Annotated in this window: 52 protein-coding genes and 3 pseudogenes (2 of these 55 cut by a window edge); 23 read left to right on the top strand and 32 right to left on the bottom strand. The window is 65.3% G+C overall.

Annotation, left to right across the window (positions count from 1 at the left end; translation table 11 throughout):
• Positions 1 to 782 carry the 3' portion of a succinylglutamate desuccinylase/aspartoacylase family protein gene (locus M3I56_RS09945; protein WP_254353649.1) on the top strand. The gene continues 334 nt to the left of window position 1, outside the view, so the window shows 782 of its 1,116 coding nt (coding positions 335-1,116); its start codon lies off the left edge, out of view; it ends in the stop codon at positions 780 to 782.
• Positions 783 to 1,283: 501 nt separating this feature from the next.
• Positions 1,284 to 2,447, top strand: a complete 1,164-nt coding sequence (locus tag M3I56_RS09940) for a porin (protein ID WP_254337117.1) — start codon at positions 1,284 to 1,286, stop codon at positions 2,445 to 2,447.
• Between the two features lie 159 nt (positions 2,448 to 2,606).
• On the opposite strand, the gene M3I56_RS09935 is transcribed toward M3I56_RS09940, so the two are convergent.
• A complete protein-coding gene (locus tag M3I56_RS09935) occupies positions 2,607 to 2,948 on the bottom strand; it encodes a zinc ribbon domain-containing protein YjdM (RefSeq protein ID WP_254353648.1) in 342 nt (113 codons plus the stop codon).
• A gap of 167 nt (positions 2,949 to 3,115) precedes the next feature.
• Here M3I56_RS09935 and M3I56_RS09930 point away from each other — a divergent pair, with 167 nt between their 5' ends.
• Positions 3,116 to 3,532, top strand: coding sequence for a DUF6232 family protein (locus tag M3I56_RS09930; RefSeq protein WP_254353647.1), 417 nt, complete (start codon positions 3,116 to 3,118; stop codon positions 3,530 to 3,532).
• A gap of 43 nt (positions 3,533 to 3,575) precedes the next feature.
• Here the strand turns inward: M3I56_RS09930 and M3I56_RS09925 are convergent, their stop codons facing one another.
• Positions 3,576 to 6,029, bottom strand: a complete 2,454-nt coding sequence (locus M3I56_RS09925) for a glycogen/starch/alpha-glucan phosphorylase (RefSeq protein ID WP_254353646.1) — start codon at positions 6,027 to 6,029, stop codon at positions 3,576 to 3,578.
• 602 nt (positions 6,030 to 6,631) lie between these two features.
• On the opposite strand from M3I56_RS09925, the gene M3I56_RS09920 reads away from it, so the two are divergent.
• Complete coding sequence (locus M3I56_RS09920) at positions 6,632 to 7,984, top strand: MFS transporter (RefSeq protein ID WP_254353704.1); 1,353 nt, start codon at positions 6,632 to 6,634, stop codon at positions 7,982 to 7,984.
• 77 nt (positions 7,985 to 8,061) lie between these two features.
• Here M3I56_RS09920 and ltaE read toward each other — a convergent pair whose 3' ends face one another.
• Together ltaE and M3I56_RS09910 are read right to left on the bottom strand one after the other, a co-directional pair.
• Positions 8,062 to 9,066, bottom strand: coding sequence for a low-specificity L-threonine aldolase (ltaE, locus tag M3I56_RS09915; RefSeq protein ID WP_254353645.1), 1,005 nt, complete (start codon positions 9,064 to 9,066; stop codon positions 8,062 to 8,064).
• A gap of 153 nt (positions 9,067 to 9,219) precedes the next feature.
• Positions 9,220 to 9,942: a peptidoglycan DD-metalloendopeptidase family protein gene (locus tag M3I56_RS09910; RefSeq protein WP_254353644.1), complete on the bottom strand. Its 723-nt coding sequence runs from the start codon at positions 9,940 to 9,942 to the stop codon at positions 9,220 to 9,222.
• Between the two features lie 278 nt (positions 9,943 to 10,220).
• On the opposite strand from M3I56_RS09910, the gene M3I56_RS09905 reads away from it, so the two are divergent.
• Together M3I56_RS09905 and M3I56_RS09900 are read left to right on the top strand one after the other, a co-directional pair.
• On the top strand, positions 10,221 to 10,541 hold the full coding sequence (locus M3I56_RS09905) for a hypothetical protein (RefSeq protein WP_254353643.1): 321 nt from the start codon (positions 10,221 to 10,223) through the stop codon (positions 10,539 to 10,541).
• 130 nt (positions 10,542 to 10,671) lie between these two features.
• A complete protein-coding gene (locus tag M3I56_RS09900; protein WP_254353642.1) occupies positions 10,672 to 11,484 on the top strand; it encodes a DUF2968 domain-containing protein in 813 nt (270 codons plus the stop codon).
• Here M3I56_RS09900 and M3I56_RS09895 read toward each other — a convergent pair whose 3' ends face one another.
• The 13 genes and pseudogenes from M3I56_RS09895 to M3I56_RS09835 all read right to left on the bottom strand — a co-directional run bounded on the left by M3I56_RS09895 (position 11,485) and on the right by M3I56_RS09835 (position 22,516).
• Positions 11,485 to 11,643, bottom strand: a complete 159-nt coding sequence (locus M3I56_RS09895; RefSeq protein WP_254353641.1) for a hypothetical protein — start codon at positions 11,641 to 11,643, stop codon at positions 11,485 to 11,487.
• Complete coding sequence (locus M3I56_RS09890; protein WP_254353640.1) at positions 11,622 to 12,002, bottom strand: hypothetical protein; 381 nt, start codon at positions 12,000 to 12,002, stop codon at positions 11,622 to 11,624. Before M3I56_RS09890 ends, M3I56_RS09895 begins: the two co-directional genes overlap by 22 nt.
• A 7-nt stretch (positions 12,003 to 12,009) precedes the next feature.
• On the bottom strand, positions 12,010 to 13,737 hold the full coding sequence (locus M3I56_RS09885; protein ID WP_254353639.1) for an IlvD/Edd family dehydratase: 1,728 nt from the start codon (positions 13,735 to 13,737) through the stop codon (positions 12,010 to 12,012).
• Positions 13,738 to 14,166: 429 nt separating this feature from the next.
• Entirely contained in the window at positions 14,167 to 14,493 is a 327-nt protein-coding gene (locus M3I56_RS09880) for a DUF4148 domain-containing protein (RefSeq protein ID WP_254353638.1), read from the bottom strand.
• Positions 14,494 to 14,700: 207 nt separating this feature from the next.
• The gene (gene gndA, locus M3I56_RS09875; protein WP_254353637.1) at positions 14,701 to 16,110 is read right to left on the bottom strand and encodes an NADP-dependent phosphogluconate dehydrogenase; all 1,410 of its coding nucleotides are present in this window, start codon (positions 16,108 to 16,110) and stop codon (positions 14,701 to 14,703) included.
• Positions 16,111 to 16,229: 119 nt separating this feature from the next.
• Positions 16,230 to 16,844, bottom strand: a complete 615-nt coding sequence (locus tag M3I56_RS09870; protein ID WP_254353636.1) for a DUF938 domain-containing protein — start codon at positions 16,842 to 16,844, stop codon at positions 16,230 to 16,232.
• Between the two features lie 36 nt (positions 16,845 to 16,880).
• The gene (locus M3I56_RS09865) at positions 16,881 to 17,498 is read right to left on the bottom strand and encodes a pyridoxamine 5'-phosphate oxidase family protein (protein ID WP_254353635.1); all 618 of its coding nucleotides are present in this window, start codon (positions 17,496 to 17,498) and stop codon (positions 16,881 to 16,883) included.
• Between the two features lie 28 nt (positions 17,499 to 17,526).
• Complete coding sequence (locus tag M3I56_RS09860; protein WP_254353634.1) at positions 17,527 to 18,393, bottom strand: NAD-dependent protein deacetylase; 867 nt, start codon at positions 18,391 to 18,393, stop codon at positions 17,527 to 17,529.
• A gap of 21 nt (positions 18,394 to 18,414) precedes the next feature.
• Positions 18,415 to 18,681: an oxidoreductase-like domain-containing protein gene (locus tag M3I56_RS09855; protein WP_254353633.1), complete on the bottom strand. Its 267-nt coding sequence runs from the start codon at positions 18,679 to 18,681 to the stop codon at positions 18,415 to 18,417.
• Between the two features lie 86 nt (positions 18,682 to 18,767).
• Positions 18,768 to 19,532 (bottom strand): SDR family oxidoreductase, encoded by a 765-nt coding sequence (locus M3I56_RS09850; protein ID WP_254353632.1) that lies wholly within the window; start codon positions 19,530 to 19,532, stop codon positions 18,768 to 18,770.
• 27 nt (positions 19,533 to 19,559) lie between these two features.
• Positions 19,560 to 20,552 (bottom strand): transporter substrate-binding domain-containing protein, encoded by a 993-nt coding sequence (locus M3I56_RS09845; RefSeq protein WP_254353631.1) that lies wholly within the window; start codon positions 20,550 to 20,552, stop codon positions 19,560 to 19,562.
• Positions 20,553 to 20,716: 164 nt separating this feature from the next.
• Positions 20,717 to 20,995 (bottom strand): annotated as a pseudogene (locus M3I56_RS09840) (LysR family transcriptional regulator); the annotation flags it as partial.
• 111 nt (positions 20,996 to 21,106) lie between these two features.
• Complete coding sequence (locus M3I56_RS09835; RefSeq protein WP_254353630.1) at positions 21,107 to 22,516, bottom strand: DUF2252 domain-containing protein; 1,410 nt, start codon at positions 22,514 to 22,516, stop codon at positions 21,107 to 21,109.
• 260 nt (positions 22,517 to 22,776) lie between these two features.
• Between M3I56_RS09835 and gltS the strand changes: the two genes are divergently transcribed.
• The 3 genes from gltS (at position 22,777) to M3I56_RS09820 (ending at position 25,860) form a co-directional block, all read left to right on the top strand.
• Entirely contained in the window at positions 22,777 to 23,982 is a 1,206-nt protein-coding gene (gene gltS / locus M3I56_RS09830; RefSeq protein WP_254353629.1) for a sodium/glutamate symporter, read from the top strand.
• An 86-nt stretch (positions 23,983 to 24,068) separates the two neighbouring features.
• On the top strand, positions 24,069 to 24,689 hold the full coding sequence (locus tag M3I56_RS09825) for a LysE family translocator (protein ID WP_254353628.1): 621 nt from the start codon (positions 24,069 to 24,071) through the stop codon (positions 24,687 to 24,689).
• A gap of 193 nt (positions 24,690 to 24,882) precedes the next feature.
• Positions 24,883 to 25,860, top strand: a complete 978-nt coding sequence (locus M3I56_RS09820) for a 2-dehydropantoate 2-reductase (RefSeq protein ID WP_254353627.1) — start codon at positions 24,883 to 24,885, stop codon at positions 25,858 to 25,860.
• A 119-nt stretch (positions 25,861 to 25,979) separates the two neighbouring features.
• Here the strand turns inward: M3I56_RS09820 and M3I56_RS09815 are convergent, their stop codons facing one another.
• Positions 25,980 to 27,116, bottom strand: coding sequence for a LysR family transcriptional regulator (locus tag M3I56_RS09815; protein ID WP_254353703.1), 1,137 nt, complete (start codon positions 27,114 to 27,116; stop codon positions 25,980 to 25,982).
• Positions 27,117 to 27,138: 22 nt separating this feature from the next.
• Entirely contained in the window at positions 27,139 to 28,494 is a 1,356-nt protein-coding gene (oxlT, locus tag M3I56_RS09810) for an oxalate/formate MFS antiporter (protein ID WP_254353626.1), read from the bottom strand.
• A 371-nt stretch (positions 28,495 to 28,865) separates the two neighbouring features.
• Between oxlT (M3I56_RS09810) and M3I56_RS09805 the strand changes: the two genes are divergently transcribed.
• On the top strand, positions 28,866 to 29,810 hold the full coding sequence (locus tag M3I56_RS09805; RefSeq protein WP_028202712.1) for a LysR family transcriptional regulator: 945 nt from the start codon (positions 28,866 to 28,868) through the stop codon (positions 29,808 to 29,810).
• A 101-nt stretch (positions 29,811 to 29,911) separates the two neighbouring features.
• On the opposite strand, the gene M3I56_RS09800 is transcribed toward M3I56_RS09805, so the two are convergent.
• The 5 genes from M3I56_RS09800 to M3I56_RS09780 form a co-directional block, all read right to left on the bottom strand.
• Positions 29,912 to 30,886, bottom strand: a complete 975-nt coding sequence (locus M3I56_RS09800; protein WP_254353625.1) for a hypothetical protein — start codon at positions 30,884 to 30,886, stop codon at positions 29,912 to 29,914.
• A gap of 51 nt (positions 30,887 to 30,937) precedes the next feature.
• Entirely contained in the window at positions 30,938 to 31,750 is an 813-nt protein-coding gene (locus M3I56_RS09795; RefSeq protein WP_254353624.1) for a fumarylacetoacetate hydrolase family protein, read from the bottom strand.
• A 16-nt stretch (positions 31,751 to 31,766) separates the two neighbouring features.
• Positions 31,767 to 33,014, bottom strand: a complete 1,248-nt coding sequence (frc, locus tag M3I56_RS09790) for a formyl-CoA transferase (protein WP_028202715.1) — start codon at positions 33,012 to 33,014, stop codon at positions 31,767 to 31,769.
• A 462-nt stretch (positions 33,015 to 33,476) separates the two neighbouring features.
• Complete coding sequence (locus M3I56_RS09785; RefSeq protein ID WP_133185668.1) at positions 33,477 to 34,205, bottom strand: GntR family transcriptional regulator; 729 nt, start codon at positions 34,203 to 34,205, stop codon at positions 33,477 to 33,479.
• Positions 34,186 to 34,422 carry a hypothetical protein gene (locus M3I56_RS09780; RefSeq protein ID WP_081771534.1) on the bottom strand — a complete coding sequence of 79 codons (237 nt, stop codon included), beginning with the start codon at positions 34,420 to 34,422 and terminating at the stop codon, positions 34,186 to 34,188. Before M3I56_RS09780 ends, M3I56_RS09785 begins: the two co-directional genes overlap by 20 nt.
• A 558-nt stretch (positions 34,423 to 34,980) precedes the next feature.
• Between M3I56_RS09780 and M3I56_RS09775 the strand changes: the two genes are divergently transcribed.
• On the top strand, positions 34,981 to 35,406 hold the full coding sequence (locus M3I56_RS09775; protein WP_254353623.1) for a DUF2917 domain-containing protein: 426 nt from the start codon (positions 34,981 to 34,983) through the stop codon (positions 35,404 to 35,406).
• Between the two features lie 115 nt (positions 35,407 to 35,521).
• Here the strand turns inward: M3I56_RS09775 and M3I56_RS09770 are convergent, their stop codons facing one another.
• A complete protein-coding gene (locus tag M3I56_RS09770; RefSeq protein WP_254353622.1) occupies positions 35,522 to 36,685 on the bottom strand; it encodes a porin in 1,164 nt (387 codons plus the stop codon).
• A gap of 628 nt (positions 36,686 to 37,313) precedes the next feature.
• On the opposite strand from M3I56_RS09770, the gene mprF reads away from it, so the two are divergent.
• Positions 37,314 to 39,923 (top strand): bifunctional lysylphosphatidylglycerol flippase/synthetase MprF, encoded by a 2,610-nt coding sequence (gene mprF / locus M3I56_RS09765; protein WP_254353621.1) that lies wholly within the window; start codon positions 37,314 to 37,316, stop codon positions 39,921 to 39,923.
• 92 nt (positions 39,924 to 40,015) lie between these two features.
• Entirely contained in the window at positions 40,016 to 41,293 is a 1,278-nt protein-coding gene (locus tag M3I56_RS09760) for a virulence factor family protein (protein WP_254353702.1), read from the top strand.
• Positions 41,294 to 41,309: 16 nt separating this feature from the next.
• On the opposite strand, the gene M3I56_RS09755 is transcribed toward M3I56_RS09760, so the two are convergent.
• Positions 41,310 to 41,573 carry a cupin domain-containing protein gene (locus tag M3I56_RS09755; protein WP_254353620.1) on the bottom strand — a complete coding sequence of 88 codons (264 nt, stop codon included), beginning with the start codon at positions 41,571 to 41,573 and terminating at the stop codon, positions 41,310 to 41,312.
• A gap of 479 nt (positions 41,574 to 42,052) precedes the next feature.
• Between M3I56_RS09755 and oxlT (M3I56_RS09750) the strand changes: the two are divergent.
• A pseudogene (oxlT, locus tag M3I56_RS09750) lies at positions 42,053 to 42,857 on the top strand (oxalate/formate MFS antiporter); the annotation flags it as partial.
• Between the two features lie 132 nt (positions 42,858 to 42,989).
• Here oxlT (M3I56_RS09750) and ahpF read toward each other — a convergent pair.
• From ahpF to M3I56_RS09735, 3 genes are all read right to left on the bottom strand, one after another.
• Entirely contained in the window at positions 42,990 to 44,591 is a 1,602-nt protein-coding gene (gene ahpF / locus M3I56_RS09745) for an alkyl hydroperoxide reductase subunit F (protein WP_254353619.1), read from the bottom strand.
• A gap of 183 nt (positions 44,592 to 44,774) precedes the next feature.
• Complete coding sequence (ahpC, locus tag M3I56_RS09740; protein ID WP_028202722.1) at positions 44,775 to 45,338, bottom strand: alkyl hydroperoxide reductase subunit C; 564 nt, start codon at positions 45,336 to 45,338, stop codon at positions 44,775 to 44,777.
• Positions 45,339 to 45,650: 312 nt separating this feature from the next.
• Entirely contained in the window at positions 45,651 to 46,559 is a 909-nt protein-coding gene (locus tag M3I56_RS09735) for a LysR family transcriptional regulator (RefSeq protein WP_028202723.1), read from the bottom strand.
• A gap of 132 nt (positions 46,560 to 46,691) precedes the next feature.
• Between M3I56_RS09735 and M3I56_RS09730 the strand changes: the two genes are divergently transcribed.
• The 5 genes from M3I56_RS09730 to M3I56_RS41030 all read left to right on the top strand — a co-directional run bounded on the left by M3I56_RS09730 (position 46,692) and on the right by M3I56_RS41030 (position 49,575).
• Positions 46,692 to 47,417 carry a pirin family protein gene (locus M3I56_RS09730; RefSeq protein WP_254353618.1) on the top strand — a complete coding sequence of 242 codons (726 nt, stop codon included), beginning with the start codon at positions 46,692 to 46,694 and terminating at the stop codon, positions 47,415 to 47,417.
• Between the two features lie 132 nt (positions 47,418 to 47,549).
• Positions 47,550 to 47,963, top strand: coding sequence for a DoxX family protein (locus M3I56_RS09725; protein ID WP_028202725.1), 414 nt, complete (start codon positions 47,550 to 47,552; stop codon positions 47,961 to 47,963).
• 202 nt (positions 47,964 to 48,165) lie between these two features.
• Positions 48,166 to 48,723, top strand: coding sequence for an aromatic acid exporter family protein (locus M3I56_RS09720; RefSeq protein ID WP_254353617.1), 558 nt, complete (start codon positions 48,166 to 48,168; stop codon positions 48,721 to 48,723).
• 266 nt (positions 48,724 to 48,989) lie between these two features.
• Positions 48,990 to 49,118: a hypothetical protein gene (locus M3I56_RS41035; RefSeq protein ID WP_266227690.1), complete on the top strand. Its 129-nt coding sequence runs from the start codon at positions 48,990 to 48,992 to the stop codon at positions 49,116 to 49,118.
• A 40-nt stretch (positions 49,119 to 49,158) separates the two neighbouring features.
• Positions 49,159 to 49,575, top strand: a complete 417-nt coding sequence (locus M3I56_RS41030; protein ID WP_302056746.1) for a rubredoxin — start codon at positions 49,159 to 49,161, stop codon at positions 49,573 to 49,575.
• Between the two features lie 26 nt (positions 49,576 to 49,601).
• Here the strand turns inward: M3I56_RS41030 and M3I56_RS09710 are convergent, their stop codons facing one another.
• Positions 49,602 to 50,468, bottom strand: a complete 867-nt coding sequence (locus tag M3I56_RS09710) for a response regulator transcription factor (RefSeq protein WP_254353616.1) — start codon at positions 50,466 to 50,468, stop codon at positions 49,602 to 49,604.
• A gap of 118 nt (positions 50,469 to 50,586) precedes the next feature.
• Here M3I56_RS09710 and M3I56_RS09705 point away from each other — a divergent pair, with 118 nt between their 5' ends.
• Both M3I56_RS09705 and M3I56_RS09700 read left to right on the top strand, forming a co-directional pair.
• On the top strand, positions 50,587 to 51,417 hold the full coding sequence (locus M3I56_RS09705) for a carbon-nitrogen hydrolase family protein (protein ID WP_254353615.1): 831 nt from the start codon (positions 50,587 to 50,589) through the stop codon (positions 51,415 to 51,417).
• Between the two features lie 132 nt (positions 51,418 to 51,549).
• Complete coding sequence (locus M3I56_RS09700) at positions 51,550 to 52,905, top strand: APC family permease (protein ID WP_254353614.1); 1,356 nt, start codon at positions 51,550 to 51,552, stop codon at positions 52,903 to 52,905.
• A 97-nt stretch (positions 52,906 to 53,002) separates the two neighbouring features.
• On the opposite strand, the gene M3I56_RS41025 is transcribed toward M3I56_RS09700, so the two are convergent.
• Positions 53,003 to 53,170: an FCD domain-containing protein gene (locus tag M3I56_RS41025; protein ID WP_254353613.1), complete on the bottom strand. Its 168-nt coding sequence runs from the start codon at positions 53,168 to 53,170 to the stop codon at positions 53,003 to 53,005.
• Between the two features lie 227 nt (positions 53,171 to 53,397).
• On the opposite strand from M3I56_RS41025, the pseudogene M3I56_RS09690 reads away from it, so the two are divergent.
• Positions 53,398 to 54,093, top strand: a pseudogene (locus M3I56_RS09690) (branched-chain amino acid ABC transporter substrate-binding protein); the annotation flags it as partial.
• A gap of 344 nt (positions 54,094 to 54,437) precedes the next feature.
• On the top strand, positions 54,438 to 55,532 hold the full coding sequence (locus M3I56_RS09685; protein ID WP_254353612.1) for a DUF2242 domain-containing protein: 1,095 nt from the start codon (positions 54,438 to 54,440) through the stop codon (positions 55,530 to 55,532).
• A gap of 15 nt (positions 55,533 to 55,547) precedes the next feature.
• On the opposite strand, the gene M3I56_RS09680 is transcribed toward M3I56_RS09685, so the two are convergent.
• Positions 55,548 to 55,845: the end of a LysE family translocator gene (locus M3I56_RS09680; RefSeq protein ID WP_254353611.1), read on the bottom strand. Its footprint extends 329 nt past the window's final position; the window shows 298 of its 627 coding nt (coding positions 330-627); the start codon falls outside the window, past its right edge; its stop codon occupies positions 55,548 to 55,550.

Raw genomic sequence — 55,845 nt, 5'->3', positions numbered from 1 at the left:
TGCCCAACATCGAGGCGAGTCTCGGGCTCGACGAAGCCGCGAACCGCACCGCGATCCGCGCCGCCATGGGCGAAGCACTGACCGCGCAGAAGCCGAAAACCGAACTCGATTCGATGCGGCTCGCGCTCCAGCGCCTTTCGTATGACGCCGACATCGTGCTGGACCTGCATTGCGACTGGGAAGCCGCCATGCACATCTACACGAACCCCGAACTGTGGCCCGAAGTCGAGCCGCTCGCGCGCTATCTCGACGCCAAGGCGTCGCTCCTCGCGCTCAACTCGATCGGCAATCCGTTCGACGAGATTCACAGCTTCTGCTGGTCGGAGCTGCGCGAGCACTTCGGCACGCGCTTCCCCATTCCGTACGGCTCGATTTCGGTAACGGTCGAACTGCGCGGCCAGCGCGACGTCTCGCACGAACTCGCCGAGCACGACGCCCAGGCCATCGTCGACTATCTGATCGGGCGCGGCGTCATCGAAGGCACGGCCGCGCCGCTGCCGCCACTCGCCCATGCGGCCACGCCGCTCGCGGGCACGGAGCCGATCGTGGCCCCTGCCAGCGGCGTGCTCGTGTTTCGCGTGGATTGCGGCACGTGGGTGGAACGCGGCGCGGCAATTGCCGATGTCATCGACCCGCTCGCCGACACCGTGACCACGCTGCACGCGGGCGTGAGCGGTGTGATGTACGCACGCCATAGCGCGCGCTTCGCCACGGCCGGCATGGAAGTCGCACGCATTGCCGGCGAAAAGCCCATTCGCAGCGGCTCGCTTCTCTCGCTGTAACGGCAACGCCTTACCGTCAAAGGGCTCGCCTCCTGGGTGCGAGCCCTTTTTTCATGGGCGTTTCCCGCCATTTCGATTATTTCGGGTAACTAATTTTCCACTTTCATGAATCGGTGGCAATCAACCATGTAAAGCGCGCATTGATCGGCCGTTAATGCGTTCTTGGGATTAATCACACTCAGCTTGAAGCCAGATTCAAAAGATCGATTAACCCGGCAAATAGAAGAAAGCTTAGAAAAAAATCTTATATGGCCGATTGTCGCAGTCCGGCCTTTCAAATTGACAGGAAAATCGCCCGCAAATCCAATAACGGCGGGCTTCAGGCGCCGTTCTCCCGGCCTGCAACCCGTATGTCGCATCCACACAACAGAATGGCGACATTTACCCTACAAAACCTTACTGTCACATTCTTTTCGTGATCGACCCTTAAATTGCAGCCCGTCACATTGACCGGCCCATAAGAGGCCGGAGTCGTCATCTTTCCTTTACCCGGAGCAACAGTTGAAAAAGAAAATTCTGACCACCGCTATTCTTGCCTCGATCGCAGGCGTTGCCCACGCACAAAGCAGCGTGACGCTGTACGGCATCATCGACGCGGGTGTGAACTACATCAGCAACGTGAAGAACGCGACGGGCGGCAGCTCGCACCAATATTCGTACGGTGACGGCGTAGCTCAAGGCAGCCGTTGGGGCCTGCGCGGCACGGAAGACCTGGGCGGCGGCCTGAAGGCGATCTTCGTGCTCGAAAACGGCTTCAACAGCGGTAACGGCACGGCAGGCCAGGGCGGCGCGATGTTCGGCCGTCAAGCATTCGTCGGTCTGACGCAGTCGAACATCGGTTCGCTGACGTTCGGCCGTCAATACTCGTTCAGCACGGACATTCTCGGCTCGCAGTACTCGACCGGTGGCAACACGGTTTCGGGTAACTGGGCATACCACTTCAATGACGTCGACCAGCTTACGTCGAGCCGCATCAACAACGCGGTCAAGTTCCAGAGCGTGAACTTCTCGGGCTTCACGTTCGGCGGTCTGTATGGCTTCTCGAACTCGACGTCGTTCGCCGGCGCACCGACAACGGCTTCGACGGCTTCGTCGCGTGCCTACAGCTTCGGCGCGAACTACGGCTACGGCCCGTTCAGCCTCGGCGCCGCGTACACGAACATCACGTACCCGGCCAACACCACGCAGTCGACGACCTCGATCGCCAACCTGCCGGCGACCCAGACCAGCGTCGCGCTGCACGGCCTGCGCTCGTTTGGCGTTGGTGGCCGTTACATCGTCGGCCCGGCAACGCTGTGGGCCCTGTGGACCAACACGCTGCTCTCGCCGATCGCCGGTTCGTCGACGCTCTACAACGCGTACGAAGCAGGCGGCAAGTACGCCTTCACGCCGGCTCTCACGGCTGGCCTCGGCTACACGTACTCGCGCACCTCGGGCAGCCAGACGGCTCACTGGAACCAGGTCAACGCATCGGTTGACTACGCGCTGAGCAAGCGCACCGACGTCTACGGTCTCGTGTCGTACCAGGACGCATCGGGCACGCTCCCGAACGGCCAGAAGGTTCAGGCGCAGATCGGCGACTCGAACTCGAGCATCTACCAGCCGTCGGGCACGGGTTCGCAGGATCAAGTCGCGGTTCGCGTCGGTATCCGCCACAAGTTCTAAGCAGCGTAACTTGCGCAACAGCGGCAGCCGGCGACTCATAGCGCCGGCTCTGCTCGGCGCGCCGCAGCCCAGGCTGCACGCCGCGCCTTACCGGACGGGGCATCCCTTGGGATGCCCCGCTTTTTTTGGTTCATCCCAGTTGATGCACGACGCCCTTCGTCACGCCTTCTTGACGAATTCCGATTTGAGACTCATCGCGCCAAAGCCATCTATCTTGCAATCGATATCGTGGTCGCTGTCCACCAGCCGGATATTTTTCACTTTGGTGCCCATCTTGATCACGCCACCCGAACCCTTGAGTTTCAAGTCCTTGATGACCGTGACGGCATCCCCGTCCTGAAGGACATTGCCGGCCGAATCGCGATACACCTTGCCCGCTGTTTCGGCCGGCGCGGTGGCTTGCCCCGACCATTCATGCGCACACTCCGGGCAGATGTAGACGCCCCCGTCTTCGTAGGTGAACCCGGAATTGCATTTCGGACAGCGTGGCAGTGCGCTCATGGGGAATCCTTGGTGCTGACGGGGGCAATAAGAGCGCGCAAGTATAGCGGCATCGGCACGTTGCCCAACCTGCGATGCGTCCGGCCTGCGGCGTTATGTCCGCCGCGGCCCCGCCCTGGCCCCGCTTCTGGTACGCTGCGCTCTCTTACCCCGCCGCTATCGAACCGATGGAACTCCCTTTCAACGAAGCCGCCGTCTCGGTCACGCGCAACGCGCTCTCCGCAGCCGGCCAGGTGTTCCCCATGCGCGACATCGAGGACGTGCGCATCGTCATCGGGCGGCGCAGCCGCGTCGTGCCGATCGCGATTAGCCTGCTCGGCGCCGCCGGCGCTGTCGTGGGCGGCGTGCTCGGCTCGGCGGCCGGTCTCGCGTGCGGCGTGATGGTGATCGTGGTTGGCTGGCTCGCGTGGCTCTGGCAGGAAGCCCTGCACCGGCTCTATGTCGTGACGGGCGGCGAATCGCGCGAGGCGGTCACGAGCCTCGACCCGGCATTCCTCGAACGCGTGCAAGAAGCGGTGCGCACCGCCAAGGCCGCGCAAGCGGCGCAGGCCGAGGGTGGCACGACGCGGCCCGCAGCGCCCTGATACCGCGCGAAGCACTGCCGGCAGCACTGCGGACGCTCGCCCCTCACTCCATCTCGATCGACTTCACGTGCCAGATATCGCGGGCGTATTCCGCGATCGCACGGTCCGAAGAGAATTTCCCCATCCCCGCCACGTTTTCAATCGCGCTCGCGGTCCATGCCGGCACGTCCATGAAGCGCTGGTCGGCGGCGTCCTGGGCCTCGATGAAGGCCGAGTAGTCGGCCAGCACGAGGTAGTGGTCGCCCCAGTCCACGAGCGTGTGGAAGATGTCCGTGTAGCGTGCCGAATCGTGCGGTGAGAAGAAGCCCGTGCGGATCTGGTCGAGCGCGCGGCGCAACTCGGCGTTTTCCTCGTAGACCTGGCGCGGCCGGTAGCCCGCGCAACGCAGCTGGTCGACCTGGTCGGACGTGTGCCCGAAGATGAAGATGTTGTCCTGCCCCACGGCCTCGCCGATCTCGATGTTCGCGCCGTCGAGCGTGCCGATGGTGAGCGCGCCGTTGAGCGCGAGCTTCATGTTGCCGGTGCCCGACGCTTCGGTGCCCGCTGTCGAGATCTGCTCGGAAAGGTCCGCCGCGGGAATCAGCACCTCGGCCACGCTCACGCCGTAGTTCGGCACGAACACCACCTTGAGCCGATCCCCCACCACGGGATCGTTGTTGATCTTCGCGGCCACGTCGTTGATGAGGTGGATGATCATCTTCGCCATGCGGTACGCCGACGCGGCCTTGCCCGCGAACAGCACGACGCGCGGCGCCCAGTCGCGCTCCGGCGCTTCGACAATGCGGTTGTAGCGCGTGATCACGTGCAGCACGTTGAGCAACTGGCGCTTGTACTCGTGAATACGCTTGACCTGCATGTCGAACAGCGCATCGGGATTGAAGACGATGCCCGTGCGCTCCAGGGCGCGATGTGCGAGGCGCACCTTGTTGCTGCGCTTGGCCGCGCGGAACGCGGCTTCGAACGAAGCGTCGCCGCGCAGCTTGCTCAGCGCGCCCAGCTCGAAGAGATCGCTGCGCCAGCGCGGCCCGATCGCTTCGTCCACGAGGCGCGCGAGCGGCGGGCTCGCCTGCGCGAGCCAGCGGCGTGGCGTAATGCCGTTGGTCACGTTCGTGAAGCGGTCGGGAAAGAGGCGAGCAAAGTCGGCGAAGATATCGCGCGTCATCAGTTGCGAATGCAACTTCGAGACGCCGTTCACCTTGTGGCTCGCCACGATCGCAAGATAGGCCATGCGCACGCGGCGCTGGCCGTATTCGTCCACGAGCGAGATGCGGCGGATCAGGTCGAGGTCGTGCGCGCCGCGGTCGCTCGCTTCGCGCAGGAACGCCGCGTTGATGTCGAAGATGATTTCGAGGTGGCGCGGCAAGAGGCGTGCCAATAGTTCGATGTCCCAGGTTTCTAGCGCTTCGGGCATCAGCGTGTGGTTGGTGTACGAGAACACGCGGCGCACGTGGCCCATCGCCTCGTCCCATGGCAGATGATGCACGTCCACGAGCAGGCGAATCAGCTCGGGAATGGCCAGCACCGGGTGCGTGTCGTTCAGGTGCACCGCGACCTTTTCGGAGAAGCGCCCAAACGTGCTGTGCGTGCGCAGATAGCGGCGAATCAGGTCCTGCATCGTCGCGGAGACGAAAAAGTATTCCTGGCGCAGACGCAACTCGCGCCCGGCCATCGTCGAGTCGTCGGGATAGAGCAGCCGCGAGACGTTCTCGGAGATGTTGCGCGCTTCCACCGCACGCTGATAGTCGCCCTGGTTGAACGCCGAGAGGTCGAGTTCCTCATCCGCGCGCGCGGACCACAGCCGCAGCGTGTTGGTCGCGCTGGTGTCGTAGCCGGGAATGACCGTGTCGTAGGCCATGGCGTTGACATGCTGCGTGTCGACCCATTCGACATGGCCGTTGCTCTGCATGGTGCGCCCGCCAAAGCGCACCGGATACTGGACCTCGGGCCGCGGGAATTCCCAGGGATTGCCGTAGCGCAGCCAGTAGTCGGGCGCCTCGACCTGCTCGCCGTTCACGATCTGCTGGCGGAACATGCCGTAGTCGTAGCGAATGCCATAGCCGAAGCCCGGAATGCCGAGCGTCGCCATCGAATCGAGGAAGCACGCCGCGAGCCGGCCGAGACCGCCGTTGCCGAGCGCGGCGTCGGGCTCGTAGTCGAGCACCGTGTCCATGTCGACGCCCACGCTCGCCAACGCCTCTTTCATCTGGTCGCGTATGCCGAGCGCGATCAGCGCGTTCGAGAACGTGCGGCCGATGAGAAATTCCATCGACAGGTAATAGACGCGTTTGACGTCCTGGTCGTACTGGCGGCGGGTGGTGATCATCCAGCGCTCGACGAGCCGGTCGCGCACGGCAAGCACCGCGGCGTGCAGCCAGTCTTGCGGACGGGCCGTCACGGCGTCCTTGCCGACACCGTACATCAGGCGATTGGAGAGGGAACGGCGCAGCGCTTCGACGCTGCTTTGCAACTGATCGAACTCGAGACCGATGGCTGTCATCGACGACTCCTGTCGAGTGCACTTGGTGCAGAGCGCTTGGTGCAGTCCCACGCAAAGCGCTGGAAATGGCGGCGCGCCCATAAAAGGTGCAGGGCGCGCGGTTGTTCTGGGCCTGCGCGCGCGGCGGAACGAGACGATGACGCATCGGCGCAGCGGCGCAAAAGGCCGGCACCGCTCGCCAGCGAGCGCAGATCAATTTGCAGAGTAGTGCATTTTCAAATGGCGTGCGGCGGCGCGCCAACCGGGCGCGGAGCGCGGCCGCCAGCCGCGCGGAACCCGCCGGCCGCCTCGATCCCTTGCCATGCGGACGGTTGCGCGCGCGCAGCGCGACGCCATGCCTTCGCATGACGGGCGTGGCGGTTAGTTGCGATATGCCGGCGCATGATGCGCGATCGAGTGCGTCACCCAAACCCTTACAGTCACCCCACGCCCTGGAGTGTCTCCTGCAGAACCGGGCGGGCTCTGTAACAATCGCAAAATTCGTCCGCTCGGCCCGCGCCGCAGCCTTCATCGTCCATCCGCCCGAGACTGTCTTGTCCGAAACCTTTTCCGCGGCGCGCGAAACCCGCAACACGCTCAATACCGAGCCGCCCGACGCGCCCATGTCCGCGAAGAACCGCCGCGCCATGGGCGCGGTGATGCTCGCCGTCGCGCTCGCGACGCTCGACACCGCCATCGCCAACACCGCGCTGCCCGCCATCGCCACCGACCTGCACGCGGCCCCCGCCGCCTCGGTGTGGATCATCAACGCGTACCAGCTCGCAATGGTCGCCACCTTGCTGCCGCTCGCCGCGCTCGGCGACATCATCGGCCACCGGCGCATCTATATCAGCGGCCTCGCGATCTTCACGGTCGCTTCGCTCGCCTGCGCGCTCGCGCCCACGCTCACCGCGCTCGCCGGAGCACGCGTGCTGCAGGGGCTCGGCGCGAGCGCCATCATGAGCGTGAACACGGCGCTGATCCGCTTTCTTTACCCGCCGCACCGGCTCGGACGCGGGCTCGGCACGAACGCGCTGATCGTGGGCGTTTCGTTCGCCGTGGGTCCGACCATGGCCTCGCTGATCCTCTCCGCGGGCACCTGGCCGTGGCTCTTCGCGATCAACGTGCCGCTCGGCGTGCTCGCGCTCGTGTTCGCGCTGCCCGCGCTGCCGCAGACGGCGCGCGGCAAGCACGCCTTCGACCCCGTCGCGGCGGTGCTCAATGTCATCACGTTCGCGGCGCTGATCTTCGCGCTCGGCGAGGCCGCGCAGCGCGCGCCAGGCATGGAAGTGGGCATTGCGGCTGTCGTGGCGCTGGTGTTCGGCGCGCTGCTGATCCGCCGCGAGGCCGGGCATCCCGCACCCATGCTGCCCGTGGATCTGTTCCGCCGGCCGGTTTTCGCGCTTTCGTCGGTCACAGCGATCTGCTCATTCGCGGCGCAGGGCCTCGCGTTTGTCTCACTGCCGTTCTATTTCGAAACCGTGCTGATGCGCAGCCAGGTGGAGACCGGCTTCCTGATGACGCCCTGGCCCGTGGTCGTGGCCGCCGCGGCGCCCATTGCGGGGCGCCTCTCCGACCGCTATCCGCCGGGCCTGCTCGGTGTGATCGGGCTCGCCATTCTCTCGGCGGGCATGGCGTCGCTGGCGCTGCTGCCCGCGCACCCCACGGTGACGGACATCGTCGTGCGCATGGCGATCTGCGGCGCGGGCTTCGGCTTTTTCCAGTCGCCCAACCTGCGGGCGATCATGGCGAGCGCGCCGCCCGAGCGCAGCGGCGGCGCGAGTGGCACCATCGCGGTCTCGCGTCTGCTCGGGCAGACCACGGGCGCGGCGCTGGTGGCGCTGTGCTTCGGGATCGTGGGCCGGCACGGCCCGACGCTCGCCCTGGGCCTCGGCTGCGCCTTTGCCGGCGCGGCGGCCATTGCAAGCGGGCTGCGGCTGTTCGCGCCGTCGCACCGGGCGGTGCAGCGCGGCTGATGCCGGCAGTGCGAGTGGATGAGGTCTGAGGCCAAGGCGCGCGGGAAAAGCGCGCCTTGGCCAGCCCGGCTACCGGCTTATCGCGCGAAGTAGCCCTTCACCGCCGCCACGAACGTGTCGATGTCGGCGGCCGTCACGTCGAGGTGCGTGACGAAGCGCGACGCGTACAGCATCTGCGTGAGGATGCCGCGCTCCTTGAGATACGCCTCCAGCGGCGCGCAGTGTTCCTGCGGGAACTGCACGAACACCATGTTCGTGGCCTGCGACATCACCTTCACCTGATCGATCTGCGCAAGACCGGCGGCGAGACGCGCGGCGTTCGCATGGTCGTCGGCGAGACGCGCGACGTTGTGATCGAGCGCGTAAAGGCACGCGGCCGCGAGCACGCCCGACTGGCGCATGCCGCCGCCCAGCACCTTGCGCCAGCGATGCGCAGCGTCGATGAGCGCGCGGCTGCCCACCAGGACCGACCCCACCGGCGTGCCCAATCCTTTCGAAAAGCAGATCGACACCGAGTCGAAGCCCGCCGTGAGCGCCTCGAGCGGCTGGCCCGAGGCGACCGCCGCGTTGTACACGCGTGCACCGTCGAGGTGCGTGGCGAGCCCGCGCTCATGCGCGAGCTGCGTGGCCTTCGCGACGTAATCCGCCGGCAGCACCTTGCCGCCAATGGTATTTTCGAGCGCGAGCAGGCGCGTGCGTGCGAAGTGGTCGTCGAGCGGCTTGATCGCCGCGGCGATACGCTCGAGCGGGATCGAGCCGTCTTCGGCGTTGTCGAGCGGCTGCGGCTGAATGCTGCCCAGCACGGCCGCACCGCCGCCCTCGTACTTATACGTGTGGGCCGCCTGGCCGACAATGTACTCGTCGCCGCGCGCGCAATGCGCCATCAGCGCGGCGAGGTTGCTCTGCGTGCCGCTCGGGAAGAAGAGTCCCGCCTCCTTGCCCGCCTCCTGTGCCACGCGCGCCTGCAGGCGCAGCACGGTCGGGTCGTCGCCCCATACGTCGTCGCCGGTTTCGGCGCGCGTCATGGCGGCGAGCATGGCTTCGCTCGGTCGGGTGACGGTGTCGCTGCGCAGGTCGATCATTGCGATGAAATCCTCGTGGTTGAAGCACGCGCGGGACGCACTGGCGCGCGCCTTGTCGGGCGCGCGCCGCACGGCGTGAGAACCATCGAGTGTATTTTCAAACCGCGGCCCAGCGCAATGCCGGTCCGGGCGCAAGGCGCGCTTTCGCCCCGGCTAGTGCGCGAGCAGCGGCAGCGGATCGACGGGCTTGCCGTCGCTACGGACTTCGAACTGAACACCGCCGCTGCCCATTTCCGCGATCGGCTGGCCTTGCGAGACGGCGTCGTCTTCCTTCACGAGCAGCTTGCCGTTGCGGCCATAAGCTGTCACGACCTGGTCGTTGTGCTTGATGATCACGAGCGGCCCGTAGGCCTCGATACCCGTGCCCGCATAGACCACACGGCCAGCGGCGGCGGCCTTGACCTCCTCGCCGGGCGTGCCGCCGATCACGATGCCGGTGGACTTGCCCGGCACGAAGCGCTGCAGGATCGGCCCGCGCGCCGGCCACGCGAGCGCGATGCTGGGCGCCACGGGCGCGGGCATGGCTACGCCGGCGGCAGCGGGTGCACCGCCAGGCATCTGCGCCTGCGGCGCAGCTGTTGCGTAGTTGGGCGGCGGAGCGACGCGCAGCACCTGGCCTGGCAGGAGCTGCGCGTTGGCGGAAGGCAGCTGGTTCCAGCTCGCGATGTCCTGGGGACGCTGGCCGAAGGCCCCGGCGACGCGCGAGAGCGTGTCGCCCGGATTGACGCGGTAGTAGCCCGCGGGAACGCCGCTCGTGGACATGGGGGGCGGGCTTGGGGACTCCCAGGGCGCGAAGGTGCTGCTACAGGCGCTGCAGACGAGCGTGAGGGCGGCCAGCGCCGCATACGCGCCCGGGTTTCGCCGTTGTCGATTCATCTTGCTGTTCCTCGCTTGGTCCTCGCGTATGACGAAAAAATACGCAGATGGGATGCGCGGTGGGCCGCAGGCGTTCGCTTGCGCGCCACGTTCCGCGAATGAAGCCGGAAATGGCGAACGTCCCCCATTATATCGTTCATGCTCCAACCGCCTTTTTTCGCCGGCATGCTCGCCCGGCCTGCGTTTGCGCGGGTCAACGCCTATACTGGTTCACGCGTCACCCGATAATCAGATGAAAGGCCTCTCGCTGCAGTCCCATGGCCCTGAGGGATCCGAGAATGAACAAAGCCACCTTTCTTTCGCTGCAGCTCAACGTCGAAGATGTCACGTCGTCGCCGGGCCTCGTCGAATTGTTGAACAACCATCTCATCTTTGCGGCCGACGTGGCCGAAGCCGCCGACGAACTGGTCCAGCACGCCAGCGTCGCACGGCTTTCCGGCGCCACCCAGGCGTCCGTGGAAATTCCCGCCGTGGTCATCGAGCGCTTGCGCGATGCGCTCGACACGCTGAGCGGCTATGACGAAACCTGGCTTTTCGCGCTCGAACCCGGCCGTGCGCTCTTCGACGATATTGCACGCCGGCCTCGCCTGCTGCACTAGTACGCGAATCCGGAGCGGACGGCGCCCTACCCGCATCGCCCGCCCCATTTGCCCGCGCGCCGGCGCCTGTGTGCCACGCTGCCGCGCGCGGAGCGCCATGGTTTCGGCGCGCCAAACTGGGGGAACCGCCGTGAAATCCATTCTGAACCGCCGTAACGCCGCGCTCTCTGGCGCGCCATCACGAATCCTTGCCGTGGCCCATGATGCCGCCACGCAACGCGCCGCCGCAAGCGAAGCCGCCAGCCGCGTCCCGCAATCCGCGGTCGAGCCCACCATTACGCCGTCTGAGGCCCCCGTCGAGATCGAGTCTCGCGCGGAACCGGCGGCGGGCGCGGCCGCGCTGCCCGAAAGCGCCGGCGGGCCTCGGCCGGTCTCCACGCTCCATCCGGTGCCGGTCATGCCCGCGCACCTGAACGGCCGCCCGGTGCAGATCGCCGACGGCGCCGCGTTCGAAGCGCTCCACGCCGCCGACGAGTTGATGACCTTCCGCGTCTTTCGCTGCTTCGCCTATACGGTCAGCCTCTTTTTCCATCCGCCCACGCTCGGCTACTTCGTCGCGCTGCATCAGGAAAGCGTACTGTGGCGCGCGCTGAAAGCCAACGACCTCGACGCAGCCGGCTCGGCGTTTCACCTGATGCAGGAGCAAGCCACGCGCCTCGCCGACGGCGAAACGCGCCGCGTGCAACTCGTCGCCCAAAACGCGGAGCTCACGCGGCAGATCGAGGAGTCGGAAGCCCAGGCCGAACGCCTGCGCGTGGACCTGCAGCGCCATGCGGAACAGGAACAGACGGTGACGGGCCGCCAGCACCAGATACGCAAGGACGTCGCTCAGCTGGAGGCGCAGCGCATTGCCGCGCAGGCGCAGTTGAACAAGGCGCACCGGGCGCTGCATCAGCTCAAGGTCGCGACGAGCGAGGGCGTGCCCCATCTGCATGCGCGGTGATCACGCGAGCGGGCCCAGTTGCCGCGCGAATCGCCGGGCGGCTTCGAGGCCGAAGCGGCTCGGCGCCAGCTTCACGTCGCGCTCATGGTCGACGTCGATGCCCATACGCCACGCCGCAATGCGCTTGCCGTAGCAAATCAGCGTATCGAGCGACTGCATGACGAAGACGATGGCGGGCAGCACCTGCTGGTACAGGGCTGCGCGCGCTCGATATCGCCCGAGCAAAACGCGGCGTACGCCTGCTGCTGCCAGTCGAAGCAATCGGGCGCGACGATCATGCCCGCGCAGCCGGCGCGCAAGTTGTCGAGCAATTCCAGCCCGCCGCGGCGGTTGAGCACGGGCATCAGGTCGCCGATCTGCGCGATCGTTTCGGCGATCGTGACCGCCGGGCCCTCGCCCTTGAGCACACGGAAGTTCGGGCATTGCGCGGCAAGCGCGCGCAAACTGCCCGGCGTGAGCCCGATGCCCAGATATCCGGGCGCGTTCTGAACGCCGACCGTCACGTCGAGCCCCGCCATGGCACGCTCAGTGGGAGTCGCGCGGCGCGGCCGCACCGCTCGCGCCGACAAGAAAGTCCAGGTCGGCGCCCTTGTCGGCCTGCAGCACGTGTTCGACGTAAAGCCGGTAATATCCGCGCTCGGGCAGCTCAGGCGCCTGCCACTCCGTCTTGCGGCGCGCGAGTTCTGCGTCGGAGACTTCCAGATGCAGGCGCCGCGCCGCAACGTCCAGCTCGATCATGTCGCCCGTGCGCACGAGCGCAAGCGGACCGCCCGCCGCCGCTTCGGGCGACACGTGCAGCACGACTGCACCATACGCCGTGCCGCTCATGCGGCCGTCCGAAATGCGCACCATGTCGGTAATGCCCTTTTGCAGCACTTTCTTCGGCAGCGGCATGTTGCCGACCTCGGCGAAGCCCGGATAGCCCCTGGGCCCCGCGCCTTTGAGGACCATGATGCAATGCTCGTCGATATCGAGCGAGGCGTCATCGACCTTCGCGTGCAGTTCCTCGACGTTCTCGAACACCACCGCGCGGCCACGATGACGCAACAGCGCCGGCGTGGCGGCCGAAGGCTTGATGACCGCGCCGTCGGGCGCGAGGTTGCCCTTGAGCACGGCGATGCCGGCTTTGGGCTTGAACGGCTGCGCACACGAGGTAATGACTTCGGCGTTGTAGTTCGGCGCGTCGGCCACGTTTTCCCAGAGCGTTTTACCGTTGACCGTCAACGCGTCCCGATGCAGCAGCCCTTGCTCGCCCAGTTGCCGAAGCACCGCTGGCAGGCCGCCCGCGTAGTAAAAATCCTCCATCAGATAATGGCCGGACGGCTGCAGATTCACGAGGCAAGGGACATCGGAGCCGAGTTCCCAGTCGTCGAGCGAAAGCGGCACGCCAATGCGCCGCGCGAGCGCGATCAGATGCACGACGGCGTTGGTCGACCCGCCGATGGCCGCGTTGGTGCGGATCGCGTTTTCGAACGCCGCGCGCGTAAGGATCTTCGACATCGTGAGGTCCTCGCGCACCATCTCGACGATGCGCCGCCCGGCGAGTTGCGCGAGCACCTGGCGGCGCGCATCGACCGCGGGAATGGCCGCGTTGTGCGGCAGCCCCATGCCCAGCGATTCGACCATCGAGGCCATCGTGGAAGCCGTGCCCATGGTCATGCAGTGGCCGCGAGAGCGGTTCATGCACGACTCCGCCTCGACGAATTCGGCCTGCGACATCGTCCCCGCGCGCACTTCCTCCGACATTTGCCACACGCCCGTGCCCGAGCCGATTTCATGGCCCCGGAAGCGCCCGTTGAGCATCGGGCCGCCCGAGACAGCGAGCGCGGGCAAGTTGCACGACGCCGCGCCCATCAGCAAGGCAGGCGTGGTCTTGTCGCAACCGACGAGCAGAATCGTGCCGTCGATCGGATTGCCGCGAATCGACTCCTCCACGTCCATGGAGGCAAGGTTGCGAAACAGCATTGCGGTGGGCCGCAGGTTCGATTCGCCTAGCGACATGACGGGAAATTCGAGCGGCAGGCCGCCGGCTTCGTACACGCCTTTTTTCACATACTCCGCGAGTTCGCGAAAATGCGCGTTGCACGGCGTGAGTTCCGACCACGTATTGCAGATGCCGATGACGGGGCGGCCGTCGAACGCGTCGTGAGGGATGCCCTGATTCTTCATCCACGAGCGGTGAATGAAGCCGTCCTTGTCGGCTTTGCCGAACCAGGCCTGGCTGCGCAAGGGCTTACGGGTGGAGCGGGTCATGGCGGGGCGTCTCCTGTCGCGAGGCAACTGCAGGGAAACTCCCGCCCGATCATAGGAGTGACGTTCGGACCCGTCAATGTTTGATATGGCGTCCTTAGATATGGACAAAACGCGCCACAAAAAAGTACGGGCCGGTGGAGAACCGGCCCGTGCGGGACTGCCTGTTGCAACAACGTACTACCTACTGCGTACTGCTACTGCACGGCTGCACCTCTCACTGCGCCAGCCAACTTCAACTACCTTCTGCTCTCTGCGTGCTGCAACTTCCTGACTGCAACAACTCACCTACTGCGTACTGCGTATTACAACTGCAACTTCTACTGCAACTCACTGCTCACTTCTGCTGCGACTACTGACTACGTACAGCGACAACTCACTACAGGGGGTAGCTTGCCGGAACCGCCTGAAGCGGTTCCGTTCGGTCAGGGCTTAGTGGCCGAAGTAAATGCGCTGGTTCGGTGCGACTTGCGCAGGTTGCACCGCTGCACCCGACTGCGACGTGCCGACTGCCGGTGCGCCGTAACCGCTGGTGTCGCCGGCGGCGAGCTTTTCCTGGGTCACGCGCGCCTGGGCGGCCTGCAGGTCTTCCGGGTAGTTCACATGGTCAGCCGACGGGTTGTAGCCAGCGTGCTCGAGTTGAACCAGTTCCGCACGCACCTGGGCGCGGGTCAGGCCTTGCTCGCTCGACTGGGCGAACGAGATAGCCGGGATGGCAAGAGCGGCGGCAACGACAACTGCGGGGATAAGCTTGTTCATGATCGGACCTCCATCTGTTTTATTTCCGCTTCGGAACACCGTGTTCGTCAGCGATTGATTACAGTGTAGGCGTCCGATCACGCTAGGGAAAACCCTAATTCATCAAAACACCATTGCAATTTCGGCAATAAAAAAGGTGAGCCCTCGGACTCACCTTACGATTCCAACAAAGACCGCAACGACAATGCGGCCTTTTGTCTTGGGACCTTACGACCAGTCGGCGTGGAAGCTGCCCGGCTTGTCGATGCGCTCGAACGTGTGCGCGCCGAAGAAGTCGCGCTGCGCCTGCACGAGGTTGGCGGGCACGCGCTCCGAGCGGTAGCCGTCGAAGTACGCGACGGCCGACGAGAACGCCGGCACCGGCACGCCCGCGCTCACCGCCTGGATCACCACGTCGCGCAGCGCCGACTGATAGTTGGCCGCGATGTCACGGAAATAGGGGTCGAGCAGCAGGTTGTCGAGCTGCGGGTTCTTCGCGTAGGCGTCCATGATCTTCTGCAGGAAGCGCGCGCGGATGATGCAGCCCGCGCGGAAGATCTTGGCGATCGTGCCGTACTGGAAGTCCCACTTGTACTCGTCGGAAGCCATGCGCAGTTGCGCGAAGCCTTGCGCGTACGAAATCACCTTCGAGAAGTACAGCGCGCGGCGCACCGACTCGATGAACGCCTTGCGGTCGCCCGAGAACGGCTTCGCGTCCGGGCCCGAAAGCACCTTGCTCGCGGCCACGCGCTGCGTCTTGAGCGACGAGAGCACGCGCGCGAACACGGCTTCGGTGATGAGCGGCAGCGGCGCGCCGAGGTCCAGCGCGTTCTGGCTCGTCCACTTGCCGGTGCCCTTTTGCGCGGCGCGGTCGAGAATCACGTCGACGAGATCCTTGCCCGTTTCCTCGTCCTTCTTGCCGAAAATCTTCGAGGTGATCTCGATCAGGTAGCTGTCGAGCTCGCCTTCGTTCCACTCGGTGTAGACCTTGCCCAGTTCCTCGTTCGAGAGGCCGAGCACCTGCTTGAGCACCGCGTAGCTTTCGGCGATCAGCTGCATGTCGCCGTACTCGATGCCGTTGTGCACCATCTTTACGAAATGGCCCGCGCCGTCGGGGCCCATGTAGGCGACGCACGGCTCGCCGTCCGGCGCCTTCGCGGCGATTTCGGTCAGGATCGGCGCAACCAGATCGTAAGCATCGCGCTGGCCGCCCGGCATGATCGACGGACCCTTGAGCGCGCCTTCCTCGCCGCCCGACACGCCCGCGCCGATGAAGTGCAGGCCCGACTTCGCGAGTTCCTGGTTACGGCGGATGGTATCGGTGAAGTGCGTGTTGCCACCGTCGATCAGGATGTCACCCTTCTCCAGCAGCGGCTTGAGCGCGGCGATGGTGTCGTCGGTGGGCACGCCAGCCTTCACCATCATCAGAATGCGGCGCGGCTTTTCCAGCGAATCCACGAACTCTTCGAGCGTGTACGCCGGCACGAGCTTGCGATCCGGATACTCAGCGATCAGCTCGTCGGTTCTGGCGCGGCTGCGATTGAACACCGAGACTGCGTGGCCGCGGCTTTCGATGTTGAGCGCCAGATTGCTACCCATCACGGCCAGACCCACCACGCCGATTGGCTGTTTGCTCATGTTGTTTCTCCACTTCATCCATAGACGGCGCCGCAACGGGCGCCAACGGTGCAAGCATAAGGGAAACGTAGAGGCGCTGCGCGAACGCGCGCATGCGCGACGGATGTTTGCCGACCTGCTTAGCGCTTTCTGAACACCAGACTGAAATTGTTCGCCGGCATCGCCACGCGCGCTTCGCACTCGAAGCCTTGCGCCTGCGCCAGCGCCTCCACTTCCTCCATGTCGCGCACGCCCCAGGACGGGTCGCGCGCGCGCAAGTCGGCGTCGAAGGCCTCGTTGCTCGGCGCCGTGTGCGCGCCTTCGCGCCGGTACGGCCCGTAGAGCACGAGCGCCCCACCCGTAGCAATGCGCGCGCCCGCGCCTTTCATGAGCGCCTGTGCCGCTTCCCATGGCGCGATGTGAATCATGTTGATGCAGACTATGGCATCCACCGCATCGATCGGCCAGGGCTCGCGGCGCACGTCGAGATCGAGCGGCGCGCGCAGGTTGGCGAGATCCGAGTGCTCGCGCCAGGCGTCGATCGAGGCGCGGGCGCGCGCGTCGGCGTCGCTAGGCTGCCAGGCGAGGTCGGGAAACGCCGCTGCGAAGTGGACGGCATGCTGGCCGGTGCCGCTCGCGATTTCCAGCACCGTGCCCCGCGCGGGCAGCGCGCCGCGCAGCACCTCGAGGATCGGCGTGGCGTTGCGCTCGGCAGCGGGCGCGCAAAGGCGTTGGGCGGCTTGCGGGTCGTTCATCGTCTTGCGGTCTCTCAGCGTTCAGTCGGCGTTCACTCAGTACAGCGTGGTCTTGATGCGTTCGGCGAGACCGGCTTCGTAAGTCTCAGCGTCGAACGTCTCGCCATATTGCTCCTCATTCACGCGGCGCAGCATCTCGCCCGCGCTCGGCAGGTGCGAGCGTTCGACGTGGCGCGACGAGTCCCACAGCTTCGAGCGCACAATGGCCTTGGAGCAATGGAAATACACACTTTCCACGTCGATCACGAGCACCGAGCGCGGCGGCTTGCCATCCACGGCGAAGCTCGCGACGAGCGCGGAGTCGGTGCTCACACGGCCACGCCCGTTCACGCGCAGCGTCTCGCCCACGCCCGGCACCATGAACAGCAGCCCCACCTGCGACGAGGCAACCACGTTGCGCAGGCTGTCCACGCGATTGTTGCCGGGACGGTCGGGCAACGCGAGCGTGTGCGCGTCGAGAATGCGCACGAAGCCGGGTGCGTCGCCGCGCGGCGAGCAGTCGAGGCCTTCTGACCCGCCCGTGGCGAGCACGACGAACGGCGAGCTTTCGATGAAGCGCCGGTAATCCGCGTTGACGTGATCGATTTCCTTGCGCAACGCGCGTTCGTGCGGCGTGCCGTAGTGCGCTTCAAGGTCGGCTAGCGTGGTCAGCATGTCGTCGGTTCCGTGGGATCGTGGAGTGTCAGGGGACGAGGCGCGCGCCCAGCGCGTCGAGCACGGCGGCGCAAGGGGCTTCGAATTTGAGTGCGAGTAGCGGGTCGGCGCGCGTCTTGCCCATGTTGATCGCGGCCACGGGTTTGCCGCGCTGCTGCGCCCAGGCGCAGAAGCGGTAGCCGGAGTACACCATGAGCGAGGAGCCGACCACGAGCACGGCGTCGGCCTCGTCGAGCGCGTTCGAGGCGCTCGCCACGCGCTCGCGCGGCACGTTCTCGCCGAAGAACACCACCGAAGGCTTGAGCATGCCGCCGCACGCGGCGCACGCGGGCACTTGGAAGGCGTTGGCGCCGTCGAAGTCGAGATGGGCGTCGCCGTCGGCGGCGGGTTCCGCGCTCGCGCCCACGACGGCCGGGTTGCGCGCTTCGAGTTCCGGCTGAATCGAGGCGCGCGAATACTGCGCGCCGCAGTCGAGGCAATGCACGTGCGCGATGCTGCCGTGCAGCTCGATCACGTCACGGCTGCCCGCGCGCTGATGCAGGCCGTCCACGTTCTGCGTGACGAGCGTGCGCGCGTAGCCCGCCGCACCCAGGCGCGCGAGCGCGCGGTGCGCGCCATTGGGCTGCGCGAGACCCACCGTGGGCCAGCCGATCAGGCTGCGCGCCCAGTAACGGCGCCGCATGCTCTCGGAGCCGAGGAATTCCTGCAGCGTGATGGGCGGCGAGCGCTTCCAGGCGCCGTTCTCGTCGCGATAGCCCGGAATGCCCGAATCCGTGCTGATGCCCGCGCCCGTCAGCATGAACAGGCGTGGATGACGCTCGACGAACGCCTGCAGCGCATCGAGGGCGGCGGCGTCGAGGGCGGGAGCGTCGGGAACGAGGATGGATTCGGTCATGGCGGCAGGGAGCAATGCAGTTCAGCGCGAGGGCTTGTCCCGCGACGGCGCGGCCGATGGCGAAGCCGGTTTTCCGGCTCGCTTGCGCGGCGCTTTCACCTGCGCCTGTGCCTGCCGTTCGGCTTCGCGCGCTTCCCACGCGGCCAGCGCGGCGCGATACCGGCCGAACTCCTCGTCGTACAGATCGAAGATGCAGGGATCGCAACCGCTATGGCAGCAGTCGTCGTGATCGGGGCATTCGGGCGGCTGGGGACGCGGATCATCGTCCGGACGCGGGGGCAAAGACATGGGCGCTCGGGCGTCGTGGTGGTTCAGCGGCCAGTATACGGGACGCGGCGGCCGAGCGTGCGGCAGCGCCCGCCCGGCCTGCACGCTCAGCCGCGCCCCACGAACGGCATCTTCGTCGCCATGATCGTCATGAACTGGATATTCGCTTCGAGCGGCAGTTGCGCCATGTGCAGCAGTGCGTCGGCCACGAGTTCCACGTCCATCAGCGGCTCGACGGCAATTTCGCCGTTCGCCTGAGGCACGCCGCGCGCCATGCGCTCGGCCATCTCGGTCGCCGCGTTGCCGATGTCGATCTGCCCGCACGCAATGTCGTAGCGCCGGCCATCGAGCGAAACGGTCTTCGTGAGGCCCGTGATGGCGTGCTTGGTGGCCGTGTAGGCGGCGCTGAACGGCCGCGGCGCGTGAGCCGAAATCGAGCCGTTATTGATGATGCGTCCGCCTCGCGGCGTCTGCCGCTTCATGAGCCCGAACGCCGCGCGCGTGCACAGGAACACGCCGGTGAGGTTCGTATCGACCACGGCGCGCCAGTCGTCCACGGAAAGCTCGTCGATGTCCACGGCCGGCGCGTTGCGGCCCGCGTTGTTGAAGAGCAGGTCGAGCCGGCCGTAGCGCGCGCGGATCGTCTCGAAGAGCGCCTCGACGGCCGCCGCGTCGGTCACGTCGCAAGGCGCCGCTAGCGCCTCTTCGCCGCGCGCGTGGGCCTCGTCGGCGAGCGCTTCGAGCGGCGCGGCCCGGCGGCCCGCCAGCACGACGGCAAAGCCGCTGGCCAGCAGCCGGCGCGCGCACGCGCGGCCAATGCCGCTGCCCGCGCCCGTCACCAGTGCGATCTTGCATTGTTCCGTATCACTCATCGTTGCCTCTTTGTTTCGGTTGAGCCTTCAATCGAGCGGCTGGTCGTTGGGATTCGCGAAAAGCGCCTTCATCGGCTCCGACATCGGATAGTCGAGGTTCACGCCCGCAGGCGGAATGGGCGACTCGAACCAGCGCCGGTAAAGCGCGAGCGCCTCGCCCGAGCGCTCCATCCTCGCGATGGTGTCGTCGGCAATGCGCTTGAAGGCGGTGTCGCCGCGCCGGAACATGCAGCCGTACACTTCCGACCTGGCCGGGCTGCCGACGATCGCGTAAGCGCGCGCGTCGTTCAGGTTACGCGCGCTTTGCGCGACGGGCGCACCCGGCGTTTCGCCCGCCATGTAGCCGGTCGCGAGCGTGGCGTGCAGCAACGGCTCGTCCATCACGAAGGCAACGGCGCGTCCCGAGCGCACGGCTTCGACGGAGTCGCCGTGAGTCTTCGCGACGACGATGCGCATGTTCATCGCGCGCTCCATGTTCCAGCGGCGCAGCAGGCGCTCTTCCGACGTGCCCGCGGTCGTGACCACCGTCCGGCCCGCGAGATCGCCGAAGTCCAGGACCGGCGAGCCACGCTTCACGAGCATGCGCACGCCGTACTCGAAAATGCTGTTGGAGAACGCCACGTCGTTCTCGCGCTCGCGCGTATGCGTCGTGGTGCTGCATTCGATATCGATCGTGCCGTTCTGCACGAGCGTGATGCGGTTCTGCGGCGTGACGACGAGTTCGCGCACGCGCAGCTCGGGGAGCTTGAGCGTTTCGCGCACGCTTTCCACGATGCGCTGGGTGATCTCATACGAGTAGCCCGTTGCGTGCTCGCCGCCGGCCATATAGGAAAACGGCACAGTGGCCTCGCGCACGCCGATGACGATAGTCCCGGTGTCGCGAATCTTGCGCAGCGTGGGGCTTTCCAGTTCGTCTGCATGCACCGCGCCTGCAGACGCGCAAGCGCACGCGAGCGCGACGTAGCGCAAGCGGCCGCATAGCCTTCTGGCGATACCTAACGGCTCCGACTCGCGCTTCAACCGTGTCTCCTTCGATCTTTCATTCGTTCGCATGGCGCGCGCTCGCAGCGCCGCTCCTCTCCTGCGCGCGATTGTACCGGCGGCCCGTGTTGGCACGCGTTATGCGGCCTTGGCGGCCTTTGCTCCCGTGTCCAGGCGCTCACGCCGCGCACGTAGCGGCGAGGCAACCGCCCTTGCGGGCACAGCGCGAGATTGCGCGCGAGATCGCGAATGCTGTCGAGGTTCGATTGCAGCTTCTGCGTTTCGGCGAACAGCAATTCGGCCTCGCGCGTAGGCTGCAGGCGGCCGTGCGCGCGGCTGAAGAGCTTGAGGCCCGCGCTGCGCTCCGCATGCGCGAGCACCTTGCTGACCGCGGGCTGCGAAACACATAGCAGCTCGGCCGCCTTGGAGAGCGAGCCGGTGCGCATGATCGCGTGAAAGACTTCGATATGACGTAGACGCATGGGGCGCATGCCGGGCATGCGTACGAGGCTCATGCGCGGCGCGATGAAAGAAAAGCGCAAGGATAGCGCGTTCGGCTGCGCGCTTCGCCTGCAGGTCGACTCAGGCTCTGCTCAAACGCGGAAATCCGCGGCCATGTCGTCGTCGCTGCGCGCGACGATCGCGCCGCTGCGCGCGGCCTTGAGGAACACGTCGTAATCGCGCTCCACCTGGTCGGCATAGCTGAACGCGTAGCCCGTGAGCGCCTCCGCGAACTGGTCGCTGCGGCCAATGTACGAAGCGATTTCGATGGCGGCGCTGCCCGACTTCGCATGCGCGCGCGCGAGCGCCCAGCCGCACAAACGCGCATAGCCGCAGAGCAGCGTGCTGTCGAGCAGTTGGAGATCGACCGAGAGCTTCATGTCGCGCAACTGGCGCACGTAGAAATGACGGCCGTTGGGCCCCGTGGTCCAGCCAAGGAAAATATCGCTCGCCGCCTGCAGCAGCCGCTGGCCGTGGACGACCCGCGCGCCTTCGTGCTTGATCGAAGGCGACTTGAAGTACTGCGAAACGACCGAGCGACGCGCCTCTTTCACCTGCAGGAAGAGCGGCTTCTCGTGATGATCGACGAGCAGCATCACGAGGCAGCGCGTGCCCACGCTGCCCACGCCCACCACCTTGAACACCAGGTCCTGAATCGCGAAGTGATCGAGCAGTTCGCGCCGGTCGGGCGCGAGCGTCTTCGCGTAATCCTCGTACATGGGCCCGATCAACTTGCGCCAGTCGCCAAGCGTGAACCAGTCGTCTTCGGGTTCGAACAGCGTGTTGACGCCGTGCACGTGAAAGAGCGCGGGCGGGGCGTCGTGAATCGTCCAGTGCTCGCCGTCGCGCTCCGCGAGCTTTTCGAGCAGGTTCTCGTGCGTGCGGTTCGCGGCCTTCTCCATGCCACGCCGGATCAGGCGACGGCCTTCGGGCGAGAGCGCGGTTTCGACCATGCGGTCGAAGGTGATTTTTTCGTACCAGAGATCGAGCGCGCCGTACTCCGCGTACTGGCGCAGGCGGTCGCGATAGCTGGTCACGGCCGTCATCACCAGTTCCTCGGCCACGCCGCGCGAGTAGCGCATGTGCCGCGCCGCCACGACGAAGCTCGCCACGAGGCGCTTCACATCCCACTCCCACGGGCCGGGCGCGACCTCGTCGAAGTCGTTGAGATCGAACACGAGCTGACGCTCGGGGGTGGCGAAGGCGCCGAAGTTCAGCAGATGCGCGTCGCCGCAAATCTCCATCGTCATGCCGGTGTTGGGCACGCCCGCGAGGTCGTGTGCCTGGAGGATCGCGCTGCCGCGAAAGAACGTGAAGGGCGAGACGATCATGCGCCCGTAGCGCAGCTGCACGAGGTTCAGCACGCGGCCTTCGCTGCTCGAGCGCAGCAATGCGAGCGGATCGCGCTTGATGGTGCCGGTTTCCTTGTGGCTCGAACGTTTCGAGCGCTCGCGCGCGGCACGCCCGGCCGCCTCGCGATCAGCAACGGTGCTTCCATTCATGACCTTCTCCGGTTCTTGTACGGTCTCGCGCCATCGTGGCGATCCGGGAAATGCGGGGGGATATTTGTCCTGCATGCGCGGCGGCCTTTCGCCCGTGAATGCCTGCCTATTTAAGCGTGGCGCCCCGTTTCGTGCAAGCAAGGTGGCCGCAACCGGCGCCTGGCTGCGCACCATGCGCGCAGCACGCAAGCGCCTGGTGTACCGTGCGCGAAAGATGCGACGCCTGCCTTGCACCCTCGCCACCCCGCCGGACACTTGCCATGAACGTCAAAGTCTACGGAACGCTCGTCGTCGCATCGCTGGTGCTGCTGGTCGGCCAGTGGCTCGTCGCCGCCGTGCCGATCCTGCGCAAATGGACGATACCGGAGCCCGTGGCGGGTGGCATCGTCGCCGCGCTGATCGTGTTCGGACTACACAGCTTCGCGCACATGGACGTGGTCTTCGACACCTCGCTGCAAGCGCCGCTCATGCAAGCGTTCTTCGCCACCATCGGCCTCAATGCGAACCTCGCCAACCTGAAACAGGGCGGCCCTGTACTCGTGCGCTTTCTCGCCGTCGTGGTCGCACTGCTCGTCCTGCAAAACGTGCTGGGCATCGCGCTCGCCATGGCGTTCGGCGTCGATCCGCTATATGGGCTGCTAGGCGGCTCGGTGTCGCTCGCGGGCGGGCACGGGACGGGCGCCGCGTGGGGCGCGGTGTTCACCGAGCATCACGGGCTGCAGTCCGCCACCGAAGCGGCGATAGCGTGCGCCACCTTCGGGCTGATCATGGGCGGCATCCTTGGCGGCCCCGTTGCTCAGCACCTCATGAAGCGCATCGCCGCACAGGCAGGCGATGCAACGCCCGGCGCGGCAACGCCCGACCCGTACGCATTCGAGGAGCCGAAAGCCGAGCAGCCCACCACGCCAGGCGCATTCATCAACACGCTCACGCTCATCGCCATCAGCCTCGCCGTGGGCGAGGCGCTCTCCAGGCTGATCGCGGGCACCGCGTTCGAACTGCCCACCTTCGTGTGCGTGCTGTTCGTCGGCGTGCTGCTCGCCAACGGGCTCTCGCTCCTCGGGCGGCCGGTGGCCGAGCACGCCGTCGCGCTGATCGGCAACGTGAGTCTCGCGCTCTTTCTCGCCATGGCGCTCATGACGCTGCGCCTGTGGGACCTTGCCGCACTCGCGCTGCCCGTGTTCACGATCCTCGCCGCGCAAACGCTGCTCATGGTGGTCTACGCGATCTTCGTAACGTTCCGCGTGATGGGCGCGAACTACGACGCCGTCGTGCTTTCGGCGGGGCACTGCGGCTTCGGCCTCGGTGCAACGCCCACGGCGATTGCGAACATGCAGGCGGTCACCGCGCGCTTCGGCCATTCCCATCTGGCGTTTCTCGTGGTGCCGATGGTGGCCGCGTTCTTCATCGACATTGCCAACGCCATCACCATCAAGCTCTTTCTCATGCTGCCGGTTTTCCATTGAGCGGCAAGGCGGAACGCGCCAGGCGCGCTAGAATGGCGCGAACCACGGCGCGCCGCGCACGGCGCTAACGTTCTTCGAGCGTCATCATGTCCCTCACCGCCTGGCTCTTCTTTCTGCCCGCCTGCTTCGCGCTGAACATGGCGCCGGGGCCGAACAATCTCCTCTCCATCAACGTGGCCGCGCGGCACGGTTTCCTGCGCGCGTTCCTCGGCGGCACAGGCCGGCTCGTTTCGTTCGCCGCCATGATCGCGCTCACGGCCACGGGTCTTGCCGTGGTGCTGCGCGCTTCCGAGGCGGTCTTCTTCGTCATCAAGCTCGCGGGCACCGCTTACCTCGTGTGGCTCGCGGTGCAGCTTTGGCGCAGCGACGCCAACCCCATCGGCGAGAGCATGGATAGCGACGCCTCGCTCGCGCGCCTCGCGTGGCGCGAGTGCCTCGTGGCGGCGGGCAACCCCAAGGCGATTCTCGTTTTCACGGCCTTCCTGCCGCAATTCGTCGATGTCGCCAGGCCCATCGCGCCGCAGTTCGGCGTGCTCGGTGCAAGCTTTCTCGTGCTCGAATGCGTGGCCATCGCGCTCTACTCGCTCGCCGGCATGTACCTCGGCCGCTGGCTCACACGCACCGCCGTGCGCCGCTGGTTCAATCGCACCTGCGGCACATTTCTCGGCCTGATCGGCGTGAGTTTTCTGCTCGTGCGGCGCGCCTGAACAGCCTCGTCACGCGCCCTTCATCCATAAGTATCTCTTGATGATTTTCGCGAGAAACTTTAACTGTCGTTAATCGACAGCGCCCCCTATGCTCAAACCATCGTCCGGGGCTCGTGGCGAGCGGGCAGCTTTTCCCCGACGCTCGCACATCGCCCTGCGGACAAGCGGTTTTCAACGTCATTGGGGTTTCAACATGAAGATCTGCATCTTTGGAGCGGGCGCCATTGGAGGCATGATGGGCGTGCAACTCGCACGCGCAGGCGCCGAGGTGAGCTTCGTCGCCCGCGGCCCGCATCTGGCCGCCATGCGCGAGAACGGCGCACGCCTGCTGATGGACGGTGAGGAGTACGTGGCGAAGGTGCGCTGCACGTCCGATCCGCGCGAACTGGGCGTGCAGGACGTCGTCATCATTACGCTCAAGGCGCATTCGGTGGCGGGCGTGATCGACGCGATGCAGCCGCTCCTCGGCAAGCACACAGCCATCGTCACGGGCACCAACGGCATTCCCTACTGGTACTTCTACCAGCATGGCGGCAAGTTCGCGGGCACGCGGCTCGAAAGCATCGACCCGAGCGGCGCGCAATGGAACCGACTCACGCCCGAGCGCGCGATTGGCTGCGTGCTCTATCCGGCCGCCGAAATCGACGCGCCTGGCGTGATCCGCCACGTGTACGGCAAGAAGTTTCCGATTGGCGAGCCTTCGGGCGAGCGCACGCCGCGCATCGTCCAGCTTCATGAAGCCATGCAGGCCGCCGGGTTCGATGCGCCGATCCGCGAAAACATCCGCGACGAAATCTGGCTCAAGCTGTGGGGCAATCTCTGCTTCAACCCGATCAGCGCACTCACGCACGCCACGCTCGATGTCATCACCAGCGACCCGGCCACGCGTGCCGTAGCGCGCACGATGATGCTCGAGGGCAAGCGCATTGCCGAGCGGTTCGGCGTGAACTTCCGCGTGGATGTGGAACGTCGCATCGACGGCGCGGGCGCGGTGGGCGCGCACAAGACCTCGATGCTCGTCGACCTCGAAACCGGCCGGCCGATGGAGATCGATCCGCTGATCACGGTCGTGCAGGAGATGGGCAGCCTGGTTGGCGAGCCGACGCCGGCCATCGACACCGTGCTTGCCTTGGTCAAGCAGCGTGAGCGGATGGCGATGCAGCCGGCGTAAGACACGACGAAGGGCGGCGCGTGCGCCGCTTTTTTTCTGCGTCGGTTCTCGGTGCTGGAAAAACAAAAACGGATCGCTTCGAGCGATCCGTTTTGCTTTCCAGAAGAAGGAAACGCGCGCTATTCGACGCGGGCGTGGGTCCGGGTCACCTGAAGCGGCGGCGGCGTATCGGCGCCGCGCAACGCGACGCGCATCGGCGCGCCGTTCGAGCCACGCATCGGCGAGCCGTCGATGGACGTTTCCGGCAGCGCGTCGCTATCCGGCGATGAGGCCTCTGCGTCAGAACCGTCCGCCACTGCCCCGTCCGCGACTGGCCCGTCCGGCATGAACTGCGACCACGCGGCCTGGGCACAGGGCCGCAGCGAACGATGGCGACGCCGCACGAGCATCGTCGTCACGTGGACGACGGGATGCAGCAAACGCGTAACGAGCGCCCCCGCGGGCGCGGGCCAGTGACACGTTGCGTGCGCAACGTCGCCCGCACGATGCGCATGCCCCCCGCGCGCGCCGTCCACGCACACCGGCAACACGCCGATGCCCATGCCGAGCTGCGCCATGCGTGCCACGCCCGCCACGTGCGCGAACTCCTGTAGCGGCCTCCCCTCAGGCCGCAGACCGTCCAGCGCCCGCATCACCGCGCCGCGGCAACCGGCGTCGCGATTGAGCGTGACGAGCGGTTCGCGCGCGAGATCGTCCCATCGCAGCGCCCCCTGTAGCGCAAGCGGATGGTGGGCGGGCAAGAGCGCGCAAAGCGGCGTGGCCGAGAGCGGCTGCACATCGAGGTTCCCGCTCGCGAACGGCACGCTTTCCGCGATCACGCCGAAGTCGGCCTCGCCCTGCTCGACCGCCTGCAGCACGGCCGCCTGCGGCAAGTCCTGCAGTTGCAGTCTGAGCGAAGGAAAAGCCGCTGCGCAGCGCGCGAGCGCGGCGGGCACCCAGGTCGACGAGAGCACCGGGTTGCTCGCCACGAGCACCACGCCGCTATGTGCCTGATGCGCGTCGCGACCCTCGTTGAGCGCCATATCGATCTCGTCGAGCAAGCGGCCGATGCGCCGCTCGAAGCCGCTGCCCGCGAGCGTGAGCTCGACCTGGCGCGTGGTGCGGTCGAACAGCTTGAGTTCGACGGCTTCCTCCAGTTCGCGCACGCAGCGGCTCACGGCCGACTGCGTGAGCCCGAACTCGCGCGCGGCGCGCGTGAAGCTGCGCGCCCGCGCCACCGCGACGAACACCTTGAGTTGCTGGAGCGATACGTTCATCGACATGGCGGGCCCGCGCGCCTCATTCGCCGCTTTGGTTGGACCAGTGCGGCAACCCTGCGCCGGTATTCGTGGCCAGCGTGACGTTGGACTCGTTGCTCGCGTCACTGCTGGCTTCGCTGCTCTGCTCGATCAGACGCTTGCGCATCGGCGCGAGGAAGAACTTGGCGCTCACGCCCGCCGCGATCGTGATGACGGCCGCCGCGATGAACACCGCGCTCCAGCCGCCCGTGGCAGACAGCACCGAGGCCACCGGCACGAGCAGCGCTGCCGTGCCCTTGGCGGTGTACAGCGTGCCGGCATTCGAGGCGGCGTACTTGCTACCGAAGGTGTCCGCGCAGATGGCCGGGAAGATCGAGAAGATCTCGCCCCAGAACAGGAAGATGAGCGCCGCGAAGGTCATGAACGCATACGGATTCGTGCCGAACTGCATCATGCCGAGCAGCGCGAGCCCTTCGCCCACGAAGATCAGGAACATCGCGTTCTCACGGCCGATCTTGTCGGAGATGAAGCCGCACAGCGGACGCGTAAAGCCGTTGCAGATGTTGTCGATCGACAGCGTGAGCGTGAGGAGCGGCAGCGTCATGCCGAACACCGTCATCGGAATGCGGGCGAGGCCCCAGTCCTTGGCGATCGGCCCGATCTGCGCCGTTGCCATCAGGCCGCCAGCGGCCACCGCGACGAAGCAGATGTAGATCACCCAGAATACCGGCTGCTTGATCATCTGCCCCGGCGTGTAGTCGACGCGCGAGACGAGACGGCGGCCCGCCACGGCGACGGGGCGCGTCACGGGCTTCACGAGCAGGAACGAGAGCACGAGAATCGACACGCCCTGGAGCACGCCAAAGAAGAAGAACGCGTGCTCGTAGCCGGAGCGCGTGATCATGTTCGCAATCGGAATCACCGTCACGGCGGCGCCGGCGCCGAAGCCCGCGGCCGTGAGGCCCGCGGCGAGGCCGCGGCGGTCCGGGAACCACTTGAGCGCGTTACCCACGCAGGTGCCGTACACGCCGCCCGCGCCGATGCCCGCGATCACGGCCGACACGTAGAGCATCGGCAGCGTCGTGACGTAGGAGTTGATCACCCAGGCGAGGCCTGCGCAAACCGCGCCGGCCGCCACGACAGGACGCGGGCCGAACTTGTCGACGAGCCAGCCTTCCACCGGCACGAGCCAGGTCTCGGTCAGAATGAAAATCGAGAACGCCAGTTGAATCTCCGCCTGGCCCCAGTGGTGGCGCGAGTTCATCGGCGCGACGAACAGCGTCCATGCGTATTGCAGATTGGCAACGAGCGCCATGCATAGCATGCCCACCACCAGTTGAAACCAGCGGTTCGTCCAGAACGGACCGCTCTCGCTCCTCTGACCGATTGCATTCATATCGCTTGTCTCCGCTATCTATTCATTGCAGCCTGCATGATTACGGGTCTGCATAAATTGAGGCTTATGGTTTTAACTTTTCACTCCGCCACGCTGTGTTTTTTATTCGCCGGCTGAATCAAAAATCCAAATGACAATTCGTCAATCCTCATTCACCCTGGCATTACGTCAGGCCCCTGAAACATCGTTAAACAAGGGCTTTTCTACGTGTTGTCCCTTATGAAATCGTATTTCCGAGCGTTAACCCGCACGTGGCTTCGAGCGTTTTGCGCGGCATTCGGACTCCTTTCAACTTATGCTAGGGTGATTGCTGAATTACTCACAATTAAAGTTTGTTATTATGTGGATTCAGTATCCTTTATGGTTCGGCCATGACGATGCGAAACGCCACGCTGCGCCAGCTCAAGGTCTTCGAGACCGTGGCGCGCCACCTCAGTTTTTCGCGTGCTGCGGAAGAGCTGCATCTCACCCAGCCGGCCGTTTCTACGCAGGTTCGGCAGCTCGAAGATCACGCAGGCCTGCCGCTCTTCGAGCAGCTCGGCAAGAAGATCTATCTCACGCCCGCGGGCACGGAGATGCTTCACTACAGCCGCTCGATCATGCAGCAGTTCCACGAAGTGGACGAGGCGATGGGCCAGCTAAAAGGCGTCTCGGGCGGCAAGCTCAACGTCGCCGTCATTAGCGCCGGCGATTACTTCTTTCCGCGCCTGCTGGCCGAGTTCACGCGCCGCTACAAGGGCGTCGCGCTCAATCTCTCCGTGCACAACCGCGAGCAGCTGCTCCAGCAGCTCGCCACCAACCAGACCGATCTCGCCGTGATGGTGCGACCGCCCCACGCGACCGACGCCATCAACGAGCCGTTTGCGCCCCACCCGTACGTGATCGTTGCGGCGCCCACGCATCCGCTCGCCAACAAGCGCGCCATCAAGCTCAGCACGCTCGCCAATGAGGCGTTCATCGTGCGCGAGCGCGGCTCGGACACATGGAACTCGATGGAAGAAGGCTTCGCCGGGAAGATCACGAACCTCAAGATCGCCATGGAAATCCAGAGCACCGAGACGATCAAGCAGGCCGTGATCGCGGGCATGGGCATCGCCTTTCTTTCGGCGCACACCATCAGCCTCGAATTGCAGGTCGGTCACCTCACCGTGCTCGACGTCGAAGGCTTCCCGGTCATGCTCAACTGGTACGTCGTGCACCGGAAAAACAAGCGGCTGCCGCCCGTCGCGCTCGCGTTCAAGCGTTTCCTCATGGAGGAAGGCGCGGCGCTCATCGAGAACATTACAAAAGTGTCAGAATCGAGCTTGCATAAGTAAGGTTTGATGGTTTTGCCGCAAACCATCAGGCTTGACTAATCGTTCGCGTCGTGTTGCGCGTTCTGTTGTTTTTCCCTGTCCGGCAGATGGTCGATACGACGTCAATGCGGCCCTTGCCGCTGACGCAGCGCGCCGCCCCGGCTGCGCCGCCGCCGTGGCAAGTCCTGCGACGCGTGATGACCCGCGCGCCCCGCGCCGCCGTGCGGCGTGTCGCTCGCGGCCAGCCAGGCGGGTTCGAACGCGCCGCCGCCACAGGCCGCGACCAGCAACTCGTCCGGCACACCCACAAAGCTTGCATTGAATGTCGCGATGAAGGGCTCGCGGGGCGGTGACGCCTCGATGGCGCCCGTGCGCGCGAGCCGCGGTCGCCGGGCGCCGCTCATGAGCCGCGCGCCCAGCGCCGCGCACAACACGCTCGCCGCGACCAGCACGGAGATTTCGAATTCGGGCGACGCACGCGCGCTCAGGAATCCATAGCCGAGCGCCGCGCCTAGCAGCAGCGCGACGACATGCATGACGCGGTCGCCGCGGCCGAACGGCACGCGCCTGCGCACCGCGCCACTCGCTTGCGCGCCACGGCTGAACAGACTCAGCGCGCCGCCGATCAGCAGTGCGCCGGTCGCCGCCGCGACGAGCAGCGCCATACGCTCGCCAGGACTACGCCCAGGCTGCAACACATAGCCAACGAACGCGCCGATCAATGCACTCGCGCCCGCTACACCACCCACCAGCGCCGCCGTCCGCGCGCGCCGCGTGAGGTCACGCCGGCTCGCAAGGCACAAACCGCCCAGTACGCCGGCTTCGACCGCGACCGTGGCATCGGGCGCATGCATCCAGGCCGCCGCGATCACGCCGGGCGGCACGGTCAGTAGCAATGCGAACGAAACGGCGAAGGCGAGCCGATGCTTGTGCGGCGCACCAGCCCGCCTGGCGCAGCGCGGCGCGGCGCGAGAACGCGACGACGGCCACGCACGCACCGGCGCAAGCGCGGCCAATTGTGCAAATGCACAGCCGAGCCATGCGAACAGCGCGCCAGCGCCCAGCCACGCCAGGCCGCCAGCCAGTTGCTCCGGCATCTCTCCTCCTCGCGCGGCATTGCTGCCGCGCGCGTCTTTGGTTTTACGCCGTCAAGCCGCGCCCTCTACGGCAGCGAGCGACTCGATTTGCGCCGACGCGGCGCCCAGCACATTGCTCAACGTACCGATCCCTTCAATGGTGACTTCGACCGTTGCGCCATCAACGATCGAGCCTACGCCGAGGGAGGTGCCACACGCAATCACGTCGCCCGGTTCGAGCGTCAGGTCCTGCGAAATGAGGCTCACCTGCTGTGCCGGCGAAAACACCATGTCGTCGAGCGGATAATTCTGCCGCTCCACGCCATTGAGTTTCGTGACGACCCGTGCGCGCTGCCAGTCGAACCCCGAAACGATCGCCGGGCCCAGACAACAGAACGTATCGAAACCTTTGGCGCGGCACCATTGCGGGAAGTGCGGATTCTCGGTGATGAGGCCCGCAGCCGTGACGTCGTTGACGATCGTGTAGCCGAAGATCGCCGACCCTGCTTCTTCGACGCTCGCATCGCGGCAGCGCTTGCCGATCACGATGCCGAGCTCGCCTTCGAAGACGATTTTTCCCGCATAGTGGGCAGGACGCCGAATCAATTCCGCAGAGCCGATCACCGAAGCCGCCGGCTTGATGAGAAAAAGCGGGTGCGAGGGCACCGGTTTTTCGAGTTTCGCGGCGAGCGCGTGAAAATTGTTCCAGAGCGCGACGACCTTGCCGGGCGCACAGGGCGCGAGCGGCGTGAGCGCGCGCAGCGACAGCACCGCGCCAGTGGGCACCGGCTGATCAAGCCCTTCGTATTCGTGCAGGTAACCGTTCTCGACGCGGCCGAACACGATGCTGCCGTCGCTCGCCATCAAACGCATCCACGTTTCCATGTTTCGCTCCTTCGTTTCAAACGGCGCCAGAAGCGCGCAGCAAGTGGATCTCGTCCTTCGTGTAGCCGAATTCGGCGAGCACTTCGTCGGTGTGTTCGCCCAGCATCGGCGAGCGCGTGACTTCGGTCGGGCTGTCCGAGAGCTTGATCGGGTTGCCCACCGTGAGGTACTTGCCGCGCACCGGGTGATCCACCTCGACGATCGTGCCGCTCGCGCGCAGCGATTCGTCGCTGGCGATCTCCTTCATCGAGAGAATCGGGCCGCACGGAATGTCGTAGCGATTGAGCACGGCCATCGCGTCGAACTTCGTGCGATGCATGGTCCAGTGCTCGATCTCGTCGAAGATCGCCTTCAGGCGCGGCAGGCGCGCGTTCGGCGTGGCGTAGTCCGGGTCGTCGATCCACTCCTCGCGCCCGATCAGCTTGCAGATGCGGTCCCAAACGGGTGCCTGGGCGATGAAATAGATATAGGCGTTCGGATCGGTCTCCCAACCCTTGCACTTGAGAATCCAGCCCGGCTGGCCGCCGCCCGACGCATTGCCGGCGCGCGGCACCGCCTCGCCGAAGCCGTCGTTGGGATACTGCGGGTACTCCTTCATGACGCCGGTGCGCTCGAGCCGCTGCTGGTCGCGCAGCTTCACGCGGCACAGGTTGAGCACGCCGTCCTGCATGGCCGCGAGCACCTTCTGGCCGCGCCCCGTGTGCGTGCGCTGATAGAGCGCCGTGACGATGCCGAGCGCGAGATGCAGGCCCGTGCCGCTGTCACCGATCTGCGCGCCGGAGACGACCGGCGGGCCGTCGTCGAAGCCCGTCGTCGACGCCGCGCCGCCTACGCACTGCGCGACGTTCTCGTAGACCTTGCAGTCCTCGTACGGGCCGGGGCCGAAGCCCTTCACCGAGGCGACGATCATGCGCGGGTTCAGCGTCTGTATGCGTTCCCAGCTGAAGCCCATGCGCTCGAGCGCGCCGGGCGCGAAGTTTTCGACCAGCACGTCGCAGTCGCGAATGAGCCGCTCCAGCACGCGTTTGCCTTGCGGGTTCTTCGTGTCGAGCGTGAGCGAACGCTTGTTGCCGTTGAGCATCGTGAAGTAGAGGCTGTCCGCGTCCGGCAAGTCGCGCAACTGCTCCCGCGTGATGTCGCCGGCGCCTACGCGCTCTACCTTGATCACGTCCGCGCCGAACCAGGCAAGCAGTTGCGTGCAGGTGGGTCCCGACTGCACGTGCGTGAAATCGAGGATGCGCACGCCGTTCAATGCCTTGCCCATGTCATGTCTCCTTATCTAATCGTGGCCGGGCGAGTTTTCGAAAATCGGTGGGGTTGCGTGGGCAGAGGCGTTTCGCGCGATGGCGCTTCATCTGCGTCCTTGAGCAATACGGTATGTGATATATCAGTGCGAGGCAAGAGGGGAATTGCCCATCGGGAATGCCACTAGAATCGCGCCGAAGCCTTATCCATCATGGTTTTGGCGCAAGTCCGACGGTGTTGATGCGGCGCACACAAGGGAAAACCCCGAGCATTTGCTGCGTCTGATATTCCAGATTCCGTGTGAAGGATGGCTGTAGGGACCGCGATTTGGTCAGGGATGCCAGGAGTTGATGCGCATAAAGTCGGCTGACGGAGGCGTTCAGCCGACGCGTGATGAATGGGCGTGATAGGACGTAAACGCAAAACGGGAGACCTGAAGGTCTCCCGTTTTGCGTTGAGTTCGCAGCGCTAGCCGTCCGCCTCAATCCAGGAAATCGCAGTTCTTCTCGACGTAGACCGCTAGATCGAGCGAATGCTGGCGCACAAGCTTTTCCGCCAGCTCGGTGTCGCGCTTCTCCAGCGCCTCGATAATGCGCAGATGGTCGACGATCGAGCGCGAAGCCCGGTCACTCTGCGAAATCGTCATGCGGCGAATGGCGCGCACGTGCACAAAGATGTTCTTGATGGTGTCGAGGATGATCTGCGAGCGCGAAAGCTCGACGATCGCCTGGTGGAACGCGATGTTGGCGTCCGAGTACTCGGCGATGTGTTCGGCGGGCGTGCTGTCGCGGAAGTCGTCGAACATGTGGCGCAGCCGCGCGATTTCCTCGTCGGTGGCGTGGATCGTGGCAAGGCGCGCGGCCATGCTTTCGAGCGCGGCCCACATCTGGATCATCTCCACGATCTCGCGCTTGCTCTTGCGCACGATGTAGATGCCGCGGCGCGGCACCATGCGCAGGAAGCCTTCCTGTTCCAGCAGCGTCATGGCCTCGCGCACCGGCGTGCGGCTCACGCCGAGCGATTCGCTCAGCACGCGCTCGTCAAGCCGGATTTCCTCGCGCGACTGGTAGATGTCGGCGTCGGCAATGGCCTGGCGCAGCATGGCATAAGCCTGATCGCGCAGGCTCAGTGTGGCGTTGATGGGCTGCAGCGCCAGCTTGAGCGGCGCCGCTTCCCGGCTTGCTACAACTTCAGTTTGTTCTGACGACATTGATTACCTCTTTTCCGACCTGCGGACGGATTCGCGGACCGAATTGTGCACGACGAACGGCCCTGGCGCGCGGTGCTTCGCCCAAACCAGCGTACCGGCCATGCTGCGCGGCCTGCTCGATGGCAGATTGCGGCAGCCACCTGGCGATCATGACCGTAGCAGCTGCACCCAGACCCACGACCGCGGCACCGAACAGTGCGAGAGAAACGAAATCCATTTGAAACTCCGCATGATTGAGTAATCGAATAACTCAATCATATGCTGCGTCGCGACAAAAATCAATATTCTGTATGTGATATATCACATACAGTCGTTTCCCTACCACACTTCGATGCTTCGCGGGCTTATCAGGGGTGCGCTCCCACATTGTGGGCACGGTCGAGCGGATATCCATGAAAAACAACCCATCCTAGTGAGAAACCGGTGCTGCCCGCAAGGGGCTATGCCCGCGAAGGGCACGATCGCCTCATGCAAAGGTGCAAACGAGACTCGCGCGCAACACTAACTACGCCTGCCAGTGCCATTTAAGCATTTCAGATTGACAGCGCTGCAAGGCACCCCGCACACTCGACCCATGCACACTTCCGCCACCCGCCTCGTCATCGCAAACACGATGAATCATCCGTGGAAAACCCATACGGGTAGCCCATGGGGATGGTGTGCGTACTAGCAGTCTGTTGTCACGCAAATCACAAGCCCCGCCGGCATCGACGGGGCTTTTTGTTTTTCTGGGTGACAGCGCTCCGTTCGTCGGCTCCAAAAACTGGAGAAAACGATGGATGACGCTTTTCAGGCAGCTTCACTGACCGCTTCACAACCCGCCCCACAGCCCGCTCTGCACTCCGTTGCGGACGCAACCGAGCGCTTCGACGATCCGTTGCCCGCACAATCGATCCACTTCGCCGTGCCGCCCATGCGCACACTCACCTGGCGCGTGAACGCGTCGGCCGCGCTGCGGGTTCAGGCGGCCCAGGTGTGGGTCACGCGCGCCCGCTCGCCCTACGATCACTGGCTGCAACCGGGCGAGACGCTTCGGCTCGAGCGTGGCGAGCGCATCTGGCTCAGCACCGAGGCCGCCTTGCCGGCGCGCGTGAGCATCACGAGCGCCTGGCAGCCGCCGTTTGCGGGCGTACGGCGCGGTATGGAGCGCCTCGCCGCCTGGCTTGCGCTGCTCACGCTGCGGCGTTCACGCGAGGCGTGATGCGCGAAGCCCTGGCGCTTGACGCGCTTTGAGCCGAAGCCAGAGCCGCAAACGCCAAAACGCCGGATGCGCCGCCCCAACTGGCGCATCCGGCGTCGTATATCGAGGCGCGAATTCAGAACTTGTGCCGCAGCCCGAGGTTCACGATGGTCTGATTCGACGTCCCCGCGTAACCGTACGAACCGACCGACGCCTCGGCCGGCATCGAGCCGCCCGTGCCGTTGCCGGTATCGCCGCTCGCATGCTGCCAGGCCGCCGTCATGTAAAGGTCCGTACGCTTCGAAAGGCTGTAATCCGCGCCGAGCGACACCTGGTTGTAATTCGCCGACGTATCGCCATTGGCGTGCGTGTAGCTGTAGCCGATGCCGAGCAGCAGCGCGGGGCTCAGCTGATAGTTCATGAAGCCCTGGCCGGTGTTGTACTTTTGCGTCTCGCGGAACACCGAACTCGCATCAGGCGAGTAGCGCGCGTTGCTGTAGCCGAGGCCGAAGGTGAACTGGCCGAGCTGATACTGCGCCGCCGCGCGCGCAATGGTGAGCGAGTGTGCCGTGGCGTAGCCGGAGTTGATCGGGCCGTCGAAGGTGCCGTCCGAGGTGCTCGTCCAGCCGCCGGTGCGGATGCCGTTCACGGCCTGACTGTTCGCTGCGTAGAAGTAGCCGCCTGCCAGCGCGAGCGGACCGTTGGTGTAGTTGACCGCCGCCGAGTACGACTGTTCGGCGCCTGTCGAGCCCGCAATGCCGCCAAACGAGTACATCGCCGCAGCCTGGAGGCCGCTCCATACGGGCGTGGTGTACTTGACGGCGTTGTTCACGCGGAAGCTGTTGTCGTAGTTGTCGACGTCGCCGGGCGTTGCGAACACGGAGCCGAAATAGTTGTCCGCCGTGATGCCCTGCACGAGGTCGATGAGCGGGTCATACTGCCGCCCGAGCGTGAGCGACCCGTACTGCTCGGCCGTCAAGCCCACGTATGCCTGTCGGCCGAACAGCCTGCCGCCCTGCGCGAGCGCGCCCGTGGACGGGTTGAAGCCGCTTTCCAACTGGAAGATCGCCTTGAGGCCGCCGCCGAGATCTTCGGCCCCTTTCAAACCCCATCGCGAGCCGGAGAGATTGCCGAAGCTGCTGTTGCCAAGCGTCCAGAGGTTCTTGCTGCCGTCGGCGTGGTTGACGTAGGTAATCGAGGTGTCGATGGTGCCGTACAGCGTCACGCTGGTCTGTGCCTGAGCCGTGCCGGCAACCCCGAGCGCGGCCAGCGAAAGGGAAGTCAAGGCTAGTCTTTTCACGTCATTCTCCCGGCGCAGTAAAACAACTCTTGACCAAAGCAGACTAACTCTCCCGCCGAGCATTGTAAAAGGATTAAACAAGCTGTCTCGAATTAGTGACAGCGATTTCAGGAAGCGCCTGGCTAACAACTAAAACATGAGCTCCGGCTGCGCAACAACGCCCGAGGCGACTGCCTGCAACGCCCGCCACGCAAGGGTTTCGACGAAACGGCCCGATCGGCCGCGTGTTTCAGCATGCGATCAGCGCCCGCCCATTACTCATAACTTAACGATTACCTTGCCGTTCAATTCACTTGTTAATCAGGCTTTGCAAACATCAATCATCAAAAGATGATTCCCCAATTAAATCCATTAGTTACGACGCGCTTTCGCACCCAATTGATCCGCACCCAATAGCAGTTTCTTGCACCGGGGCGTCAACCGCCGGGTAGTCCTATGCGTTTGCTGAGCTTAACTAGTCCTTTCCGAACGATTACGATTCGGCTGGATTTTCCGGTTCGCAGCGCGAGGTGCGCGAGAACCGGCCTCGAAACAACGTGAACGCAAAACGCGAATACACACGATGTCACCGCCGGGGAAGCTGTAACAGTCGATACGGCGACATCGCAGAGAGCCACCAGACCGATCCATGTCTCAATCGCATTCTTCGCGCGCGGCGCGCGCCCTCGCGGCGCTGCGCCGCCGTGCCGATGCCCTGCACCTGCCGCGCTTTGTCGCGCCGGTGTTGGCACTCGGCATCTGCGCGCTGCTGCTGGTCGTGTTCCAGCACCTCTCGCGCACGGTCGACTACCACTCGGTGATCCGCCAGCTCTGGACGCTCACGCCGGCGCAATGGATCGGCGCGCTCGCCGCCACGGCCGTGAGCTTCGTCGCGCTGGTCGGACGCGACGCCGTAGGCCTGCGTTACCTCGGCGCACGAGTCTCGCGCGGCGCGCTGTGGGCCGGCGCGATCGCTGGCTCCGCGCTCGGCAACGTCACCGGCTTCGGCGCGCTCACGGGCGGCGCCGTGCGCTGCCGCGTGTATGGCGGCGCGGGCGTCACCGCCGCGCAGATCGGCCGCATGACGGTGTTCACGAGCGTCACGCTCGCCCTCGCCCTCGTGCTCATGACCGCGCTCGGCATGGTCGGCGCCGCCGGCACACTCTCCGGTCTGCTGCATCTCTCGCCCGACGAGCTGCGCCTGATCGGCGGCGTGGTGCTCGGCTGCGGCGCGGCAATGGTCATCCTTTGCCCACCAGGCGCGCGCGAGATCGAGCCGTTCGGCCGCACCTGGCTGCGCTTTTCGGTGCCGGCACGGCGCGACCTCGTCGCGCAGCTGCTGCTGGCCGCGCTCGACGTGGTCGGCGCCGGGCTCGCGCTGTGGTCGGTCATGCCGCATGCGCTCCTCGGCTTCACCGACTTCCTCACCGTATATTGCGCCGCCATGCTGCTCGGCCTGATCGGCCACACGCCCGGCGGCATCGGCGTGTTCGAAGCCGCGATGGTCTACGCGCTCGGCCCGAGCGTGCCCACCTCCAAGGTGCTTGCTGCGCTGCTCGCCTATCGCGCGATCTACTTCGGCGCGCCGCTCGCGCTCGCCGCGGCGGTGCTCGCCGTATTCGAGGGCCGCGCGCTCAAGACACCGCTCAGCGCGCGCTTTGCGAAGCGCGGCGCCGACGGCGTCTCGCAGCTCGCGCCGCTGTTCCTCGCCATCGTGACCTTCGTGACCGGCAGCATGCTCGTGATCTCGGGCGCCACACCCGCGTTCTCCAAGCGCATCGCGCTGCTGCAAACCATCGTCCCGCTCTGGGTGCTCGAAAGCTCGCAGCTGATGGGCAGCCTCTTCGGCGTGTTGCTCCTCTTCGTCGCGCGCGGTCTGCTGCGGCGCCTGGACGCCGCCTGGTGGCTCGCGCTCGTGATCGCCATGGCCAACCTCGCGCTCTCGCTCGCCAAAGGCCTCGCCTTCGTCGAAGCGGGCGTACTGTGCGTGCTGATCGTGCTGCTCCTCGGCACGCGCAAGCGCTTCAATCGCCACTCGTCGATGTTCTCCGAGCGCTTCACGCCGGCCTGGCTCGCTTCGGTCGGCTGCGTAATCGCGCTCGCCGTGTGGGTGCTGCTGTTCGCCTTCCGCGACGTGCAGTACTCGCAAAGTCTCTGGTGGCAATTCGCCTTCCACAGCCGCGCCCCGCGCGCACTGCGCGCCACGCTCGGCGCCGGCGTGTTCGCCGCCGCGCTCGCGCTGTGGCAATTGCTGCGCCCCGCCGCCGGTCGCTTCGTGATGCCCCCGAGCGAAGACCTCGAAGAGGCCGCGCGTATCGTGCGCGCGCAGGAACGCAGCGACGCGGGCCTCGCGCTGATGGGCGACAAGAGCTTCCTCTTCTCCGCCTCGCGCAAGGCGTTCCTCATGTACGCGAAGCGCGGCCGCACGTGGGCGGCGCTGCACGACCCGGTCGGCCCGCGCGAAGAGTGGCCCGCGCTGATCCGCGAATTCGTCACACTCGCCCACGCGCACAACGGCCGCGCGGCGTTCTACCAGGTGCGCGCCGACGCGCTGCCGCTCTATCTCGACGCCGGCCTCACGCTGATGAAGCTCGGCGAGGAAGCGCGCGTGATGCTGCAGGAATTCGACCTCAAGGGTCCGCAGCGCGCGCACCTGCGCTACGCGCTCAAGCGCGGCGAACGCGATGGCTTTTCGATCGAACATATCGAGCCCACGCAGATGGGCGCGAGCCTGCCAGTGCTGCGCGCGATCTCCGACGCCTGGCTGCAGGACCGCGAAGCGCGCGAAAAGAGCTTTTCGGTGGCCGCATTCGACGACGACTATCTCGCCGCGCAGTCCGTGTTGCTCATCCGCCAGAACGACGAGCCGCTCGCCTTCGTCACTTTCATGACGACCGATCTGAACACCGACGCAACGGTGGGCGTCATGCGCCATTTGCCGGGCGCGTCGCCCTACGCGATGGAGTATCTGTTCACGCAGCTCGCGCTGCATCTGAAGGCCGCCGGCTACCAGTCGCTCTCGCTCGGCATGGCGCCGCTCTCGGGCATGGGTCCCTCGCCGCTCGCTTCGTCATGGCACCGGCTCGCGGGCTTCATCTGGCGCTTCGGCGGCCGTTTCTATAACTTCCGGGGGCTGCGCGGCTTCAAGAACAAGTTCGCGCCGCGCTGGGAACCACGCTATCTGGCCGCCTCGGGCTCGATCAGCGTGTTCATCACCCTCGCCGATCTATCGCTGCTGGCAGGAGGCTGGCGCTCATGACATTCCGTATTCCCAGGCTGCCGCGCATTGCAGGCACGGCAGCGGGCGCCGCCGTGCTCGCGTTTTTCACGGCTCACGCCAACGCCGCTTCGATGCCCGCCTCGACGCCCGCTTCCGCCGCGACGATGCACGTTTCCGGCGGCCGTTATGGCGAAGTCGCGGTGACGAAACCGAGTGGCACGATGCGCGGCTTCACCGTGCTGTTCTCGGCGGACCCGCACTGGAGCGCCGCCGACCAGACGCGCGCCGACGCGCTCGCGCAGCATGGCGCTCTCGTCGTCGGCGTGGATACGGAGCGCTATGCGCAGAACCTCGCCGCCGTGAAGAACGAGACCTGCCACAAGCTCTACAGCGACGCAGAAGCGCTGAGCCACCAGCTCGAACGCCAGCTGGGGTCCAGCGAGTACTACGCGCCGATCGCCATCGGCAGCGGCGAAGGTGCACTCATCGCACAGCGCATGCTCTCGCAGGCGCCCGCGAACACGATGGCGGGCGCCGTGTCGCTCGACCCTGCCGCGATGCTCGACGTGCGCTTCGCCCCCTGCCCGGCGGACCCCACACTCTCGCGCGGCAATGGCCTGCCCGGTTTCTTCGAGAAGGGTGTGACGACGAAAGATGCGCGCGCAACCCGTTCTGGTGCACCGCGTGCCTTCGCCGCCGGCGTTGCCGACGCCGACAAGATCGTTGCGCTCACCTCGAATCACCTGCGCGTCGCGACGGAAAGCGAAGAGGACGTGTCGGACCTGCCGCTCGTCGAACTGCCCGCGGCGCATCCCACCGACATGCTCGCGGTGGTGATCTCGGGCGACGGCGGCTGGCGCGATCTCGACAAGACGATTGCAGAAGCGCTGCAAAAGCAGGGCATTTCGGTGATCGGCTGGGATGCGCTGCGTTACTTCTGGAGCGAAAAGACGCCCGAGCAAACAAGCCACGATCTCGCCCGCGTGCTGAAGACCTACGGCTCGCGCTGGCATGCGCAGCACATCGCGCTGGTGGGCTACTCGTTTGGCGCGGACGTGATGCCATTCGCCTACAACCGTCTGCCCGACGCGTTGCGCGCGAAGGTGTCGTACATGTCGCTGCTCGGCTTCGCGCCGGACGCCGACTTCCAGGTCCGCGTGACGGGCTGGCTCGGCATGCCCGCCAGCGACAAGGCACTGCAGGTGCGCCCGGAACTCGCGAAGGTGCCGCCTTCGATCGTGCAATGCGTGTATGGCGCGGGCGAGAAAGACACGCTGTGCCCGGCGCTCGTGAATACCGGCATCGACGTCGTGAAGACGAACGGCGATCACCACTTCGACGGCGACTACAACGCGCTCGCGGGGAAGATCATCGCGGGCTGGAAGAAGGAGATCGCGGCGCGGGGGTGAGGGAGCGAGCCGCCCCTCACTTCCTCCCCACGAGATACTGCACGCCCTGCGGCCCGTAGCGCTCGGCGTGCGGCAGGTTGGCGGCGAGATGAAACACGTCGCCGGCCTTGTAGTGCCGCTCCTCGTCGCCCACGCGGATGTGCAGTTCGCCCTCGATGACCAGCGCCTTCGCTTCGAACGGATGCGAATGGACCTCCATGACGCCGGCTTCGCGCGTCACGACGACGGGCTCGGGAAAGCCTTCCTCGACCAGGCTGCGGATGAATGTTTCGCGCTGCATGATTCGTCTCCTCGATCGACGGCGTCGACCCGCCGGCAGCCAGTTTGGCACGCGCACTGAGGCGCTGCACGACTTCGCTTCCTGCCTGGCCGCCAACTCGCGCGCAATAATGCCGGTCAACCTTTCACTCAAATCAATCTGAAAGGTTTTAGAAAAATCCCCCTTACATTACCAAAATCTTTCAACCATAACGACGTCACATGTCGCGATTTCCGCTATCTCGCGCATGCCTCAGCCCGCCCGGCCTAGCCGGCGGGCTTTTTTTTCGGGCGCCGGCAGCATCGGCCGAAAGCTTTCAAGAACCATACTCATCAATACCCAGAGCTAGTAGAAGCCCTGAGATCTCTTCCGCTTGTCTTCATTGATATATCACATATTGTGTAAATGACTGTCAGCTAAACGACAGAAATCGTGACTGCGATCCGGGCGAATTCCGCCCCTCGCAGATGGCCACTCATTCGAAGAAACCGGAGACACACATGGAGCATCGGCAAGGAGGGGCGTCGCGATTCGCGTCGCCGTGGACGCAACTCGTGTTCGGCGTCATCTGCATGGCGATGATCGCCAACATGCAGTACGGCTGGACGCTGTTCGTCAATCCGATCAACGAGAAGTACCACTGGGGGCGCGCCGCGATTCAGGTCGCGTTCACGATCTTCGTCGTCACCGAAACCTGGCTCGTGCCCGTGGAAGGCTGGCTCGTCGACAAGTACGGGCCGCGTCCAGTGGTCGTGGCCGGCGGGCTGTTGTGCGCGGTTGCCTGGGTGCTCAATTCGGTCGCCGCGACGCTGCCCGTGCTCTATATCGCGGCCGCAATCGGCGGGCTCGGTGCGGGAGCCGTCTATGGCACGTGTGTCGGCAATGCGCTCAAATGGTTTCCGAACCGGCGTGGGCCTCGCGGCCGGCATCACGGCGGCGGGCTTTGGTGCGGGGTCGGCGGCGACCGTCGTGCCGATCGCCAACATGATCAAGAGCAGCGGATACGAGTCCACCTTCCTCTGGTTCGGTCTGGGGCAGGGGATCGTCGTGCTCGTGCTCGGCTTCGCACTCAGCGCGCCCGCCTCGCACGGCGTCGCCGCGGCGAAACGCGCCATCGGGCAAATGGGACACGCGGCGAAGCAGCTTGCGCGGGGCGCGAGCGCCGTCTACAACGCGAGCCCGCGCGAGGTGGTTGCGTCGCCCATCTTCTGGGTGATGTACGCCATGTTCGTGATGATGGCCGCAGGCGGTCTGATGGCGACCGCGCGGCTCGGCCCCATCGCGAAGGATTTCGGCCTGCACGACGTGATCACCGCTGCAACCGGCAGCTGGCACGCGGTATTCATGCTCGTCCAGGACTGACCCGTCTTATCTCGCGAAACCATAAAAAAACGCCGGCGTGAGCCGGCGTAAAGAGAGACTGCACTAAACCTTTGCTCAGGCAACCACCGGCGCCGCCTTCGCGTCCTCTTCCTGCTCCACGGAGGAGCGGATCAGGTAATCGAATGCGCCGAGCGATGCCTTCGCACCTTCGCCCACGGCGATCACGATCTGCTTGAACGGCACGGTCGTCACGTCGCCCGCGGCGAACACGCCCGGCACCGACGTCTGGCCCTTCGCGTCCACTTCGATCTCGCCGTGCTTCGACAACGCGACCGTGCCCTTAAGGAACTCGGTATTCGGCACGAGGCCGATCTGCACGAACACGCCTTCGAGTTCGAGATGACGCTTCTCGCCCGACGTGCGTTCGAGCCAGGCGAGACCCGTGACCTTCTGGCCATCGCCGGAAATCTCCGTGGTTTGCGCGTTCACGTGCACCGTGACGTTCGGCAGGCTGCGCAGCTTGCGTTGCAGCACTTCGTCCGCACGCAGTTGCGCGCCGAATTCGAGCAGCGTGACATGACTCACGATACCGGCCAGGTCGATCGCCGCTTCCACGCCCGAGTTGCCGCCGCCGATCACCGCGACGCGCTTGCCCTTGAAGAGCGGACCGTCGCAGTGCGGGCAGTAGGCCACGCCCTTGTTTTTGTACTGCTGCTCGCCCGGCACATCGACATTGCGCCAGCGCGCACCCGTGGCGAGCACCACGCTCTTCGCGCGCAGCGTCGCGCCGCTTTGCGTGCGCACTTCGAAGCCGTTGCCCGTGGGCACGAGCGCCTCGGCGCGCTGCAGATTCATGATGTCGACGTCATAAGCGCGCACGTGCTGCTCCAGCGCCGTGGCAAACTTCGGCCCTTCCGTTTCCGTGACCGAGACGAAGTTCTCGATCGACATCGTGTCGAGCACCTGGCCGCCGAAGCGCTCGGCGAGCACGCCGGTGCGAATGCCCTTGCGCGCCGCGTAAATCGCAGCCGCAGCGCCTGCGGGGCCGCCGCCGACAATGAGCATGTCGAAAACATCCTTCTGGTTCAGCTTCTCGGCGGCGCGCGACGATGCGCCGGTGTCGAGCTTCGCGAGAATCTCTTCCACGCCCATGCGGCCCTGGCCGAACACTTCGCCGTTCAGGTAGAGGGTCGGCACGGCCATGATCTGGCGCTTCTCGACTTCGTCCTGATACAGCGCGCCGTCGATGGTGACGATCTGCACGTTCGGGTTCAGCGCGGCCATCGCGTTGATCGACTGCACGACTTCCGGGCAGTTCTGGCACGAGAGCGACATATAGACTTCGAACGAGAACACGCCGTCGAGCGCCTTCACCTGTTCGATGGTGTCGTTCTCGAGCTTGACGGGGTGGCCGCCCACCTGGAGCAGCGCCAGCACGAGCGACGTGAATTCGTGGCCCATCGGGATGCCCGCGAACGTGACCTTCACGTCGGAGTTCGCGCGCTTGATGTCGAACGAAGGAGTACGCGCGTCGCCGGCTGCGGCGCCACGGCGTTCTTCGTAGGCGATGCGATTCGAGAGCGATGCGATGTCCTGCAGCAGCTGCTGCAGTTCTTGCGACTTCTCGCCATCGTCCAGGTACGCAACGATCTCGATCGACTGCGTGACTTTTTCGAGGTAGCTTTTGAGTTGATCTTTGAGGTTGGCGTCGAGCATGGCTTTTTTTCCGGCTAGAGAAGAAGCGGGGGAATTCTAAGTATTGCCTGGCAATTTCGCCGTTCCGCCTATGGCGTCGCGAACAGGGCACCCGGGCCGCGGCCGCGTGGACGCGGCCCGGGCATACAGCTAGTCAGACTTCGGCGTCATGCGATCAGGGCGATCGCATTGATACTGAGACGCTTAGATCTTGCCGACGAGGTCGAGCGACGGCTTGAGCGTTTCAGCGCCCGGCGTCCACTTGGCGGGGCAGACTTCACCCGGGTGCGATGCCACGTACTGAGCAGCTTGCACCTTGCGCAGCAGTTCCTTGGCGTCACGGCCGATGCCGTTGTCGTGGATTTCGCACAGCTTGATCTCGCCTTCCGGGTTGATCACGAACGTGCCGCGCAGTGCCAGGCCTTCTTCTTCGATCATCACGTCGAAATTGCGCGTGATTGCGCCCGTCGGGTCGCCGACCAGCGGGTACTTGATCTTGGCGATCGTGTCCGACGTGTCGTGCCATGCCTTGTGCGTGAAGTGCGTGTCGGTCGACACACCGTAGACTTCAACGCCGAGCTTCTGGAATTCTGCGTACTGGTCAGCCAGGTCGCCGAGTTCCGTCGGGCACACGAAAGTGAAGTCGGCCGGGTAGAACACGACAACCGACCACTTGCCCTTGAGGTTTTCTTCTGAGACCGGAACGAACTTGCCGTTGTGGTATGCGGTTGCCTTGAACGGCTTGACTTGCGTGTTAATGAGAGACATGCGTTGTTTCCTCGGTCTGGGTTGGGAAAAGGTATGGACAAAGGTTACGGGAACCGCGTCCGTTTGAAAAATTGGTTGCTTTGATCGCGGGTATTAACCCTGCCTATCGGCCCCAATAACGTCCGTCAAAGCCCGCCAGCGTGGGGTTCCGCGCCCGCATCGCGCGGCCCGAGCAACCCTCGGGGCGGTGAGCATACAACGAAACTGCGACAATGCGCCTCACGCGCCCGCGCTGTCATGGTGCGTTCACGAAGCTCTGCGCGTTAGATGCAGGCACAACGGTGCTTCTGCAAGGGCCGCAGGCTTGCTGCGTCAAAGCGCCCCGCCACGCGCGGTTGCCGCACGCGCCGCAAGCCGCTCGCGCAGGTATTGCGTGAACGCGCGAATCGTCACGGAAGCTTCACGATGCTGCGGGTACAGCGCATGCAGCGCGTTGGGCGGCGGCATGAACGGTTCGAGCACCTCCACCAGCAGGCCCGCATCAACCGATCCCGCCACGATGAAGTCCGGGAGATAGCAGATGCCGAGCCCGGCAATGGCGGCGTCGCGGATCACTTCGCCGTTGTTCGCGCGCAGCGGCCCGTGCACGTCGAAAGGCGTGCGCACGCCATCGACGATGAATTCCCATGGCGCGCGGCCCTGCTGCCCGTACGGCAGGCAGGCGTGCTGCGCGAGATCGGCGGGCGTTTGCGGCGCGCGCCGCCGCCGCCGATAGCCGGGGCTGCAGCAGGCGATCATGCGCACGTCGATGAGTTTCTGCGCGACCAGCGTGGAATCCGCCAGCCGGCCGATACGCAGCGCCATGTCGAAACCTTCGCCGATCACGTCGACGGTGCGGTCGCTCAGATCCATGTCGAAGCGCACGTCCGGATGTTCGCGCAGAAATTCGGCGACGAGCGGCGAAAGGTGCGCCATGCCGAATGACATCGGCGCGCTCACTTTCAGGAGGCCGCGGGGCTCGCTGCGCCGGTCCGACATGGCCTGCTCGGCCTCCGAGACGTCCGCAAGGATCCGTTTCGCGCGCTCGTAGAAGTCCTGGCCGAGGTCCGTAACCGCCAGCTTGCGCGTGTTGCGCACGAGCAGGCGTGCGCCCAGATCGGCCTCCAGCGCCGCCACGCGCCGGCTCACGAACTGCTTGGAAAGCCGCAGCCGATGGGCCGCCGCCGTGAAATTGCCCGCATCCACGGTGTTCACAAAGATCCGCATGTCGTCGAGTTGCATTCCGATTGTCCACTTTAATGTGACAGTGAGTCGTATTTTACGGCGATTCAAATCGATTTGATTGACCTAAACTTCTTTCCATCGCAACCAGTCAACCAACCGAATCGAAACGATTCATACGGAGAGACGAAAATGATCGAACTTCGCAAGGCAGACCAACGCGGCCGCGGTGAACATGGCTGGCTCAGCTCGCGTCACACGTTTTCGTTTGCCAACTACTACGATCCGAAGCAAGTGGGCTTCTCCGACCTGCTCGTGATCAACGACGACCGCGTGGCCCCGGCGCGCGGCTTTGGCAAGCACCCGCACCGCGACATGGAAATTTTCTCGTACGTGCTGGAAGGCGCCCTCGAACACAAGGACTCGATGGGCACGGGCTCGGTGATCGTCCCCGGCGACGTGCAACTGATGAGCGCCGGCACCGGCGTGGCGCACAGCGAGTTCAACCACTCGGCCGACGAAGGGGTGCACTTCCTGCAGATCTGGATTGCACCGAACGTGAAGGGCGCGCAGCCGCGCTACCAGCAGAAGCACATCGCCGATGAGGAAAAGCGCGGCAAGCTCCGCCTGATCCTCTCGCCGGACGGCGCCGAAGACTCGCTGCTGCTGCGCCAGGACGCACGCGTGTATGCCGGCCGCCTCGACGGCGCGGCAACGGCGAAGGTCGAAGTGGGCGACGACCGCTACGCCTACGTTCACGTGGCGCGTGGCAGCGTGAAGCTGAACGGCGTGGAACTGGGCGAAGGCGACGGCGCGCGCATCCGCTCCGAGCGCGAGTTGAGCTTCAGCGACGGACACGATGCCGAGGTCCTGGTGTTCGATCTGCGTAATATCGAAGTGTCGGAGCTTTGGTCTTAACTTCGGCGTTGCGCCTGAGGTTATGCTTGCGCAGACCGGCGCGCGGCGGTCCGCTCACTGAAAGCGGGCCGCCGCCCGGCACAGCGCGAACTGATACGTAGTGAACCACTTAATACTTCTTCGGAGAAAACCATGCGATACAACCTGTTCGGGCCGGGCAACGACGTCGTGCTGCTGGTCTCGCGCATCCTGCTGACTTCCCTGTTCATCCTGTTCGGCTGGTCGAAGATCACCGGCTTTTCGGGCACGGTCGACTACATGGCGCACGTGGGCGCGCCCGTGCCGATGCTGTCGGCCGCCATCGCCGTGATCATGGAGTTCGCGGTCGGCATCCTGCTGCTCGTGGGCTTCTACACGCGGCCGCTCGCCGTGCTGCTCGCGATCTATACCGTGGCGACAGCCTTCATCGGCCATCACTTCTGGACCATGACCGGCGCCGACCAAATGGCGAACATGATCAACTTCTACAAGAACATCAGCATCGCCGGCGGCCTGCTCGCGCTCGCGGTAACGGGTCCGGGAGCGATCTCGATCGACAGGAAGTAACGCACGGTTTTGTTTGACGGCAGAAAGGCGCGATGCGGGATGGCATCGCGCTTTTTTGTGTCCGGAGCGCGATCTGCACCACGCGGCGAAGTCGTTGCGCATGCATTGCCTGCCCGGCGATCCGCACCCGGCAGACACGGCTTGATATGCTTGGCAGCGCGCCCGCTTATCCTCACGTTCTCCTTACGACCGATCACGCGCGATGCACGACCCACAAGACAACCTCTACGCCTACCTCACTTCGCTCCAGCAATCGGCGCTGGGTGCGCTCAAGCGCTTGCCCCTCAAGAGCCGCGCCGCGCAAGGCACGCTCATGGCGCTGCGCGCCGTCTGCGCGGCAGGTCTTGCGTACAGCATCGGCCGCGCGCTCCACACCGAACAGGCGTTCTGGGCCGCGATCACGGCGATTGCCGTCACCCAGCACGACTACGCCGATACGCTCGCGCAGTCGCGCGACCAGTTCATCGGCGCGATTGCGGGCGGCGCGGTGGGGCTCGCAACGGCGGCGTTCGGCCCGGAAAATCTCGCGGCCTACCTCGTAGCCGTGAGCGTGGTGATCATCGGCTGCTGGTGCCTGAGCGTCAGCACCGCCGCGCGGCTGGGTGCAATCACCACCACCATCGTGCTGCTCGTACCCATGAACGGGCCGGTGTGGGATGTCGCGCTCTTTCGCGTGGCGCAGGTCGCCATCGGCATGGCCTGCGCGGTGCCGGTCAGCTGGCTGTTTTCGTATATCGAACGGCGCTGGCTGCAGTTGTGAGCCGCTTCTCTCAACGCCTGCGAAATAAACCATCTCCGCGCGCTCAGGAATCCGGCCCACATTAGCGGCGATAATCAGTGCCGCTGTGCGGCGCAGGTTGCCGACGGCGAAATCTGCGGCGCGTGCGCGCAGACGCCGCGCAAATGCCCCCGTCGATGCGAAATCGTGCGAAACTCCCCCGCCGCGCTCTGCCGCCGTCATGCCGACCATGGCGACTTTAAGGGGCGCAATCGAGACCGCAACCCACGCCGCCGCAAGATCACCCTATGAACACCACCACCCGTCCCGCCGCTTCGAACGCCAAGTCCAGCAAGTCCATCACGCTCCTGCAAATGCTCGCGCTGATCGCCGCTGGCGGTATCGCGGCCTCGCTGCTGTTCCGCTACTTCCTGTGAGCGCAGCGCGTCCGGGGCATCAAGCCAACCGTTTTCGCTTATGTACAAGAAAGGCGTCGCCCTCGAAATCCAGTTCTCGCCCGTTCGCCTGAATGACGGCGCAGGCGACCCGTACTGGATCGACCTCACCGCCGACGAAGCCGCCGCGCTGCTCGCCACGCTGCAAGGCAAGCTCGCTGAACGCGAGAGCACCGCAGCGCCGCTCGTCGTCGCGCTCGACACCCAGCCCGAAGGCGCCGCGCCCGAGGCGCCCGCAAGCGCTTCAACGGCTGCGGCCAGCGCCGACGACGGCCTGAAACAATGGGTCTGCGTGATCTGCGGCTGGGTGTATGACGAAGCGGCAGGCGCCCCTGACGACGGCCTCGCTCCCGGCACCCGCTGGGCCGACGTGGCCGACGACTGGCGCTGCCCGCTCTGCGACGTGGGCAAGGAAGACTTCGCGCTCGTCGAGTTCTGACGCGCGCCGCCAAAGGCGCGCGGCGCTCATGCGCCCACGCGCCCGAGCGGCTCGTAGAAGAGCGCAAACAATTCCGACTGCGAACTCACGCCGAGCTTCGCGTAAATATGCTTCTTGTGCGCGCGCACGGTCTCGAACGAAATTTCGAGCCGCTCCGCAATCGCGCGCGTGGAAAAGCCGCTCAGGCTCAAGCGCACCACTTCGATCTCGCGCGCGGTGAGCGGCACGCGTCCGCTTTGCTGCGTGACCGCCTCGATGCGGCTCGCGAAGCCCGCCTCGCTCAACTGCCCCTGCTGCGCCGCGCTGTCGGCTGCAGCCGCATCCGACGCGACCGCCTCGGCGACACCCTCGGCAAACGTCTCATGTGCAAGCCGCTGCTTCATGAGCGCGACCACCCACGGCGCGAACATCGCGAACAACGCAATATCGCGCTCCGTGTAATGGTGCTTTGCGCCTAGCGAGAAAATCAGCGTGCGCGCTTCGTCCAGCGGCACATTGAACTGCACTTCGTCGCCGATGATGTTGCTCTTGAAGTAGCGCTGGTAATAGTCCGTCATGCTGAAATTGTCGGGCGCAACTTCGGCGAGCGTGACGAGCCCCGCGCGCGGCTTCTCGCTCGCATTCAGATAGAACGGATCGAGCAGGTACATCCCCCCCAGATACGCGCGGAACAAGAGATCCACGGTGCCGTCGGGCATGGGCGACTCGGCGCACACGAGCGGCGCGCGATCGCTCCGGAAGACGAGCGCAACCCAGTTGTCGAACGCGACGAAGCGCTCGATCACACGCGTCATGCGGGTCCAGAAGTCGGGGCCGTCGAGGGCGTCGATCAGCGTCGCGATATGGTGATGGAACGCGCGGTCCTGCCAGTCCAGTTCCGTGAGGGGCTCCATGGGTCCTCCGATCAGGGTACCCCTGCAGGGTAATTTCTCGACAAAAATAACGTGGAGATAATAGCCGCTCCTGACGCCCACGCGGTGCTTTACGTAATACATAAGGATGGAGACAGGCATGCAACTCGAACTCGCGCAGATCCCGATCGTGGACGGCGCAGTCGCTCCCAACCTCGCCCGCGTACTCGACGCTACGGCCACGCGCCGCGAAGGCAGCGATCTCATCGTCTTTCCCGAAGCCACGCTCACGGGCTTTCCCACCCGCGAGAACGTGCGCGACGTGGCCGAATCGCTCGAAGGCCCCTCGCTCTCCAAAGTGCGCGACGCCGCACGCGCGGCCCAGATCGGCGTCGCCGTGGGCCTCGCTGAGCGCGACGGCGATCGCTTCTACAACACGACTGTGCTGATCGACGAACGCGGCGACATCGCGCTGCGTTACCGCAAGACGCACCTGTGGGCCACGGACGTGGGCGTGTTCACGCCTGGCGACCGCTATGAGGTGTGCGAATTCAAGGGCACGACCGTGGGTCTCTTGATCTGTTACGACATCGAGTTTCCCGAAACGGCACGCGCCGTGGCCTCGCTCGGCGCGGAAATGCTCGTCGTCACGAACGGCAATATGGATCCGTTCGGCCCCATGCATCGCCGCGCGATCGTCGCGCGCGCGATGGAGAACCAGATGTTCGCCGCGCTCGTGAACCGCATCGGCGACGGCGACGACAACCTCACGTTCCCAGGCGAAACAGCACTCGTGAGCCCGTTCGGCGACGTGCTCTGCGAGTTGAAGAACGAAGACGCGGTGCTGCGCGCGAAGGTGGATCGCACGCTGCTCGCGCAAAGCCGCGAGCACTACAGCTATCTGCACGACGCACGCATTGCGCTCAATCTCGCGGACGAGAACGACGCGCAAGGCCGTCGCTCGCTCAATATCCGACCGCGCACGCGCTAAAGCCCTTACAAGCGTCAAGCAGCAAGACCCGGTAACAAGCCCGGCAACCAGCGATCCGGCAAGCCGCTTCTCGTGGCTCGCCCGGCTCGCCCACGCCTGCCAGAACTGCAGCACCCAGGAGACAACTGCATCATGAAGCCAGCCTCGCCGCCGCATGAACGCGGCACTCAAGAACCTCACCTGAAGCGCACGCTCGGCCTGCCGTCCGTGCTCCTGTTCGGCCTCGCCTATAAGGCGCCGCTGATCGTCTACGGCACCTATGGCGTGCTCGCCGGCGCGAGCCAGGACACCGCCGCTCTCGCGTATCTCATCGCGCTAGTCGCAATCGTGTTCACGGCGTTCAGCTACGGCAAACTCGCACGCCTTTTCCCGGTGGCGGGTTCGGCCTACACGTACACGCGCAAGAGCTTCAATTCGCATCTGGGCTTCATGATCGGCTGGGCCACGCTGCTCGATTACTTCTTCCTGCCGATGGTGATCTGGCTGATTGGCGCGGCGTATCTTGGCGCGGCGTTCCCGAGCGTGCCCACGTGGATCTGGATCGTCGCGTTCATCGTGCTCACGAGTGCGCTGAACGTCATTGGCATCGAACTCGCGGCGCGTTTCAACATCGTGCTCATGATCGTGCAGCTCGGTATTGCGGCAATGTTCGTAGTCCTGTGCTTGCACTACGCCTCCGCGGCCGCGGGCCCGGGCGGCCTGATCACGGCGCAGCCGTTCTTCCAGCCGCACGTGCCGCTCTCGGCCACGATGGCGGGTGCTGCGATCGCCGCGTATTCATACCTCGGCTTCGACGCCGTTTCCACGCTCACCGAGGAAACCATCGATCCCGAAAAGACCATTCCGCGCGCCATCGTGCTGATCGCGCTGGTGGGCGGCGCGATCTTCGTGATCGCCGCATACACGCTGCAGCTCGCGCATCCGGGCGCCGTCTTCAAGGACCCCGATTCGGCCGCGTTCGAAATCGCGCGCAAGGTGGGCGGCGATATCTTCGTGACGATTTTCCTCGCGGGCCTGATCCTCGCGCAGTTCGCCTCGGGCATCTCGGCGCAGGCCAGCGTGGGGCGTCTGCTCTATGCGATGGGCCGCGATGAAGTGCTGCCCAAGTCGATCTTCGGCTACATTCATCCGCGCTTTCGCACGCCTGCGATCAACATCGCGATTGCCGGTGTCGTCGGTCTGATCGCACTGAAACTCGACGTGGCCACGTCCACCTCGTTCATCAACTTCGGCGCGTTCCTCGCGTTCACTTCGGTGAACCTGTGCGTGATCCGCCAGTACTTCAGCGGCGCGGCGGGCACGCGTGGCTTCGGGTTGCTCGGCGGTCTGGTGTTCCCGCTGATCGGCGCCGTGACCGACATCTGGCTGCTGTGCAGCCTCGAAAAGACCGCCATCGTGCTCGGCGTGATCTGGTTCGTGCTCGGCCTTGTTTATCTCGGCTGGATCACGCGGTGCTTCCGCCAGGCGCCGCCGGAAATGGCCGTGTAAGCACAGCGCATCACACTCAAGTCCGCTTCAAGCAAAACGGCGAGCGTCCCTTACGGGGCGCTCGCCGTTTTTCCACCCTGCGCAGCGAAAAAAACGCTTAGTTATCCAGACCAGCCAGCCGCGCCGCGGCCATCACTTCGCGCCTGGTATCGAGAATATGCCGCTCGATCAGCGCCACCACTTCATCCACGGCGCGCCGCTTGCAGGCATCGACGATCGCGTAGTGATCGCTCTGCACTTCGTTCTTCTCCGTATCGAGCGACATGCGCAGATGCGTGTATCGATTCGTCGTATTCGGCACCGCAATATGAGCGTATCCATCGGGCCGCCCCGATGCTGTCGTGTGCGCAACGGTTTCGCCCGGCAAACCGCCATCTGGCGGCCGGTCTCTTTTGCTTCATCCCTGCGCAAAATGGCACGCCGCGCGCTCCGAACGCGGTGCGGGCCCGGCTGCGCCCATGAAAAACGTAGACCGCTGAGGAGAGAACCAGAATGAATCCAGGCAAACACCAGCTGCGCCTGCGCGCGCCCGTTGTTCTTGCCGCTGTCGCGGCCCTGTGGAGCGCCGGCGTGCTCGCCCAGGCCACGGACAAGATCGGCTTCGCCGCCCCGCTCACGGGCGGCCAGGCTCACTACGGCGCGGACTTCCGCAGCGGCGTGCAAATGGCGATCGACGACGAGAACGCCACGAACCCGACCATCGGCGGCAAGCCGGTGCGCTTCGTGCTCGACGCCTACGACGACCAGGCCGACCCGCGCACCGGCACGACCGTCGCGCAGAAGCTCGTGGACGACGGCGTTTCGGCCGTGATCGGCCACTTCAACTCGGGCACCAGCATTCCCGCCGCGCCGATCTACGCGAAGGCCGGCGTCCCCGAAATCGCCACGGCCACCGCGCCCACCTATACGCGCCAGGGCCTGCCCACCACATTCCGCCTCGTCACATCCGACGCGCAGCAAGGCAGCGTGCTCGGCGAGTACGTGGTGAAGGATCTGAAGTTCAAGCGCTTCGCCGTGATCGACGACCGCACGGCCTACGGTCAAGGCGTAGCCGAAGAGTTCGCCAAGGCCGTGAAGGCGGCGGGCGGCACGGTGGTCGCGCAGGAGTTCACGAACGACAAGGCCGTGGACTTCCGCTCGATCCCCACGCGCATCAAGTCGGCCGACGCCGACGCGATCTTCTACGGCGCGTTGCGGGCGCGGCGGCCAGCGTGGCCCGACGATTTTGCGCATTGCGCACAGGAACAGCCGGCGGTACCCGGCTGCGGCGCACGCCAGCGAGTTCTCTTCTCCGCTCGCTGTCCCGGGCGCCGGGTTGACACGGGCTTTCGCGTTGGGCGGAAGCCCGTTTTTTTCGTCATGTGGGATGTAAGCTTCGAGACGCCTTCGTCCGGCTTTCGAAATCCCTCGAAAAAACGAGCGTTCGGTCGTGCGCAGCGGAACCGAACTACAATGCATCCCGTCCGATGCAATGCCGCATTGCTGCCCTGTTTGCTCTGAATATGTCCCGTTTTCCGAAAGTCGTCCCTCGTTTGTCCGCCCCGCTTCGCAGCGCCGTCCTCGCCGTAACCACGGTGACGCTGGCCGCTGCGCTCGGCGCGTGCTCCTCGCCCAAGCCCGGATTCCAGGAAGATCAGTTGCTGAGTACGGCGCCCAGCCAGTTCTCGCGCAGCTTCAGTTACGCGAGCGCTGACGCCTGCGAGTCGTCGCGCCGCGCGCTGCTGAGCCAGGGCTACATGACGACAATGACGCGCAACGACACCGTCGACGCCACGAAGAACTTCCAGCCGACGATGGATCAGCACATCGTCGTGGAGGTGCACGTGGTCTGCACGCCGGGCGACGCGAGCAATACGAGCATGGTGTATGTGAACGCCGTGCAGAACGGCTACGCGCTCAAGAAGAGCGATACGTCGGCAAGCGTCGGGCTCTCGATTCTGGGGTCGGTCTCTCTGCCTATTCGCTCGAACAGCGACGAAATGGTGAAGATTTCGAGCGAGACGATCCAATCTGGCCCGTTTTATTCACGATTCTTCGATCTGGTGGGGAAGTATTTGAACGCTTCGGCGCGCAGTGAGCCGGTGCCGGGCGCCGGCGCGATCAAGATTTCGCCGTTGCCGCCGCCTATCGAGCCGGTCACGGCAAGCGCCGCGCCCGCCGCGACCACGGTGGGGTCGGCCGCGCCGGCTGCCGCAGCAGCGGCCGCGGCGACGGGTGCGGCGGTGTTGCATGGCAGCACACTGCCGGCGGCGCCGGTTGTGACAGCGCCATCGGTTGCACCTGCACCTGCACCTGCGTCTGCGCCCCCCGCCGCTTCTGCTCCGGGTGCCTCCGCACCGGTCGACCACGGCGCTGCGGCTGCGACGGCGATCATGGGCGTGCCAGCGACGGTTGCGGCAAACCCACAGGCTGCGGGGCTCGCGGCGAGTGTGACCACTCACAATGCCGCGACGCCCGTGGCGGCGTCTGCGGCCGTGGCGGCGTCGGCTAACGTGGCGACGGCACAAACGCTCGCGTCGGCCTCAACGACTTCCGGCACCCAGAGCGTGGCAGCGGAATCGGCAACGCCGGCAGTTGCCGCAGCCACGCCGATTGCAGCGCCGGCCGCTTCCACTCCCTCGCCTTAAGCGCCGCCTGCGCGCTCAGCGCAAGCCGGCCATCATCGCGCCCATTCCCACGAGCAGGCTGCCCATCAGGCGATTCACGGCGCGCATGCGCCTCGGCCGCTGCAGCACGTGGCGCAGCCGGTGCGAAAACAGCGCCATCGACGCCACGCCGCCCGCAAACAGCAGCGCGAACGTCGCCGCCAGCAGCCAATACTGACGGTTGGCGCTCCAGGACGCATCGGCGCTCATGAACTGCGGGAAAAACGAAGGGAAGAGCAACAAGGTCTTCGGGTTGAGCCCGGAGGTCGCGAATCCGCGCCAGAACAGATCGCGA

The sequence above is a fragment of the Paraburkholderia sp. CNPSo 3281 genome (genome assembly GCF_024206515.1).
Taxonomy (GTDB): domain Bacteria; phylum Pseudomonadota; class Gammaproteobacteria; order Burkholderiales; family Burkholderiaceae; genus Paraburkholderia; species Paraburkholderia nodosa.
The sequence above is the reverse complement of the archived record's forward strand: the minus strand, read 5'-3'. Positions and strand labels throughout refer to the sequence as shown.

What these genes read in the sequence shown, in the direction of transcription:
- M3I56_RS09815 (WP_254353703.1), bottom strand. Translation starts at nt 27,116, where the DNA reads ATGAACGTATCGCTCCAGCAACTCAAGGTGTTCGTCGCGGTGGCGCGG.
- M3I56_RS09780 (WP_081771534.1), bottom strand. Translation starts at nt 34,422, where the DNA reads ATGGATTTCGTTTCTCTCGCACTGTTCGGTGCCGCGGTCGTGGGTCTG.
- ahpF (WP_254353619.1), bottom strand. Translation starts at nt 44,591, where the DNA reads ATGCTCGACGCCAACCTCAAAGATCAACTCAAAAGCTACCTCGAAAAA.
- M3I56_RS09920 (WP_254353704.1), top strand. Translation starts at nt 6,632, where the DNA reads ATGTCCGCGAAGAACCGCCGCGCCATGGGCGCGGTGATGCTCGCCGTC.
- M3I56_RS09890 (WP_254353640.1), bottom strand. Translation starts at nt 12,002, where the DNA reads ATGGCGGGGCTCGACGTGACGGTCGGCGTTCAGAACGCGCCCGGATAT.
- M3I56_RS09820 (WP_254353627.1), top strand. Translation starts at nt 24,883, where the DNA reads ATGAAGATCTGCATCTTTGGAGCGGGCGCCATTGGAGGCATGATGGGC.
- M3I56_RS09895 (WP_254353641.1), bottom strand. Translation starts at nt 11,643, where the DNA reads ATGCAGTCGCTCGATACGCTGATTTGCTACGGCAAGCGCATTGCGGCG.
- M3I56_RS09935 (WP_254353648.1), bottom strand. Translation starts at nt 2,948, where the DNA reads ATGAGCGCACTGCCACGCTGTCCGAAATGCAATTCCGGGTTCACCTAC.
- M3I56_RS09725 (WP_028202725.1), top strand. Translation starts at nt 47,550, where the DNA reads ATGCGATACAACCTGTTCGGGCCGGGCAACGACGTCGTGCTGCTGGTC.
- M3I56_RS41035 (WP_266227690.1), top strand. Translation starts at nt 48,990, where the DNA reads ATGAACACCACCACCCGTCCCGCCGCTTCGAACGCCAAGTCCAGCAAG.
- M3I56_RS41025 (WP_254353613.1), bottom strand. Translation starts at nt 53,170, where the DNA reads ATGTCGCTCGATACGGAGAAGAACGAAGTGCAGAGCGATCACTACGCG.
- M3I56_RS09800 (WP_254353625.1), bottom strand. Translation starts at nt 30,886, where the DNA reads ATGCCGGAGCAACTGGCTGGCGGCCTGGCGTGGCTGGGCGCTGGCGCG.
- M3I56_RS09795 (WP_254353624.1), bottom strand. Translation starts at nt 31,750, where the DNA reads ATGGAAACGTGGATGCGTTTGATGGCGAGCGACGGCAGCATCGTGTTC.
- M3I56_RS09930 (WP_254353647.1), top strand. Translation starts at nt 3,116, where the DNA reads ATGGAACTCCCTTTCAACGAAGCCGCCGTCTCGGTCACGCGCAACGCG.
- ltaE (WP_254353645.1), bottom strand. Translation starts at nt 9,066, where the DNA reads ATGATCGACCTGCGCAGCGACACCGTCACCCGACCGAGCGAAGCCATG.
- M3I56_RS09850 (WP_254353632.1), bottom strand. Translation starts at nt 19,532, where the DNA reads ATGAGTGATACGGAACAATGCAAGATCGCACTGGTGACGGGCGCGGGC.
- M3I56_RS09760 (WP_254353702.1), top strand. Translation starts at nt 40,016, where the DNA reads ATGCCCGCCTCGACGCCCGCTTCCGCCGCGACGATGCACGTTTCCGGC.
- M3I56_RS09755 (WP_254353620.1), bottom strand. Translation starts at nt 41,573, where the DNA reads ATGCAGCGCGAAACATTCATCCGCAGCCTGGTCGAGGAAGGCTTTCCC.
- M3I56_RS09705 (WP_254353615.1), top strand. Translation starts at nt 50,587, where the DNA reads ATGCAACTCGAACTCGCGCAGATCCCGATCGTGGACGGCGCAGTCGCT.
- M3I56_RS09865 (WP_254353635.1), bottom strand. Translation starts at nt 17,498, where the DNA reads ATGCTGACCACGCTAGCCGACCTTGAAGCGCACTACGGCACGCCGCAC.
- mprF (WP_254353621.1), top strand. Translation starts at nt 37,314, where the DNA reads ATGTCTCAATCGCATTCTTCGCGCGCGGCGCGCGCCCTCGCGGCGCTG.
- M3I56_RS09855 (WP_254353633.1), bottom strand. Translation starts at nt 18,681, where the DNA reads ATGTCTTTGCCCCCGCGTCCGGACGATGATCCGCGTCCCCAGCCGCCC.
- gltS (WP_254353629.1), top strand. Translation starts at nt 22,777, where the DNA reads ATGAACGTCAAAGTCTACGGAACGCTCGTCGTCGCATCGCTGGTGCTG.
- M3I56_RS09835 (WP_254353630.1), bottom strand. Translation starts at nt 22,516, where the DNA reads ATGAATGGAAGCACCGTTGCTGATCGCGAGGCGGCCGGGCGTGCCGCG.
- M3I56_RS09785 (WP_133185668.1), bottom strand. Translation starts at nt 34,205, where the DNA reads ATGTCGTCAGAACAAACTGAAGTTGTAGCAAGCCGGGAAGCGGCGCCG.
- M3I56_RS09735 (WP_028202723.1), bottom strand. Translation starts at nt 46,559, where the DNA reads ATGCAACTCGACGACATGCGGATCTTTGTGAACACCGTGGATGCGGGC.
- M3I56_RS09700 (WP_254353614.1), top strand. Translation starts at nt 51,550, where the DNA reads ATGAAGCCAGCCTCGCCGCCGCATGAACGCGGCACTCAAGAACCTCAC.
- M3I56_RS09870 (WP_254353636.1), bottom strand. Translation starts at nt 16,844, where the DNA reads ATGAACGACCCGCAAGCCGCCCAACGCCTTTGCGCGCCCGCTGCCGAG.
- gndA (WP_254353637.1), bottom strand. Translation starts at nt 16,110, where the DNA reads ATGAGCAAACAGCCAATCGGCGTGGTGGGTCTGGCCGTGATGGGTAGC.
- M3I56_RS09710 (WP_254353616.1), bottom strand. Translation starts at nt 50,468, where the DNA reads ATGGAGCCCCTCACGGAACTGGACTGGCAGGACCGCGCGTTCCATCAC.
- M3I56_RS09860 (WP_254353634.1), bottom strand. Translation starts at nt 18,393, where the DNA reads ATGACCGAATCCATCCTCGTTCCCGACGCTCCCGCCCTCGACGCCGCC.
- M3I56_RS09905 (WP_254353643.1), top strand. Translation starts at nt 10,221, where the DNA reads ATGAACAAAGCCACCTTTCTTTCGCTGCAGCTCAACGTCGAAGATGTC.
- ahpC (WP_028202722.1), bottom strand. Translation starts at nt 45,338, where the DNA reads ATGTCTCTCATTAACACGCAAGTCAAGCCGTTCAAGGCAACCGCATAC.
- M3I56_RS09880 (WP_254353638.1), bottom strand. Translation starts at nt 14,493, where the DNA reads ATGAACAAGCTTATCCCCGCAGTTGTCGTTGCCGCCGCTCTTGCCATC.
- M3I56_RS09805 (WP_028202712.1), top strand. Translation starts at nt 28,866, where the DNA reads ATGACGATGCGAAACGCCACGCTGCGCCAGCTCAAGGTCTTCGAGACC.
- M3I56_RS41030 (WP_302056746.1), top strand. Translation starts at nt 49,159, where the DNA reads ATGTACAAGAAAGGCGTCGCCCTCGAAATCCAGTTCTCGCCCGTTCGC.
- M3I56_RS09730 (WP_254353618.1), top strand. Translation starts at nt 46,692, where the DNA reads ATGATCGAACTTCGCAAGGCAGACCAACGCGGCCGCGGTGAACATGGC.
- M3I56_RS09910 (WP_254353644.1), bottom strand. Translation starts at nt 9,942, where the DNA reads ATGAATCGACAACGGCGAAACCCGGGCGCGTATGCGGCGCTGGCCGCC.
- M3I56_RS09720 (WP_254353617.1), top strand. Translation starts at nt 48,166, where the DNA reads ATGCACGACCCACAAGACAACCTCTACGCCTACCTCACTTCGCTCCAG.
- M3I56_RS09825 (WP_254353628.1), top strand. Translation starts at nt 24,069, where the DNA reads ATGTCCCTCACCGCCTGGCTCTTCTTTCTGCCCGCCTGCTTCGCGCTG.
- M3I56_RS09775 (WP_254353623.1), top strand. Translation starts at nt 34,981, where the DNA reads ATGGATGACGCTTTTCAGGCAGCTTCACTGACCGCTTCACAACCCGCC.
- frc (WP_028202715.1), bottom strand. Translation starts at nt 33,014, where the DNA reads ATGGGCAAGGCATTGAACGGCGTGCGCATCCTCGATTTCACGCACGTG.
- M3I56_RS09885 (WP_254353639.1), bottom strand. Translation starts at nt 13,737, where the DNA reads ATGACCCGCTCCACCCGTAAGCCCTTGCGCAGCCAGGCCTGGTTCGGC.
- M3I56_RS09925 (WP_254353646.1), bottom strand. Translation starts at nt 6,029, where the DNA reads ATGACAGCCATCGGTCTCGAGTTCGATCAGTTGCAAAGCAGCGTCGAA.
- oxlT (WP_254353626.1), bottom strand. Translation starts at nt 28,494, where the DNA reads ATGAATGCAATCGGTCAGAGGAGCGAGAGCGGTCCGTTCTGGACGAAC.